General features: G+C 35.3%; 53 protein-coding genes and 2 tRNA genes (1 of these 55 running past the window's edge). 54 read left to right on the top strand and 1 reads right to left on the bottom strand.

Annotated elements, in window-relative coordinates:
- From tig to SBH76_RS11175, 29 genes are all read left to right on the top strand, one after another.
- A protein-coding gene (tig, locus tag SBH76_RS11315) for a trigger factor (protein WP_317977883.1) crosses the window boundary here: on the top strand, nucleotides 1-938 show its 3' portion. Its footprint begins 292 nt before the window's first position; the window shows 938 of its 1,230 coding nt (coding positions 293-1,230); its start codon lies beyond the left edge, outside the window; it ends in the stop codon at nucleotides 936-938.
- Nucleotides 938-1,735, top strand: a complete 798-nt coding sequence (locus SBH76_RS11310) for an HAD-IIB family hydrolase (protein WP_290651710.1) — start codon at nucleotides 938-940, stop codon at nucleotides 1,733-1,735. The genes tig and SBH76_RS11310 overlap by 1 nt, the downstream gene beginning before the upstream one ends.
- A 33-nt stretch (nucleotides 1,736-1,768) precedes the next feature.
- Entirely contained in the window at nucleotides 1,769-2,473 is a 705-nt protein-coding gene (cysE, locus tag SBH76_RS11305; RefSeq protein ID WP_007594101.1) for a serine O-acetyltransferase, read from the top strand.
- Nucleotides 2,473-2,808, top strand: a complete 336-nt coding sequence (locus tag SBH76_RS11300; RefSeq protein ID WP_007594099.1) for a GIY-YIG nuclease family protein — start codon at nucleotides 2,473-2,475, stop codon at nucleotides 2,806-2,808. The genes cysE and SBH76_RS11300 overlap by 1 nt, the downstream gene beginning before the upstream one ends.
- Nucleotides 2,786-3,436, top strand: a complete 651-nt coding sequence (locus tag SBH76_RS11295; RefSeq protein WP_317977882.1) for an RluA family pseudouridine synthase — start codon at nucleotides 2,786-2,788, stop codon at nucleotides 3,434-3,436. Before SBH76_RS11300 ends, SBH76_RS11295 begins: the two co-directional genes overlap by 23 nt.
- Nucleotides 3,437-3,535: 99 nt before the next feature.
- The gene (locus SBH76_RS11290; RefSeq protein WP_007594085.1) at nucleotides 3,536-4,117 is read left to right on the top strand and encodes a DUF3793 family protein; all 582 of its coding nucleotides are present in this window, start codon (nucleotides 3,536-3,538) and stop codon (nucleotides 4,115-4,117) included.
- A gap of 46 nt (nucleotides 4,118-4,163) precedes the next feature.
- Entirely contained in the window at nucleotides 4,164-4,592 is a 429-nt protein-coding gene (locus SBH76_RS11285; RefSeq protein ID WP_034215529.1) for a flavodoxin, read from the top strand.
- Between the two features lie 474 nt (nucleotides 4,593-5,066).
- Entirely contained in the window at nucleotides 5,067-5,549 is a 483-nt protein-coding gene (gene greA / locus SBH76_RS11280; RefSeq protein ID WP_317977881.1) for a transcription elongation factor GreA, read from the top strand.
- A gap of 9 nt (nucleotides 5,550-5,558) precedes the next feature.
- Nucleotides 5,559-7,499 carry a lysine--tRNA ligase gene (lysS, locus tag SBH76_RS11275; protein WP_317977880.1) on the top strand — a complete coding sequence of 647 codons (1,941 nt, stop codon included), beginning with the start codon at nucleotides 5,559-5,561 and terminating at the stop codon, nucleotides 7,497-7,499.
- A gap of 458 nt (nucleotides 7,500-7,957) precedes the next feature.
- Nucleotides 7,958-9,550: a sensor histidine kinase gene (locus SBH76_RS11270; RefSeq protein ID WP_317977879.1), complete on the top strand. Its 1,593-nt coding sequence runs from the start codon at nucleotides 7,958-7,960 to the stop codon at nucleotides 9,548-9,550.
- Entirely contained in the window at nucleotides 9,525-10,271 is a 747-nt protein-coding gene (locus SBH76_RS11265) for a response regulator transcription factor (protein WP_317977878.1), read from the top strand. The genes SBH76_RS11270 and SBH76_RS11265 overlap by 26 nt, the downstream gene beginning before the upstream one ends.
- Complete coding sequence (locus SBH76_RS11260; protein WP_317977877.1) at nucleotides 10,261-11,514, top strand: extracellular solute-binding protein; 1,254 nt, start codon at nucleotides 10,261-10,263, stop codon at nucleotides 11,512-11,514. Before SBH76_RS11265 ends, SBH76_RS11260 begins: the two co-directional genes overlap by 11 nt.
- A gap of 176 nt (nucleotides 11,515-11,690) precedes the next feature.
- On the top strand, nucleotides 11,691-13,001 hold the full coding sequence (locus SBH76_RS11255; RefSeq protein WP_317977876.1) for an ABC transporter substrate-binding protein: 1,311 nt from the start codon (nucleotides 11,691-11,693) through the stop codon (nucleotides 12,999-13,001).
- Between the two features lie 111 nt (nucleotides 13,002-13,112).
- Complete coding sequence (locus tag SBH76_RS11250) at nucleotides 13,113-14,042, top strand: carbohydrate ABC transporter permease (protein WP_315049430.1); 930 nt, start codon at nucleotides 13,113-13,115, stop codon at nucleotides 14,040-14,042.
- A gap of 15 nt (nucleotides 14,043-14,057) precedes the next feature.
- Nucleotides 14,058-14,912: a carbohydrate ABC transporter permease gene (locus SBH76_RS11245; RefSeq protein WP_317977875.1), complete on the top strand. Its 855-nt coding sequence runs from the start codon at nucleotides 14,058-14,060 to the stop codon at nucleotides 14,910-14,912.
- Nucleotides 14,913-14,925: 13 nt separating this feature from the next.
- On the top strand, nucleotides 14,926-16,233 hold the full coding sequence (locus SBH76_RS11240; RefSeq protein WP_317977874.1) for an alpha-L-fucosidase: 1,308 nt from the start codon (nucleotides 14,926-14,928) through the stop codon (nucleotides 16,231-16,233).
- A 94-nt stretch (nucleotides 16,234-16,327) separates the two neighbouring features.
- Nucleotides 16,328-17,590, top strand: a complete 1,263-nt coding sequence (locus SBH76_RS11235; protein WP_317977873.1) for a Gfo/Idh/MocA family protein — start codon at nucleotides 16,328-16,330, stop codon at nucleotides 17,588-17,590.
- A gap of 171 nt (nucleotides 17,591-17,761) precedes the next feature.
- Nucleotides 17,762-18,073, top strand: coding sequence for a type II toxin-antitoxin system RelB/DinJ family antitoxin (locus SBH76_RS11230; protein WP_317977872.1), 312 nt, complete (start codon nucleotides 17,762-17,764; stop codon nucleotides 18,071-18,073).
- A complete protein-coding gene (locus tag SBH76_RS11225; RefSeq protein ID WP_317977871.1) occupies nucleotides 18,070-21,012 on the top strand; it encodes a TOTE conflict system archaeo-eukaryotic primase domain-containing protein in 2,943 nt (980 codons plus the stop codon). Before SBH76_RS11230 ends, SBH76_RS11225 begins: the two co-directional genes overlap by 4 nt.
- 280 nt (nucleotides 21,013-21,292) lie before the next feature.
- Nucleotides 21,293-21,589 (top strand): type II toxin-antitoxin system RelE/ParE family toxin, encoded by a 297-nt coding sequence (locus SBH76_RS11220; protein ID WP_317977870.1) that lies wholly within the window; start codon nucleotides 21,293-21,295, stop codon nucleotides 21,587-21,589.
- A 32-nt stretch (nucleotides 21,590-21,621) separates the two neighbouring features.
- A complete protein-coding gene (locus SBH76_RS11215; RefSeq protein ID WP_317977869.1) occupies nucleotides 21,622-22,674 on the top strand; it encodes a HigA family addiction module antitoxin in 1,053 nt (350 codons plus the stop codon).
- 189 nt (nucleotides 22,675-22,863) lie between these two features.
- On the top strand, nucleotides 22,864-24,207 hold the full coding sequence (locus SBH76_RS11210) for an SWIM zinc finger family protein (protein ID WP_317977868.1): 1,344 nt from the start codon (nucleotides 22,864-22,866) through the stop codon (nucleotides 24,205-24,207).
- Between the two features lies 1 nt (nucleotide 24,208).
- Nucleotides 24,209-27,580, top strand: a complete 3,372-nt coding sequence (locus SBH76_RS11205) for a PRTRC system protein E (RefSeq protein WP_317977867.1) — start codon at nucleotides 24,209-24,211, stop codon at nucleotides 27,578-27,580.
- A 7-nt stretch (nucleotides 27,581-27,587) separates the two neighbouring features.
- A complete protein-coding gene (gene recQ / locus SBH76_RS11200; RefSeq protein WP_317977866.1) occupies nucleotides 27,588-29,438 on the top strand; it encodes a DNA helicase RecQ in 1,851 nt (616 codons plus the stop codon).
- Between the two features lie 195 nt (nucleotides 29,439-29,633).
- Nucleotides 29,634-30,260: an alpha/beta hydrolase gene (locus tag SBH76_RS11195; protein ID WP_317977865.1), complete on the top strand. Its 627-nt coding sequence runs from the start codon at nucleotides 29,634-29,636 to the stop codon at nucleotides 30,258-30,260.
- Nucleotides 30,253-31,521, top strand: coding sequence for an AAA family ATPase (locus SBH76_RS11190; RefSeq protein ID WP_317977864.1), 1,269 nt, complete (start codon nucleotides 30,253-30,255; stop codon nucleotides 31,519-31,521). The genes SBH76_RS11195 and SBH76_RS11190 overlap by 8 nt, the downstream gene beginning before the upstream one ends.
- 78 nt (nucleotides 31,522-31,599) lie before the next feature.
- Entirely contained in the window at nucleotides 31,600-33,480 is a 1,881-nt protein-coding gene (locus SBH76_RS11185; RefSeq protein ID WP_317977863.1) for a GmrSD restriction endonuclease domain-containing protein, read from the top strand.
- Nucleotides 33,464-34,465, top strand: coding sequence for a helix-turn-helix transcriptional regulator (locus tag SBH76_RS11180; protein ID WP_317977862.1), 1,002 nt, complete (start codon nucleotides 33,464-33,466; stop codon nucleotides 34,463-34,465). The genes SBH76_RS11185 and SBH76_RS11180 overlap by 17 nt, the downstream gene beginning before the upstream one ends.
- A 112-nt stretch (nucleotides 34,466-34,577) precedes the next feature.
- Complete coding sequence (locus SBH76_RS11175) at nucleotides 34,578-35,447, top strand: hypothetical protein (protein WP_317977861.1); 870 nt, start codon at nucleotides 34,578-34,580, stop codon at nucleotides 35,445-35,447.
- A gap of 54 nt (nucleotides 35,448-35,501) precedes the next feature.
- Here SBH76_RS11175 and SBH76_RS11170 read toward each other — a convergent pair whose 3' ends face one another.
- Nucleotides 35,502-36,233: an AAA family ATPase gene (locus tag SBH76_RS11170; RefSeq protein ID WP_317977860.1), complete on the bottom strand. Its 732-nt coding sequence runs from the start codon at nucleotides 36,231-36,233 to the stop codon at nucleotides 35,502-35,504.
- A 250-nt stretch (nucleotides 36,234-36,483) separates the two neighbouring features.
- On the opposite strand from SBH76_RS11170, the gene SBH76_RS11165 reads away from it, so the two are divergent.
- The 25 genes from SBH76_RS11165 (at nucleotide 36,484) to SBH76_RS11045 (ending at nucleotide 57,516) form a co-directional block, all read left to right on the top strand.
- Nucleotides 36,484-36,555, top strand: a tRNA-Arg gene (locus tag SBH76_RS11165).
- A 45-nt stretch (nucleotides 36,556-36,600) separates the two neighbouring features.
- Nucleotides 36,601-36,684 (top strand) — tRNA-Tyr (locus SBH76_RS11160).
- Between the two features lie 138 nt (nucleotides 36,685-36,822).
- The gene (locus SBH76_RS11155) at nucleotides 36,823-37,071 is read left to right on the top strand and encodes a pirin family protein (protein WP_317977859.1); all 249 of its coding nucleotides are present in this window, start codon (nucleotides 36,823-36,825) and stop codon (nucleotides 37,069-37,071) included.
- 63 nt (nucleotides 37,072-37,134) lie between these two features.
- On the top strand, nucleotides 37,135-37,680 hold the full coding sequence (locus SBH76_RS11150) for a pirin family protein (protein WP_317977858.1): 546 nt from the start codon (nucleotides 37,135-37,137) through the stop codon (nucleotides 37,678-37,680).
- 152 nt (nucleotides 37,681-37,832) lie between these two features.
- On the top strand, nucleotides 37,833-38,108 hold the full coding sequence (locus SBH76_RS11145; RefSeq protein ID WP_315086515.1) for a metal-sensing transcriptional repressor: 276 nt from the start codon (nucleotides 37,833-37,835) through the stop codon (nucleotides 38,106-38,108).
- Nucleotides 38,109-38,283: 175 nt separating this feature from the next.
- Nucleotides 38,284-40,212 carry a heavy metal translocating P-type ATPase gene (locus tag SBH76_RS11140; RefSeq protein WP_317977857.1) on the top strand — a complete coding sequence of 643 codons (1,929 nt, stop codon included), beginning with the start codon at nucleotides 38,284-38,286 and terminating at the stop codon, nucleotides 40,210-40,212.
- Nucleotides 40,213-40,262: 50 nt separating this feature from the next.
- Nucleotides 40,263-40,877, top strand: a complete 615-nt coding sequence (locus tag SBH76_RS11135; RefSeq protein WP_317977856.1) for a sugar O-acetyltransferase — start codon at nucleotides 40,263-40,265, stop codon at nucleotides 40,875-40,877.
- Between the two features lie 19 nt (nucleotides 40,878-40,896).
- A complete protein-coding gene (locus tag SBH76_RS11130; protein WP_317977855.1) occupies nucleotides 40,897-41,754 on the top strand; it encodes a YitT family protein in 858 nt (285 codons plus the stop codon).
- Nucleotides 41,755-41,763: 9 nt separating this feature from the next.
- The gene (locus SBH76_RS11125) at nucleotides 41,764-42,609 is read left to right on the top strand and encodes a Cof-type HAD-IIB family hydrolase (protein WP_317977854.1); all 846 of its coding nucleotides are present in this window, start codon (nucleotides 41,764-41,766) and stop codon (nucleotides 42,607-42,609) included.
- An 18-nt stretch (nucleotides 42,610-42,627) separates the two neighbouring features.
- Complete coding sequence (locus SBH76_RS11120) at nucleotides 42,628-42,897, top strand: TIGR04076 family protein (protein ID WP_007593869.1); 270 nt, start codon at nucleotides 42,628-42,630, stop codon at nucleotides 42,895-42,897.
- A gap of 11 nt (nucleotides 42,898-42,908) precedes the next feature.
- Complete coding sequence (locus tag SBH76_RS11115) at nucleotides 42,909-43,904, top strand: hypothetical protein (protein ID WP_317977853.1); 996 nt, start codon at nucleotides 42,909-42,911, stop codon at nucleotides 43,902-43,904.
- Between the two features lie 15 nt (nucleotides 43,905-43,919).
- Nucleotides 43,920-44,558, top strand: coding sequence for a metal-dependent hydrolase (locus SBH76_RS11110; RefSeq protein ID WP_317977852.1), 639 nt, complete (start codon nucleotides 43,920-43,922; stop codon nucleotides 44,556-44,558).
- Between the two features lie 114 nt (nucleotides 44,559-44,672).
- The gene (locus SBH76_RS11105) at nucleotides 44,673-45,458 is read left to right on the top strand and encodes an ATP-grasp domain-containing protein (RefSeq protein WP_317977851.1); all 786 of its coding nucleotides are present in this window, start codon (nucleotides 44,673-44,675) and stop codon (nucleotides 45,456-45,458) included.
- A 57-nt stretch (nucleotides 45,459-45,515) separates the two neighbouring features.
- Complete coding sequence (locus SBH76_RS11100) at nucleotides 45,516-46,454, top strand: ADP-ribosylglycohydrolase family protein (RefSeq protein WP_317977850.1); 939 nt, start codon at nucleotides 45,516-45,518, stop codon at nucleotides 46,452-46,454.
- A gap of 109 nt (nucleotides 46,455-46,563) precedes the next feature.
- Nucleotides 46,564-47,466, top strand: coding sequence for an ATP-grasp domain-containing protein (locus SBH76_RS11095; RefSeq protein WP_317977849.1), 903 nt, complete (start codon nucleotides 46,564-46,566; stop codon nucleotides 47,464-47,466).
- Nucleotides 47,467-47,469: 3 nt separating this feature from the next.
- Entirely contained in the window at nucleotides 47,470-48,450 is a 981-nt protein-coding gene (locus tag SBH76_RS11090; RefSeq protein WP_317977848.1) for a membrane receptor RagA, read from the top strand.
- Nucleotides 48,450-49,082: a radical SAM protein gene (locus SBH76_RS11085; protein WP_317977847.1), complete on the top strand. Its 633-nt coding sequence runs from the start codon at nucleotides 48,450-48,452 to the stop codon at nucleotides 49,080-49,082. Before SBH76_RS11090 ends, SBH76_RS11085 begins: the two co-directional genes overlap by 1 nt.
- A gap of 351 nt (nucleotides 49,083-49,433) precedes the next feature.
- A complete protein-coding gene (locus SBH76_RS11080; protein WP_317977846.1) occupies nucleotides 49,434-50,648 on the top strand; it encodes an RtcB family protein in 1,215 nt (404 codons plus the stop codon).
- Nucleotides 50,649-50,690: 42 nt separating this feature from the next.
- On the top strand, nucleotides 50,691-50,939 hold the full coding sequence (locus SBH76_RS11075) for a helix-turn-helix domain-containing protein (RefSeq protein WP_317977845.1): 249 nt from the start codon (nucleotides 50,691-50,693) through the stop codon (nucleotides 50,937-50,939).
- Between the two features lie 73 nt (nucleotides 50,940-51,012).
- Entirely contained in the window at nucleotides 51,013-51,477 is a 465-nt protein-coding gene (locus SBH76_RS11070; protein WP_317977844.1) for an 8-oxo-dGTP diphosphatase, read from the top strand.
- A gap of 157 nt (nucleotides 51,478-51,634) precedes the next feature.
- The gene (locus SBH76_RS11065; RefSeq protein ID WP_317977843.1) at nucleotides 51,635-53,137 is read left to right on the top strand and encodes a hemoblobin-interacting domain-containing protein; all 1,503 of its coding nucleotides are present in this window, start codon (nucleotides 51,635-51,637) and stop codon (nucleotides 53,135-53,137) included.
- Entirely contained in the window at nucleotides 53,137-54,204 is a 1,068-nt protein-coding gene (locus tag SBH76_RS11060) for an FMN-binding protein (RefSeq protein WP_317977842.1), read from the top strand. The genes SBH76_RS11065 and SBH76_RS11060 overlap by 1 nt, the downstream gene beginning before the upstream one ends.
- 227 nt (nucleotides 54,205-54,431) lie before the next feature.
- Nucleotides 54,432-54,758 (top strand): helix-turn-helix domain-containing protein, encoded by a 327-nt coding sequence (locus tag SBH76_RS11055; RefSeq protein WP_290649711.1) that lies wholly within the window; start codon nucleotides 54,432-54,434, stop codon nucleotides 54,756-54,758.
- A 464-nt stretch (nucleotides 54,759-55,222) separates the two neighbouring features.
- The gene (locus SBH76_RS11050) at nucleotides 55,223-56,095 is read left to right on the top strand and encodes an Rpn family recombination-promoting nuclease/putative transposase (protein WP_317977841.1); all 873 of its coding nucleotides are present in this window, start codon (nucleotides 55,223-55,225) and stop codon (nucleotides 56,093-56,095) included.
- 512 nt (nucleotides 56,096-56,607) lie between these two features.
- The gene (locus tag SBH76_RS11045) at nucleotides 56,608-57,516 is read left to right on the top strand and encodes an Rpn family recombination-promoting nuclease/putative transposase (protein WP_317977840.1); all 909 of its coding nucleotides are present in this window, start codon (nucleotides 56,608-56,610) and stop codon (nucleotides 57,514-57,516) included.
- The last annotated feature ends 155 nt before the right edge of the window (nucleotides 57,517-57,671 follow it).

The raw sequence follows: 57,671 nt of genomic DNA, 5'->3' as shown, positions 1-57,671 counted from the left end.
AGGAAGGTGATACGGTAAATATAGACTACACCGGAACAAAGGACGGAGTTGCCTTTGACGGAGGATCTGCAACAGGTTATAATTTGGTAATCGGAAGCAACAGCTTTATCGAAGGATTTGAGGCAGGACTTATAGGTCACAGCATCGGAGAAGATGTAAAACTTGATCTTACATTCCCTAAGGATTATAATAATGCCGATTTAGCCGGAGCCGCAGTGGTATTTGATGTGAAGATAAATTCAATATCAGTGTCATCTCCTGCAACTCTTACAGATGAGTGGGTAAATAAGCATACGAACGGTGAGCAGAAAACAGTAGATGAGTTTAGAGCTGCCGTGAAGGCAAAACTTGAGGAACAAAGAAGCAAGAGCGCAAAGTCACAGGATCAGTACAATGCGATTGCTACCGTAATTGCAGATTCAAAATTTGAAATGAAGGATGAGGCTATTGATTTTGAATATAATAATATCTATAAGCCTATCGATAATATGATCACACAGTACGGTATGGACCTTGATCAGTATGCTTCAGCTTACGGCATGAGTGCGGATGAACTCAAAACACAGATCAGAAATCAGGCTGAAAGCTATGTTAAGCAGGTTATTGTCACAAGAGAAATCTATAAGAAAGAGAAAATGTCTCTTACAGATGAGGATTACCAGGTAGTTGTAGATTTAAACGGCGGTTCTTTGACAAAAGATGAGCTTATACAGCAGTATGGTAAAGATGATGTTGAAGAAACAGCCAAGACATATAAAGTTGTAAACTTTATCCTTGACAATGCCAAGAGAACAGATGTTACAGTAAACATCAACGGTGAGACTATGGGCAGTGAAGAGGGCGCAAGCGCTGAAGGTGCAAATGAAGAGACTACAGCTGAGGGAGAAAGCGAAGCTTCCGAGAGTGCAGCTGCTGAAGGCAGTGAGGCGGCACAGTAATGAAAGCACTGTTCTTTGATATAGATGGTACCTTGATTGACAATGATACCAAACAGGTGCCGAAATCCGCATTAAAAGCCATAGAAGAAGCGAGAGCTGCCGGACATTTGACATTTATAAATACCGGAAGAGTAGAATGTATAATAGGAAATATTAAAAACAGATTTAATATGGACGGTTATATTTGTGGATGTGGAACACAGATAGTTGTCGGAGACAAGACCATCTTTGAGAAGAGGATAGATCATAACAGAGGCATTGAAATAAAAAAGCTGTTAAAGAAATTTAATGTTGAAGGTATGCTTGAGGCGAGGCAGGGAATTTATTTTCCTGCCAAACCTTTTGTATATCCTGAGATTACAGAGAATATATTTGATGCGATATGTTCCACTATAGAACCGTCTGTGGGAGAATTTGAAAAGGATGATTATGACTTTGATAAATTCTGTATTATAGATGATCCGAGATTTTCAAGGAGTGATCTGAAATCATTTTTTGCTGAATGCGATGATTTTGATATAATAGATCGAGGCGCAGGATTTTATGAATGTGTGCCATATCCTTGTTCAAAGGGAAAAGCTGTACTTCAAGTGCTGGATTATTACAATATAGCATTGGAAGATGCTTATGTATTTGGGGATAGTATGAATGATTTGCCGATGTTTACATGCGGAGCCGGGAACAGAATACTTCTTGGGGAGCATGATACCGCATTGGAAGAATATGCTACATACTTTGCAAAAAAAGTATCAGAAGATGGGATATATTTATCAATGAAAGAGCTTGAACTTATATAGTTACTTTCATTGACATTAGTATTTGGAGAGATTATGTTTTTCAAAGATGTTTGGAAAGATGTACAGGCTGTAAAGGATAGGGATCCGGCAGCCAGAAGTGCGTTTGAAGTTTTATTTTTATATCAAGGCGTACATGCATTGATTATGCATAGAATTGCACATTGGTTCTATAAAAAGCATATGTTTTTTATAGCAAGATGGATATCACAGATTTCAAGATTTTTTACAATGATAGAGATACATCCGGGGGCTGAAATAGGCAGCGGAGTACTTATAGATCATGGTGCAGGTATTGTAATCGGAGAAACAGCGGTAGTTGGTGACAACTGTACACTGTATCAAGGAGTGACTCTCGGAGGTGTAGGAACCGCCAAGGGGAAAAGACATCCTACACTTGGAAAGAATGTAATGGTCGGTGCCGGTGCGAAAATACTGGGATCATTTGAGGTTGGAGACAATGCATCAATAGGAGCAAATTCGGTTTTATTAAAACCTCTTGAAAGTGATTCTACAGCTGTGGGTATTCCCGCAAAGCCTGTAAGATTAAACGGTCAGGTTGTTGAAAAGAAGCATAAACTGGCACAGGTAAATGCGGATATTTCAAAGCTTGCCGAGACCATAGATATAATGAATGAGAGAATAAGAAAAATGGAAGAACTGCTGAATCAAAACGGTATTGATACAAGCTGTCTGGAAGACGGTAGAGATACCACAGAGTTTGCCGATTGGGTAATCTAATGAAAGCAGAATTAAATACAGTAAGCAGACGATTGGGAGTCGGTTATTCGACTTTCGATTTGTCTGCTTTTTTAGAAGAAAAAGCATTTGTATATCTTTTGCGCTGCAATGATAACAGTTTATATTGCGGATGGACATCCGATATACCAAAAAGAATCAAGGCTCATAATGCCGGAAAAGGTGCTAAATATACCAGAGCAAAATTGCCCGTGGAATTGGTATATTTTGAGGTATATGCAGATAAAGTTGCGGCAATGCAAAGAGAATATGAAATAAAGCAGTTAACAAAGCTTGAAAAGGAAATGTTGATAGATGAATCTGAAGATATTGTATGAAGATAAAGATGTAATAGTGACAGTAAAGCCAAGGGGAATATCGAGTCAATCCAGTAACAGTTTTGAAGAGGATATGGTCAGTCTGTTAAAAAAGCATATGGGAAAAGACGCCTATGTAGGAGTGATACATAGATTGGATAAGCCGGTATACGGAATAATGGTATACGGTAAGAATAAAAAAGCCACAGAAATCCTTTGCAATGAGCTTAGAAAAAAGAATATAGAAAAGACCTATGAAGCTTTGGTAGACGGACTTCCTGAGAGTGATGAAGGAGAGCTTATAGACTTTATAAAGAAACTTGATAACAATGTAAGTAAAGTTGTTGAAAAGAGTACTGCAGGAGCTAAAGAAGCTGTATTAAAGTATAAAGTACTGGAGTCGTATAAGAAGGACGACAGATATATTACAAGACTTAGAATAAATCTTATAACCGGAAGACATCATCAGATAAGACTTCAATGTGCAAGTCACGGTTTTCCGCTGTATGGGGATCACAAGTATAATAAAAGACTTACAAATGTTAAGGCGGATGAGGATAAAGTACTCTCTTTGGCGGCTGTAAACTTAAGCTTTAAGCACCCTAAAACAGGCATGGAATTAAATTATAAAATTAATGCGGATTTTTGAAAAAAAAGTATTGACAAAGAACATATAAAATGATAAAGTTAGGGAGTACTAACCAAGGTAAATAAATTTTCTTTAAGAATAAAGAAAACGGAGGTAGGTATGCCCGTTGATATAGTAAAAAGGCTTGCATCAAGCAGTGATGACAGTGTGGAGCTGAGACTCATCATTCAAAATGCGGCAGTATTGAAGGGGAAAAGAATTTCCGGGATGCTCTTTTTAAATGACAAAGAGTTAGCCATAATAAGTGAGAAACTAAGGAAAACAAGTATCAGCTTGATGATTCTTTGCACTTGTAAGAAGAGACATTTGGTTTTGATATACAGAGCAAAAGAACTTGAAGAGTATCTTAAAAGATCAGAGGTTAGTGACTATTTAAGAGGGTTTGGATATAGGAGAGATGATTTCATATCAAATCTTATCAGACTGCATCAGAGGATGAACGGTTTTTATAATAAAATTAAAGAGTTTCCTCATGAGGTGGGAGTATTTTTAGGATATCCTATATGTGATATAAAGGGCTTCCTTGAAAACAAAGGAGAGAGGTATCTACATAGCGGGTATTGGAAAATATATGGCAACTTGGAAGAGACCAGGGAAAAGTTTTTAAGCTATGATGAGGCTAGAGAGATTGCTATTGACGAGTTCTTAGCCGGAAACAGGCTTGAGAATATAGCTTGTTGATAATGATTTATATGCCTATAAAAATATTCTTTTAAGGAGTAAAAATATGGAAAAAGCAATTATCGTTTATTGGAGTTCAACAGGAAACACAGAAGCTATGGCAAATGTGATAGCTGAAGGAGTAAAGGCGGCAGGCGGAACACCTGAGCTTGTATTTGTAGACAGTGTTAATGTAGATGAATTACTTGCACAGCCTGCATTTGCTATCGGATGTCCTGCAATGGGAGCTGAGGAGCTTGATGAGTCAGTTGAGAGCTTTGTATCAGAGATAGAAGGTAAGGTGTCAGGTAAAAACATTCTTTTATTCGGTTCATACGACTGGGGCGATGGAGAGTGGATGAGATTATGGGTTGAGCGCATGCAAAATGCCGGAGCAAATATTATCGGTGGAGAAGGCATTATAGCAAACCTTGAGCCTGATGATGATGCAAAAGCTGCATTGGAAGCGGCTGGAAAGCAGTTAGCTGCATTTTAATTTTTTTGGTCTTACATTAGGACAACCTAATTTAAGATATGACAGTGAAAGCTGTCATAATATATAGTGTAGTGGTGAAAGTCATTACACAAACAATATGGTGGTGAGAACTATCATATACTATCAAGTAAGACTTGAGCAACCTTATTTGATAATATACAGTGTTACACATATTGAAATTTCCTCTTACTTAAAAGACAGGCCTTGAGCAAGCCTGTCTTTTTCTTTGGTAAAATATATCATAGTATAAATTTATTGCCTTCAATTAAAGTGTTTTCGCTTGACATAAACGGTATGTCATAGTATAATCTCACGGAACTAGTTAGATTAAGTATTGAATTCGCCACATACGCCGGTATAGTGGTTTTTTTCTAATCTTAAAGTTGGATTGAAGTTGAAGTTTTGACTTCAAAATGAAAAATAAAGGACAGTTTTACTTTGTAAGAGTGAAATAGAAGTCAAAATGGAGGAAATATGGCAGAAAAAAAGCATATATTAACTTATGAGGGACTTAAGAACTTAGAGGAAGAGTTACAGGATTTAAAGGTAAATAAGAGAAAAGAAATTGCTGAAAAGATAAAAGAGGCAAGAGAGCAGGGCGATCTTTCAGAGAATGCAGAATATGATGCCGCTAAGGATGAGCAAAGAGATATAGAAGCAAGAATAGAGCAACTTGAGAATCTTTTAAAGAATGCGGAAGTTGTTGTGGAAGATGAAGTTGATCTGGATACAATAGGTATCGGATGCAAAGTTAAGATTCTTGATAAAGAATTTGACGATGAGCTTGATTTTAAGATTGTAGGTTCTACAGAAGCAGACTCACTTGCAGGTAAGATAAGCAACGAATCACCACTCGGTAAGGCATTGCTTGGTAAAAAAATCGGAGAAACAGCAGTTGTAGAAACACAGGCAGGTGTTTCGGAATATATGGTATTAGGAATACAAAGAGTATCTTAAGGAGGAAATATGGCAAATAGCAATGAACCAATGACAACAGAGGACCTGAATCATATTTTAAAGGCAAGAAGAGACAAACTTGCAGAGTTACAGGCGGCAAACAACGACCCTTTCTTTATCACAAAGTATGATGTAGAAAAGCATAGTGCAGATATAAAGGACAACTTCGAGGAATTAGACGGAAAAAGTGTCAAGATTGCAGGTAGACTTATGTCAAAGCGTGTCATGGGTAAGGCGTCATTTTGTCATGTACAGGATTTAAAGGGAAGAATACAGGCATATGTAGCAAGAGATTCTGTAGGAGAGGACGAATACAAGGCATTCAAGAAGCTTGATATCGGTGATATCGTAGGTGTTACAGGTGAAGTTTTCAAGACACAGACAGGTGAGATAAGCTTGCACGCTACAAAGGTAGAGTTGCTTTCAAAGAGCTTAAAGCCGCTTCCTGAGAAATTCCATGGACTTACAGATACAGATACAAGATATCGTCAAAGATATGTGGATCTTATAATGAATGAGGATGTTAAAGACACATTTATAAAGAGATCAAAAATAATAACAGAGATCAGAAAGTTCCTTGACGGTCAGGGATTCATGGAAGTTGAGACCCCTATGCTTGTAAGCAATGCAGGCGGTGCGGCCGCAAGACCTTTCAATACACATTTCAATGCTTTAAATGAAGATGTAAAACTTCGTATTTCACTTGAGCTTTACCTTAAGAGACTTATTGTAGGTGGACTTGAGAGAGTATATGAAATAGGTAGAGTGTTTAGAAATGAGGGTGTTGATACAAGACATAACCCTGAGTTTACACTTATGGAGCTTTACCAGGCATATACAGATTATCACGGTATGATGGATCTTACTGAAAATATGTTCAGATACTTGGCAGAGAAAGTTTGCGGTACTACTACAATACCTTATGCCGAGGCAATGATAGATCTTGGAAAGCCTTTTGAGAGAATTACAATGGTTGAGGCTATAAAGAAATACTCAGGAATTGACTTTGAACAGATAGAGACAACAGAGGAAGCAAAGGCACTTGCAAAGGAAAAAGGTATTGAGTTTGAAGAGCGTCACTCAAGAGGCGATATCATCAATCTCTTCTTTGAGGAGTTTGTAGAGGAGAAACTTATACAGCCTACATTTGTAATGGATCATCCTATAGAGGTTTCACCACTTACAAAGAAAAAGCCAAGCGATCCAAGATATGTAGAAAGATTTGAGCTCTTTATCTACGGTAGAGAGATGGCAAATGCGTACTCTGAGCTTAACGATCCTATCGACCAAAGAGAGAGATTTCAGGCACAGGAAGAAGCATTTGCAGCAGGAGACGAGGAAGCAAATCATACAGATGAAGACTTCTTAAATGCTCTTGAGATAGGTATGCCACCTACAGGAGGTATAGGATACGGTATCGACAGACTTGTTATGTTGCTTACAAACTCACCGGCAATAAGAGATGTATTGCTCTTCCCCACAATGAAGAGCCTGGATAAGCCGACTAATGCAGGGAATGAAGAGACTTCAGATTCAAATACAGGTTTCTTTACACCAAATGGGAAGATAGATTTCTCAAATGTAAAGATAGAGCCACTCTTTGAAGAGAGTGTAGACTTTGAGACATTCTCAAAATCAGACTTCAGAGCGGTAAAGGTAAAGAACTGTGTTGCAGTTCCAAAGAGTAAGAAACTTTTACAGTTTACTCTTGATGACGGAACAGGAAAGGACAGAACAATTCTTTCAGGCATTCATGAGTTCTATGAGCCTGAGGAGCTTGTCGGAAAGACACTGATAGCTATAACAAACCTTCCTCCAAGAGCAATGATGGGAATTGAATCATGCGGTATGCTCTTGAGCGCTGTAAATGAGCTCAAAGAGGGCGAAGGTGAAGAGCTTCACCTTATAATGGTAGACAATCATATACCGGCAGGAGCTAAGCTGTACTAATTAAAGAAAATATGATTAAATAAAAATGTATAAATGAAGCGGATGGGAGGATACTTCCATCCTTTTTTAGTGTGATTTTATAATTATATCTTTAGTCAAGTCGTATATATTATCGGTAGAAATGGGATATGGTTTCTATCATTCTAAAATTAAGAGATAACGTCATTTGATAAAAAATCTCGACTGAGCAGTATGCGTGTGTTAAACTAAAAATACTAAAAGTAGAAAAAATAACTTTTTGGGATAGTATGGTGAAGTTTATGTGGCGGAAAGTAAAAGTAAAAAAGAAGTATACTCTTAGAAAAGAAATGACAAGTCTCATGTTACGAACATCCGCATGTACTCTGTTATCAGCTGTACTTGCTATTCTTTATGTGTTCTTTTCATTCTTTTTTCAAAAAACGCAAGAAGACATAGAGTACGTTTTAAAAAGTACAACTCAACAGTATCAGTCTCACATGCAGTTTATAGCAGATGGAGCAATATCTATTCGACATAACATATTACTGGATGATTTCTTTGAAAATAATGGATTTGATAGAAAAGTGGTAGAAGAACAACTTTCGTACAGTATGGAGTTATTTGCAGATAGAAATAGAGTAAATCAACAACTTCCTTTTGTTACAAGTTTATATTTGTTTAATAATAATGATCAATGTATTAATGAGCATTATTATGCCACAACACTGGCTTTTGAAATGGAAGAAGAAAACAAATACCGAAGTATGCAAAGATGGTTTAAAGCAGATGGTAATAGATATGCTTCGGTAACAGATAAAGAGAATCTGAATGTACTTTTTAGAATTTATGATGACGAAATGGAAGAAAAAGGAATCGGTATAGCTCAAATTAGTTTGGAAGCAATAGATGCTGTATTTGAAAATGTAAATAATTATAAAGCCGGTTCATGGATGCTTTTATCAGGTAATGATTTTCTGCTTTTTCCGGAGGAAAAAGCAGAAAGAATGTATAAACTAAGTAAAACAGAAGCAGTTTGGTCGGGAAGGCGAAATATTGGGGGAGAGAAAGTTATAGGATATGCAGATGTCTGCGGTTTTGACATTAGATTAATTACAACGGTAGATCAAAGTAATATTTTTTCAATACTTCGTCCCACATTGATTATTTTTTTGATCGGATTGGGAATAGTTCTGGCACTTACATTTATTGTGGCATATGGAGTCAGTTATCGATTTACGAAGCCTGTCACAAAAATGATTTCAAGTATACAGGCATTTGGTAAGCAGGAACTTAATGCAAGAATAGAGGATTCATCCATTCAGGAATTTCATGATATAGGAACTGTGTTTAATGAGATGGCAGACAGGATAGAATATTTGATTACAGAAGTATATGAAAAGCAATTAATAGCAACCCAATCCAAAGTGAAATATCTTCAATCACAGATAAATCCGCATTTTCAATTTAACATATTGGCAATGCTTAGTCTTAAGGCAAAGATGGCTGGAAACGAGGAACTGTATCAAAGCTTGAATGCCTTTTCAAAGCTAATGCAAGGGAAGATCTTTCGTGAAAAAGAAATAAAGATCAAAGTAAAAGAGGAATTAGATATTGTTAAATTTTATCTTCTTTTACAGAAAGAAAGGTATCAGGAAAAGTTGTCTTATGATATTTATGTGGAAGATGACAGAATATATGAAGATATGATTCCAAGATTGTTGATAGAACCACTGGTTGAGAATGCGGTATCTCATGGCTTAGAGCCACAAAAAGAAAAAGGCAGTATTGTTGTTAGACTATATGAAGAATTTACAGAAAAAGAAAATAGAAGTTCAATGCTTCATATTTGTGTAGAAGATAATGGAGTGGGTATGGGAGAAAAGGAAATTGGAGTAAATACTCAGGATGAGCCATATAAAGTGGAGCATACACATACGGGATTTGAGAACGCAAAGAGAATGCTTCAGATATTGTATGGGGATAATTATGAATTCAAAATATGGAGTGAAAAAGGCAAGGGAACTAAGATTGAAATTATAATTCCGGTAGAAAGAGGCATAAATTATGTGGAAAGTAGTAGCGGCAGATGATGAAGCATACATTAGAGAAGCGCTGAAAAAATTAATAAATTGGGAAAAAATGGATTGTGTTCTGATAGATGTTGTTGATGACGGGCAAGAGTTAATAAATAAAATAGAAGAGGAAGAACCGGATATTGTAATTACCGATATTCAAATGCCGGAAGTAAATGGTATGGATGTATGTAAATATTTATATGAAACATATCCGGAAACTCAAGTTATTATACTGACTGCATATTCGGATTTTTCATATGCAAAAACTGCAATTAAATATAGTATATGTGATTATGTTTTAAAGGTTTCCATCATGGATGAACTTCCGGATGCAATTGAAAAGGCTATAGGAAATCTAAATCAGTTGAAAAGAGAGATAGAAAAAAATGAAAAAGACCTATTGGAGCAGCTATCATTAATACAACAGATAGATCATTATATAGAACAGAATTATAAAAAAAAATTATTACTGGATGATATTGCAGAGGACTTACATATTAACAGCAGTTACTTGAGTAGAGTATATAAGTTGAAGAAGGGAAAAAACTTATTTGATACAATTCTTAATCTACGTATAGAAGCGGCAAAAGATTATTTGATAAATACAGATAAGAGAACTTATGAAATCTCAGAATTGGTGGGTGTAGAAGATGCCAGCTATTTTTCAAAGATGTTTAAAAAAATTACAGGTCTGTCACCAAAAGAATACAGAAGGCAGGAAGGAAATGAAGAATAAGGTAAAAAAGCTTCTTTTATTAATGTGGATACTGCTAATCTGTTGCATGTTAAGCAGTTGTGAAAAAGAGAAGAAAAAAGTAACAATCACTGTAATACATTCATGGGGTGGAACAGAAACTGATCATGTTGCAATGAGACAAATATATGGACAGTTTCAAAATGAGAATCCGGATATTAACCTTAGATTGATTTCTATGCCGACAAGAAATGAAACATTACGCAAAGTTGAGGATATGATTATGGTGGGAGATACTCCGGATATAATTGCCTTTAGCGGAATGGGAGAAAACAGCATATATAATTTTATGGTCGAAAATAATATGGCATTGGATATTCAACCATATTTAGAAGAAGATTCGGAATTTGACAGAGATGTTTCTGAAACAAATAAAAAATATTGGACAACGGGAGCAGGTGATCTTTATACGGTAGTTGATGTACTTTCTTTGAGCGGTGGATATTGGTATAATGAAGAAATTCTAGAAAAAGCCGGAATTAAGCAACTACCGGAGACATGGAATGAATTTATTGATATGTGCAATCGAATCAATGAATGGTCGAAAGAAGAGAGTACTGAAGTAAAGCCGTTAAGGCCGTCTGCAGAAGGTTATCTATACTTTATTGATCATATGTTATTTAGTGAGAAAGATTCCGTAAGTGAAATTAGTGATGAGGATTTTGTAGACACCTTAAAAAAGATGGAAAGTATTTATCATTTTTCAAAATTTGAAAATACATCGTATAGCTATAGAGATGAAACAAGACTTTTTAATGAAGGTAGAATTGCTATTTATGTGAATGGTGTATGGGGAGCACCTATGATTTCAGAAAAAATACATGCAAAATATGCATTATTGCCCACTAACGACGGGATATCGATGTCCTGTGAATCGGCAAGTTTGGGGTATGTGCTGGGAAAGAGTGGCAGTAAAGAGCGAGAGGATGCTTCTGTAAGGTTTTTGAAATATATTCTCAGTAAAAAGGTACAGACGCAAATATTGGAACGAACAGAGCAATTTCCGGCGAATCCAAATATTTCTTTGGAAAAGTATAAGAATGAAAAAAAACGAATGTATCAGGCATCAACATTGGTGCTGGATGCAGAAAGAAAAATTGAGATACCTGATAATGTTTGGTCGGCATCACAAAAAGAATACTTTACAGATAATATTTTTAAAGTGTTGACAAATGAGATGGATAAGCAGGAGTTGGTGGATAATATAGATAAAAGAATCAGATGATTAAAAGAACATGTAAAATATTGCTGTCATAGTAAATATTTTACATGTTCTTTTTGTTTATATGTAAAGATAATACACGATTAAGTAAATTTACTTCATTTAAAATATACAAAGAAGATAATAAAATAAAAGCATAAAATACCGAAAAACATTAAATACAAAATAAGGAGGATGGTATGAAAAGAAAATTAGTGAGTGTATTATTGGTTGCCGCAATGGGCGTATCTGTTCTTGCCGGATGTGGAGGCAGTAACTCGGTAAAAACAGATGAAGACAAAAAGGCAGTAGTAAGCGATGAAAATGTACTTGAGTTTTATCACGGATATTATCAGGATAAAAGTGAATGGGCTGCAGCACAGGTAATGCGTGATATTTACGACGAATTTGCAAAGGCACATTCAGATGGAACAGTGACATTTAAACCTATTCCTGTAGAAAACAGAGATGATATTGTTAGCGCAAAGGTTGCAGGTGGATCTTTTCCGGACATGGTTGATGTTGGTGGAGCCGGAGTTCCTCAGTCAGCAATTTCACAGAACCTCGTATATGATTTGAAACCGTATATTGATGAAAATAAACTTCAGGATGCTGTGGGGCTTAATTATACACAGCATGATATGGACGGACATATATATGCAGTACATGATCAGATTGAGAGTCGTGGGCTTTGGTATAATTCCTCAATTTTTGAAAAGGCAGGGGTATCTGTAGATGCATTGAAAGATTGGAATTCTTTTGGAGAAGCAATGACAAAAATATCAGCTTTGGATGATGGAACCTATGGCTATATCGGTGGTCAGGGATCAAGTTATATAGTAAACAGCATAATGGCTTCAACAGAAAATGGAAAGAAGATGTTGGAATCTGAACTTACAGAAGAAATAATTAACTCGGATGAGTTTGCAAATGCATTTAAGACAGCGGCAAAATTGGATCAGGCAAACGGATCCGATCATACAACAGATGATAATGGAAATTTAATGGCTGAATTCAACACAAATGGCAAGGTAGGTGTTTTGTTTAACGGTGTATGGAATGCAAGTGGAATAGACGCATCACTTGTTGATTCTATCGAACCTTCATTGTTCCCGGGTAATATAGCTATTGCATCAGCAGGTGGCGGACTTGCTGTTTCCAATAAGATGAGCGATGAAAAAACAAAATTGGCTCTTGAATTTATCAAGTATATGACAAGCAAAGAGGTACAGGAAAAGATATTTACAGAAGTACAGGCTAATCCTTGTAATACAACTGTAGATCTTAATGCATTAGCCCAGAAGAGTGGTGATGCGGCAACAATTAAACTTGCAAAAGCATGCTCAGAGGTTAATTCAGCAGATACAGTTGTGATTGATATGAATTATACATGGGGACCTGATGTTGATAAGGCAATTATAAATGCTTTAATGGAATGTGCAGTATCAGGAACTGATGTGGATACGAGATTCGAATCTCTTAAGAAAGAATTGCTTGCATTGATAGGTTAAGTTATCTGAAAAAAGACTACATAAAAAGGGAGGGGAGCAGTCCCTTCCCGTTTTTAATTAATGAGAAAACATTATTGTGGGGCTTTTATAATAGGAGGTAGGAAATTGGAGATGGTAAACAGACCTAAAAAGAAAAAAAGTAAATTAGGTATAAGGAGAACAGGGTTTATTATTGCGTTTTTGGCACCAACACTTTTTGTTTTTTGTGTGTTCTATTTATATCCGATTATTACAGTATTTGTAACATCATTTTGTAAGTGGGATTATACCAACATTACAAGTCCTGAATTTTTTGGATGGAATGATTTGTGGAATAATTATGATTATATTTTTAACAAGTACCCATTTTTCTGGGAGGCACTTAAAAACTCAACAAAATGGGCGATAGTAGGTGCAGTTGTACAAATTCCGATTGCGACATTAATTGCTTTAGCCTTATCCAGAAATGTAAAAGGAATAAAATTTGTAAGGATTGTTTATATTATTCCGAATATGATATCAACAGCTGCTATGGGTGTGATTTTTTTACAATTATACAATCCGTCTTATGGAATTATCAATCCTATAATTCGTTTGTTTAATAAAAACTTTTCTGACAGCATACTCTTATTAAAAGGACCTGCATTTGTTGCTATGACATGTGCCTATATATTCTTTACAGGTACTACGACTTTAATGATTCTTGGTAATATTATGGCTGTACCGGAGGAGATAAGAGAAGCTGCCATGCTGGATGGAGCAAGTGGTTTAAAACAGGACCTGCATATTACAATTCCAATGATTAAAGGAACACTAAAAACAGTATCAGTCCTTGCAGCAACATCAGGATTCCTTCTCTATAATGAAGTTTATTTTTTAACGAAGGGAGCGGCAGGAACTTATAGTATAAGCTATGTGATACGTGAACTTGCTATTACGAGTCCGAGAACTCAGTTTGGAAGAGCAAATGCAGTTGCAATGATACAGATACTGGCAGGAATGGTCATCATTCTTGTAGTTAGCTTTGTATACAGTTTGTCACCTAAAAAAGAAAAACATTAGAGAGGAGTAAGGACATTGAAAAAATTTAAACAAGAAAAAACAGTTAAAGATATGCCGATTGGAACAAAGATTTTTACATATTTATGCCTTATATGGGCATTAACAGTATCATTAGTTCCATTGATTTGGCTTGTGCTTTCAAGTTTGAAAAAGGATCCTATGGCAAGACCGGGATTTCAACTTCCGGATTCTATTTGTATAGACGGCTATATTTCTACATTCCGAGACCTTCATGTTTTTAGATATTTTGGTAACAGTTTATTTGTAGCGGGAATTTCTGTATTAATAAGTGTAGTTATGATATCCATGTCTGCATATGTAGTAGCAAGAATGGAATTCAGAGGCAAAGCATTGGTAAATATTTTACTGTACTCAACAATGTTTATTCCCGCAACAGCCTTGACATATCCTGTATACAATTTGATCAATAATCTTCACTTGTATGATACAAGGGCGGCATTGATTCTGATTTATTCATGCAGTGGAATAGCGGTAAGTTTTTTTGTCATTAAAAATTATTACAATAATATTCCGAGAGAGTTGGAAGAAGCAGCCAGAATTGACGGATGCGGGTATTTTAAAACATGGCTGATGGTTATTTTTCCAATTGCAAGACCGGGAATTATGACAGCGGCAGTACTGGCATTTTTGAATAACTGGAACGAATACTATTGGGCGTCACTTGTACTGATTACAAGAGAAAAGTTGACTGTTCCGGCATTACTTTCTACTTTTACGACATCATTTAATACAAACTACAATGGTTTGTTTTCTGCAATGGTAGTAATTATTCTTCCACCGGTGGTATTGTATTGTATTTTCAGTAAGTTCTTTTTGGAAGCACTATCAGGTGGAGCAGTAAAAGGATAGGAGATTAAGATTAATGAATAAAGAGATTAGAGAAAGAACAAAATGGTTTATGGATGCCAGATTCGGAATGTTTATACATTGGGGACTATATTCTATTCCTGCATGTGGAGAGTGGGTAATGTCACAGAAGGAAATGACAGTTGAAGAGTATAGGACATATTTTGAACAGTTCGATCCGGTAGATTATGATCCGAAAAAATGGGTTAAACTTGCAAAAGAAGCCGGAATGAAGTATGCAGTGTTGACAGCCAAGCATCATGACGGTTTTTGTCTGTTTGATTCCAAACTTACAGACTATAAGGCAACAAATACGAAAGCAGGCAGAGATCTTGTAAGAGAGTTTGTAGATGCCTGCAGAGAAGAAGGTTTGAGAGTAGGTTTATATTTTTCAATTATTGATTGGCATCATCCGGACTTCCCAAAATACAGAGATCGTCAGCATCCAATGAGAAACAATAAGGATTATGAAAATGAAGAAATAGATTTTGAACGCTATTTGGAGTACATGCATGGACAGGTGAAAGAACTCGTGACAGGATATGGAAAACTGGATCTTCTTTGGTTTGATTTCTCTTATGATGACATGACAGGAGAAAAATGGAAAGCAACAGAATTAATAAAAATGGTACGTTCATATCAGCCGGATGTAATTATTGATAATCGATTAGAGGGTTCAGGAGAAAGCCATGGAAGTATTGCAACAGAACATCCGCTAATTTACAGTGGTGATTTTGCAAGTCCGGAACAGATTATACCTCCAAACGGAGTATGCGATGAAAAAGGTGAACCTATACCATGGGAACTTTGTGCAACAATGAATAATCATTGGGGGTATTGTAAATTTGATCATCAGTACAAAACTCCACAGATGCTCGTAAGAAAGCTCGTAGAATGCGTAAGCAAAGGTGGAAATATGATTTTGAACGTGGGACCTGATGCGAAGGGAAATATCCCACAGGAAAGTATAAATATTCTAACGGATTTGGGAAAATGGATGAGTAAAAATAAAGAAAGTATATATGGATGCGGTATATCAGAGTTGGAAAAACCGGATTGGGGAAGATATACACAGAAGGGGAATACAGTCTATGCGCATGTGTATGAAACTCCATTGGGAGCATTGCCTTTGTACGGAATTGCACCGGACAAATTGGACAAAATAACTTATTTGGCAGATGGAAGTGAGGTGAGACGTGGAGAAGCGTGGAATACCGCTCTTTATCCTGATATTGCATTTGTTTCATTTGGAGAAGATCCTGTATTTACATATCCGTTACCTGATGACAAAGATACCGTACTTAAAATTGAATTAAAAGAATAATAGGCAGTTATAGTTAGCCAAAATTAAAAATATTTAATGGAGAAAGTATCTTGACTTAAAACAAGATACTTTCACGTAAAAATGGAGGAAAGAGATGAAACAGGTAACATGTATCTTAATAGGAGCAGGATTAAGAGGTGGATATGTGTATTCTCAATATGCATTGGATCATCCAAATGAATTTAAGGTAGTAGCTGTTGCAGAACCGGATCCGGATAGGAGAGAAGCCTTTTCAAAAAAACATAATATTCCACAGGGAATGCAGTTTGAATCATATAAAGAAATATTAAAAAGAGATAAAATAGCAGACTGTGCAATGATATGTACTCAGGACAGGATGCATTATGAACCGGTGGTGATGGCGCTGGAAAAAGGATACCATGTACTATGTGAAAAACCAATGTCACCCGATAAAGAGGAAATAATAAAAATGGGGATGATGGCAAAACAATATGACAGGATTTTATCGGTATGTCATGTTCTACGTTATTCCCCCTTTTTTTCTAAGATAAAATCTTTATTAGATGAAAAAAAGATAGGTCAATTAATGACAATACAGCATATTGAAGAAGTAGGATATTGGCATCATGCTCATAGCTTTGTCAGAGGAAATTGGAGAAACGAAAAAGAGTCAAGTCCAATGATTTTGCAAAAATGTTGTCATGATATGGATATTTTACTATGGCTTGCAGACAGCTCTTGTAATAAGATAAATTCTTTTGGCAGATTAACATATTTTTCAGAGGAAAATGCACCTGAGGGAGCTCCGGAATATTGTATGGATGGATGCAGTCACCGTAATGAATGTCCGTTCTATGCACCAAGATTTTATTTGGAGCATTCAAAAGCGGTAGAGGATGGTCTTGTATATGCTGTTACCGACTATGCAGATTCAGAACATATACTGGATGCATTGAAGACAGGTCCGTATGGAAGATGTGTTTTTCATTCAGACAATACGGTTGTAGATCATCAGACAGTAGAAATCGAATTTGAAAATCAGGTAACAGCATCATTTTTGATGACGGCATTTACAAATCAATGTGCGAGAAGAATTCGCTTGATGGGAACCAAAGGTGAAATAAAAGGAGATATGGAAGCCGGAATAATTGAAGTAACAGAGTTTGTAAGTGGTACAAAAGAAATTATAAAATTGCATACTCCAACAAAGGGACATAGCGGAAGTGATATGAGTATGATGAAGGATTTTGTCAGAATGGTGGGAGAAGGTAAAAAGGGAAAAACAAATGCTGATATTTCTGTGGAAAGTCACTTAATGGCTCTTGCGGCAGAGGAATCAAGAGTAAATGAGGCAGTGATTAATTTCAAACAGTACGCAAGGACAAATGCTGAATGAATATGGTTTATAAATAAGATTCTTCTATGATAATAAAGGGTGGAAATCTCTTTGATGGGATTTTGATCCTTGTGTTATATATCTGGCGGTTATCTTATGAAAATAGCTTGCGATTAGATTGCATTTAGCAATCAAAAGAGATATAATGAAGAAAAATAGGAGGTGATATTTATGGCAAGAACAGCAAATGTATTTGCACGTGTAGAGCCTGAAGTAAAAGAACAGGCGGAGCAGGTGCTTGACAGGCTCGGTATACCGATGTCTAATGCAGTAGGAATGTTTCTGAGACAGATTGTATTACAGAGAGGGATTCCTTTTGAAATAAAACTTCCGGATTATGAAGAGCCGGTTGCATATGGCTCTCTTACAAAAGAACAGTTTAATACAGAAATAGAGAAAGGAATGGAAGATATTAAGGCTGGCAGAGTATATTCTGCAGATGATGTTGAAGCGGAAATCAAACGGGAATTTGGTAATAGATGAGTATTGAAGCGGAAAACCTTGACTCACTTCGTAAATTGGTAAGGGAGTTACAAGCAGAGAATACTTTGCTAAAGAAAAAATTAAAGAAAGCGAATATAGCATATTCGGAAAGTTGTATATTTGAGGAAAAGATAGAAGATACATCTGAGTTTGACACGGATCAAGGCGGAAGAATTATCAGAAAGTATATTACTGAAGAAATGGCAAATAGGTACTTTGCAATGTTCTGGGGAAGAACAGATGTGTATGCCAAGAGAGGGAAAAAGGGTGGATATTTTCCTCAATGTGATAATCGCTGGAATGATAGACTTTGTCCCAAACAGCAAGGGGAGAAAATACATTGTGAAGATTGTAAGAACACAAGCTGGACTAAACTTACTGCTAAAAAAATAGTGGAGCACTTGCTGGGGTATAAAGATGATGGATCGGATGTTATAGGCGTATATCCATTATTACAGGATGGTACATGCAGGTTTATAGTATTTGACTTTGATAATCATGAAAAGGGTGCAGAAGAAACAGATTTTGCAAATGTGACTAAAGACTGGCATAAGGAGGTGGAAGTCCTGCGTTTTATTTGTGAAAAAAATGGAATCACTCCGCTGGTAGAACGCTCAAGGTCCGGGCAAGGAGCACATGTGTGGATATTTTTTAAAAAGCCTATTCCTGCTTTATTAGCACGCAACTTCGGTTACATTTTGTTGGATAGAGGTCAATCTTTAATTAATATGAAGTCATTCCAATATTATGACAGAATGTATCCATGTCAGGATAATGCAAACAGTATAGGAAATCTTATTGCTCTGCCATTGCAGGGACAGGCATTAAAAAATGGAAATAGTGCCTTTATTGATAGTAATTGGAATGCCTATCCTGATCAGTGGGATATTTTATTAAACCATACAATGAAGTTGTCTATGGAAGAGATTGTGACTTTTATGAAAAAATGGAAGGCTGAGATCACTGAAGCAACAGGCGTTGTACCGAATGATATGGAATGTAGACCTAAACCCTGGAACAAGAAACAAGTATTTAATAAATCTGATGTTGTAGGTAAAATGCATATTATTCTTGGCGATGGGGTATATGTAGATGCATTGAATCTTATGCCAAGGATACAGAATCAAATAAGAAGCTTGGCGGCATTTGATAATCCTATCTTTTATAAGAATAGGCGTTTAGGATATTCAAATTATTATAATTTTAGTGCTGTTTATATGGGAAAGGATATTGACGGATATATTCGTATTCCAAGGGGGCTTAGAGAGCAACTTATAAATAAGTGTAAAGAAGTCTGTATTGAGTACGAGATTAGTGATCAAAGAGAAATTGGAAGACCTATAAGAGTATTTTTTAATGGAGATTTGCGTACAGAGCAGGATTTGGCGGCGGATAGAATGTTACAGTATGATCATGGAGTGCTTAGTGCAACTACTGCATTTGGAAAAACAGTGGTCTGTAGTTATTTGATATCGCAAAGAAAAGTAAATACATTGATTCTCCTTCATAGCAAAGATTTGATTGAACAGTGGGTGGAAGAATTAAATAAGTTTTTAATTATAAAAGAGAAACCACCAATTTATAAAACAAAGACAGGTAAAGAAAAACGAAGGGATAGTGTGATTGGAGTATTAACAGGTAATAAGAACACACTTACAGGAATTGTTGATGTTGCTATGATTGGGTCAATGTATAGTAAGGGAAAATTCAATGATTTTATTAATTCTTATGGACTGGTAATTATGGACGAATGTCACCATTGTGGATCTAATACATCGATAGAAGTAATGGAGAGAGTAAATTCAAGATACGTTTATGGAGTTTCAGCAACACCAAAGCGTGGGGATAATCTTGAAAAAATAGTATATATGTTATTAGGTCCGATAAGGCATAGTTATACTGCAAAAGAACGTGCGAAAGAACAGGGGATCGGATATTATGTATATCCAAGATTTACAAGGGTTATTGATACAAATGAAACCGGGAATGATATTAGTGCTGCTTATACTTTAATAAGTAACAATAAAATAAGAAATGAAATGATTGTAAATGATACAAGGCAGGTAATTGCCGATGGAAGAACTCCGCTTATTCTTACAAGATATAAGGAGCATGCAAAGAATTTATTTGATATTCTGTCAGGTGCAGCGGACTATGTGTTTTTGCTCTATGGTGATAATAGTGATAGTGAGAACTCTGAAATTAGGAAAAATTTAAAGAAAATTCTAAATGAAAAATCAATTATTTTGATAGCTACCGGGCAGAAGATTGGTGAAGGATTTGATTTTCCGAGATTAGATACATTGATGTTGGCATCACCGGTTTCATTTGATGGAAGATTAGAGCAGTATGTTGGGAGATTACATAGAAATTATGAAGGTAAGAAGTATGTAGTTGTTTATGATTATATAGATGCTCATTTAAAAGTTTTCGAGAAAATGTATTCAAAACGTCTAAGAACTTATAAGCGTTTAGGATATTCTCTAATTTCGAATAGGACATTAGATAAACAAGTTGCAAATGCAATTTATGATTCAGGGAACTATATTGATATCTTCGAACAGGATATTGTCGAGGCAGAAAAGAGAATAATTATTTCAAGCCCACATATTGTTCAAGAGAGAATTGATAGAATAATTTATATTACAAAACATCAGGTGGAATCAGGATGTAAGATAATCGTGATAACAATTGATCCTGAAAAAATGAGCTTTGGAAGCATTAATGATTATCATGAAATGATTAATCAGATGGAAGCATCAGGAATACAGGTTATTATTAAAGATGATGTAGATGAACATTTTGCAGTCATGGATGAAGAACTGGTATGGCATGGTGGTATGAATCTTTTAGGTAAGGAAGATGTGTGGGATAATTTGATAAGGATAAAATCTGCTGTTGTAGCGGAGGAGCTGTTGGAATTATTCTTTGGAAATTAGCAGTTTCAAACTAACGGTATCAATTCGTTGTTTTCGAATATTTGTAGATAATGCCAATGGTATAAACAAATAAAATTTATTATAAGTCGTATGTTGGAAAGCTAATATTTGCAGTAAAGATAAATTGGTGTAGTTTACATGTATGGAAAGTTGCAAAAAGAAAATTAAAAATAAAGATATATAAAATGAACCTCAGAGGTTAATTTAAAATTTGACAAAAATTTATATTCATGCTAATATAAATTTACCTCAAAGGTAAATATATAAGAGAGGCAATGCTTTGGATATTACTTACAAGAATAAGAAAATTGAAAGGATTTGTACGGATGCCAAAACAGCGGAGAGAACCTATGGTCGAGAAATGGCAGATAAAATACATCAGCGTATAGATGAAATTTGTGCTGTAGACACGGTTGAGATAATGATACAGTTTCATATCGGGCGATGTCATGCACTTAAGCAGAATAGGAAAGGACAATATGCAGTGGACTTGGTTCATCCATACAGATTGGTATTTGAGAAAATTGGTAATGAAATTCAAATAGCAAATATTTTGGAAATTGTTGACTATCATTGATGGTTAATATTTCAAGTCGGGGAGGTAGCACAATGGTTAGAAGTCGCAGTTATATTGCAACGCCACCCGGAGCGACAATTAAAGAGCAGTTAAACGACAGGGGAATGAGCCAGAAGGAGTTTGCTGCCAGAATGGATATGTCTGAAAAACATATCAGTAAGCTCATTAATGGCGATGTACAGCTTACACCTGAAACAGCAGTCAGATTAGAGATGGTTTTAGGTGTTCCTGCTAAGTTTTGGAATAATTTGGAGTCAATCTATAGAGAGAAGATTATTAAGGCAGAAGCAGAAAATGCAATGGAAGCCGATAAAGAGATGGTAAAAAAAATTCCTTATAGGGAGATGGTAAAATTCGGTTGGATTCCGGATGCCGTAGAATCTAATGAAAAGGTTGTTAATCTTAGGAAATTTTTTGAGGTTGTTGAACTTTCTCTTATCGGAAAGGAGCAGATTACAAGAATTGCATGTAGACGTTTGGCAATTACGGAAAAAAGTGATTTGGCTTTAATGGCGTGGGCTCAAGAAGCAAGGATTAAGGCGCGTAATATTCAAACAGCTTCCATAAATATCAAAGGGTTAACTTCAGTTTTGAATGATATAAGAAACATGACGGTTCTTAGCCCAAAAGAGTTCTGTCCTAAGATAAAAAAATATCTTGCAGACTGTGGTATTGCTTTAGTATTTTTGCCACATCTTGAGGGATCTTTTCTACAGGGAGCTTCTTTTATAGATGGGAATAAGATTGTTCTTGGACTTACTGCAAGAGGAAAGGATGCAGACAAGTTTTGGTTCAGCTTATTCCACGAACTTGCACACATTGTTCTTGGCCATGTGGGGCAGACAAACGGTACATCTGAAGATGATGAGAAAGAGGCTGACAGATGGTCAGGTGATACACTGATTGACTCTAAAGACTTTGAAGATTTTAGAAGAAATGGAGATTATTCAGAAAGCCAAGTACTTCAATTTGCAAAGGCACAGGGAATCGCTCCGGGGATAATAGTCGGAAGAATGCAGTTGGAAGGGATGATTAAGTATAGTATGTTAAATAAGTTGAAAGAGAAATATGAAATAGTTATTTAAATCTGTTATCAAAAAAAATATAAAGTGTCGGAAAATTCAGAGATTTGATTTAATTATAGGTGGGAGAATTAATATTACTATATGATTATGGAGTCACTAAATGAAGTAAAAAACTAAATTTTATGCTAAAATAAAAGGGTAATCCTACATAGGACTGCCCTTTTAGTATACAAATTTCAGGGGGATATAATGAGAGAATTTAAAACGGCATCAACCCTTTTTGACGGAAACTTGAGCTTATCTATAGCACCTGCACTTACCCCAAACGGTATAGAGAACGATCCTTTATTTTTCAATGGAGAAATAATCAATCCTACAATTATTTCAGGAGGATTGCTGGTGCTGGCAGATATTGTGAGTACAAGATACTTTAAATACGTACCGGTGGACCAAAGAGACCCTATCCTTTCTGCACAGGGTGACAGACTGAGGGCAGAATGCTTCTCAGCTTGCAACGGTGTTTATGCAAGAATGGATGTATTCCAAAGTGCTTTGGATGGTGACATACTTTATGGTACTACAAATGTGGATATAGGCAACAATTTACGAAAGTCTCTTCTTAATATAAGACAGGGAGACAGATTGAAGTTTAGAATAGGAGATGAAGGACTTAAGACCTTGCACAGTAAAAATCTTGATAACGGAAGTCTGCTTACAGATATGGTTACTCAAAGGCCTGTAAAGATGCCTGACAGATGGATAAGAGCACTTGGAAATTGTGCTATGCTGCATCAAAATATGAAATACAAGTTCCATGTAGAGGGAATGCAGGCGAAGTCATTTATTGCAATGTTACCTCCTGTTACAGGAAAGGAAAAATCCGGATGGCTTACACCCACAAAGACAGGTGTAATGTTAAAATCAAGAGAAGAAAAAAACAGTGTATATATCAGTGGCATTCACAGACTTAGTGCACTTAAAAAAATAATGAGCAATGTAAACTCAATCTTTTTTTACGCACCTGAGAATGGTGAGCCGGGGCAGATGATGATTGAAGTATGTATGACAGGCGCAAATATTACTCTTAGTTTGACGGCAAAGAGTTATGAAGGCTATTCTGGAGAGGGAGCATTACTTGATTCACTCTCAACACCTAAAATACTTGAATGTGCGGACAAAATTGATAATATATTAAACTTTGAATCAAGACTTGATATTGATAAAATATCAAAATCAATAGGAATAGTAAAAAATGATATGAATGATGCAATGGAGTTGCTTGCCGTTTCAGGGAAGCTCGGGTTTGATGTCAGAGATAGAGCATTTTTCCATAGGGAATTGCCTGATGATCCTGATAGAGTTTTAAAGGACAATCCCAGGCTTGTAGGTGCAAAAAAACTGCTGGAAGATACCGAGTATATTGAAGATAATATATGGCATGTAAGATCGGGAGAAACTAAGTATAGAGTTATTTATCCTACAGATGAAAATTTGGAAAATGCAAAATGCACCTGTACATGGTATCTGAAACATCAAAACAGTAGAGGACCATGCAAGCATATTTTGGCGGTAAAACTTAAAAAAGGAGTATAGTATGGCAAGTAAATTAGAAAAAGCTGCAGAAATATATCGTTCTCTCGGCTATGAAGAGACAGATTTTGACGATATTTTAAATCTCGGAATAGGAAGCAAAGAAGAACAAAAAGAGGCAAGAGAAGGATTAAAATCCGGAGACTGGACAGAGATAAAACAATTATCAGATAATACATATGGATTTGTTTCTGTGGTGGATGTAAATCTTGAAAAGCTTGCAATCTTTGCTATAAGAGTGGGAGTGGATGCCAAGCGAGCTGCAAATATTCTTAGGAGAAGCAGTGAAGTTGCCCTAAAGGCTATAAAGGAGAGAGGCGAGACTTTCGCAATGAACTTTATACAAGCCGCCTGCGCTTCAAACAGGAGGATATGGGAGCATTCACTGTCAGTGCTTGGTATGTTGGCACTAAAACTTGTTCATGAAATGAATCTTGAAATTCCCGAGTCTGTGGAGTATATGAAGGACTGGGCAGCTGTAGCGGCAATTCTTTTGACATCAAAAAGAAAAGACTACAATTTTGATGAGAAGTTTGTAATTGAAAAGAGTGAAATTTTAAGAAGATTTAATGAGCATATAGAAGTAGGCGTTGCCTTGAATGTGCCTGCAACCGGACCTTTTTCAAAGATACTTATATGGGGTGTACAAAATAATCTCATTACAAAAGATACTGCTATGGAGCAGGTGTTTTACGGACTTAGCATTGCACAAAGGCCGGGAGACAGAAAAGAATATGTAAATGTATTGGAACAAATCGGAATTACAGATGAAGAGATAAAAGCAAGAGTAGAAACAATTATTCCACTGCTTGGACTCGGAGAAACGGCTTTGATGGAGAGATTTGCTCCTGTACTTATAGAGAGTGCTACAGACGACTGGCTATATCCTATACTGATTTCCTGCAGTTCTGCAAAGGTGAAAAAAATAAAGAAACTGATTTTAAAGTCTGCTTTAAAAAGGGAAAAGCCTAAGTCGGTAAAAGAGTATGAAGAATGGCTTCTATTTTATAAGCAGGATGAGGATAAAAGTATAGCAAAGCTTGCGGGAAGTATTGAAAAGGCTTGGGGACTTGAGATAGAAGATGAAGATGTAAAAGAAGAATTGCAAGGGCTTTGGAGAGAAACACCTAAACTTTGGGAGGTGCCAAGGTTTGAACTTGGGGAGATATCATCTGAAAGATTAACAGATTTGGTCTCAGATATTTCTAAAAGAAAGGACTATATTGCAGATATTTTTTTTGAGAGATTTATTGCAATGGCAAATTATATTGCTTATACAAATTCGGATGAAGCTAAAATGAGCCTTGCAGGTATTCCAAACGGTGATGCCGGAGGTTTAAGAACACTTGGAAGATGGGCTAAGAACCTTGAAATGAATATGATAAAGGATACAAAAGAAAATGTGTGGAATGGTGAACAAGAAGTCTTAAAGATCAGATACCATGATCTTATGTACATGCGAAGAGAGCTATTGTTTAATTCTATGGGCAAATGGCCTTGTTTACTGAGTACACCAAGTTACGTCGATCTAAGTATCAGTTTAAATGATTTAGTGGAACGCTTATCAATATATGAAGATAAGAATTTAGCATGTGTTTCAGAGCCGGATCTACAGCTTGCAATTACAAGATTGGAGATAGAACATCCGGCAGATATAGATATAAAAAAATACGTAGAAAAATTAAAGAAGATAGACCTGAAAATAGAACTTCCTTCAGGAGAAGTGTTAAAGGATGAATCAGGTGAGGAGATTTCAGTCGGTAATCTGATTGCAGGGTATTTAAAAGATTCATATATCGAACCGGAATTGAAAACGGGAGAAATTGCATATTGGAATATTAAGGTTAATATACCTGAAAGTCTTAGAGTATTACCGAATAGACTTTCACATAATTATATAAATATGTTTTCTGTTTTTCCAAACTGGGGTGATTATTCTCTCACAGCTATACATAGAGATCTTGAAGTTTACCATGGCCAGGGAATTGTTTTAAGGCAGATAGCAAGAAGAAGAAAGCCGGTTACAAAAGGTGCAATGATGAATTGGATCGCCATACAAGGTAATTTAAACGTCGAAAATGCAGAGGATATTATAGAGGCCAGTCAAAAAGCATGGGATAGAGGACTTTTGACACCCGGAATAGCTGATATCTCAGAGATTGATTGGAGCGGCGGTACACCGTCAAACTTGGCAAGTCTGGCTTTTGCAATGGACAATATGGCTAAAGACGGTATGCTGAGTTTGGTATGGATGGCTGCCTGTGATGTGGTGGATGTATCACTTAAAGCACCTAGAATGCTCTCAGGAACAGCTGAGATTGTAAAATTTCTAAGAGATTATCTTGATGAAGTTATTTTTGCGGTAGAAAATAAGCTTGCCCCACAAAGTGCATTGGAAATGAATGCTGTAAAAAGTCTCGCCAAAAAATCCGGATCTTCAAAGGCGGTAGAATATGCCAAGGAAATAGTGAATAAGCTAAATTCTCTTGGTATGGATATAAAAGAAGAAAAGTATGAAGAAGTACAGAATCAAAATATACCAAATGATTTTGATGAAGTATGGGTAGCATTGCCGGAGGAAAAAAAGCTAATCAATGATAATGTGAAATTTGATATAAATGTATTTGAAGTAAGAAAAGGTGATAAAGCTTTTAGCTTTAATTTACAATTACCGGATATCTCAGGCAGGCTGTTTCAAGTATATATTTACGGATGGTTTTACGGAATTCAAAAAGAGGCTCAAATGTCGGGAGCTGTGGCCGACAACAACGGAAAAATCATAGATGAGAAAGAAAAGAGTGTATGGCTTCATTACGACTCTGAAAAGAAAAAGGTTGTAGTAAGCAAATATAGAAACTGGAGAGGTGAAAAAGAAGGTCCTCTTGAGGGCAGTTCAACACCTTATTCAAAGATATTTTTGACTATTGCAGTGAGTACTTTGGCACAGGACGGAGAGAGTATTTATGGAGCAAAAAGTCTTTTCAGACAACTGGTGGACTCGGGAGATTTATCTGTAGAGAATTTAAGAGAAGTCATGAGAGAACTTTTATTACATGAGGAGATAAGCCCGGCAAAGCTTGTAAGAATAGTTGAAAAAGAAAATAAGCTTTTAAGTATATGCTATGTAATGCTTGTTGAGTGTATCAAATACGCAGGAGAGGTTGTTGTAAAAAATAATAAGCCGCCTGTATGGATAAACAGAGTTTTGGATATCTGCACTTATTATGCCGATTATTTAAGGGAAGCAATGAAGAGAGGATTTATTTCAAAAGAAGATGCCAAATGGTCCGGACTTTTAGAGATTGAAAACTGTACTGCCAAGTCCACTGCAGTGAAGAAGGCTAAGAGTTTGGCAAAAATACTGGGGATAGGATGATTAAGGAATGAGAATAGCGGATAGTGGAATATATAAAACTCCAAAGGAAGCATTGAAGGCTGTATTTGGTTACGACTCATTTAGGCAGGGGCAGGAATCGGTTATAAATGCTGTTTTGGATGGAAGAGATATTCTTGCCGTGATGCCTACAGGAGCGGGAAAGTCACTGTGCTACCAGGTTCCGGCTATGCTGCTTTCAGGAATCACATTGGTCATTTCTCCACTTATCTCCCTTATGCAAGATCAGGTAAAGGCATTGAATGAAGCCGGTGTGGATGCTGCATTTATAAACAGCTCTTTATCTGAAAAGGAGATGCATGATACTTTCAAAAATGCATCGAAAGGTCAATATAAGATTATATACGTGGCACCGGAGAGACTGATGAGTGAAGATTTTGTTAGGCTTGCAAAAGGTGTTGAGATTTCAATGATAACTGTTGATGAGGCACATTGTATCTCACAGTGGGGACAGGATTTCAGACCAAGTTATATGGATATAGCGGAGTTTGTAAATGTTTTGGATAAACGTCCGATTATAAGTGCATTTACAGCAACTGCCACTCAGAATGTTAGAGAAGATATTATTTGCTCTTTGGGGCTTACCAATCCATATTTTCTTGTAACGGGATTTGACAGGGAGAATTTATTCTTTCAGGTAGATAAACCACAAAGTAAAGACCGCTTTATACTTGATTATTTAGACAGACATAAGGGTGAAAGTGGAATTATATACTGTGCAACCAGAAAAAATGTGGACAGTTTATATACACTATTAAAAAAGCGGAACATATCTGTTGCAAAGTATCATGCAGGAATGAGTATTGAAGAGAGAAAGCAAATGCAGGATGATTTTGTATTTGACTATACAAGTATCGTAATAGCAACAAATGCTTTCGGAATGGGAATTGATAAATCAAATGTCAGATTTGTCATTCACTACAATATGCCATCAAGTATGGAAAACTATTATCAGGAAGCGGGAAGAGCCGGTAGAGACGGACTTAACTCCGAATGTATTTTACTGTTTTCACCTCAGGATATTATAATTAACAGATTTTTATTGGAACATAAAGATTTTAGTGAAATTGATCCGACAGATGCAATGACAATCAGGGAGAGGGATATTAAAAGACTTCAGATAATGGAGGGATATTGCTATACGACTGAATGTCTGCGCAACTATATTTTAAAATATTTCGGAGAAGATCCCAAAAAGCCATGTGATGATTGCGGTAATTGTCTGCGTCAATTTGAAACTCTTGATATGACGGATGAGGCTAAAAAGATAATAAATTGTATATATGAATCTCGTGGAAGATATGGCAAGAATATAATAATGGATACAGTACTTGGAGCAAAGACTGCAAGGCTGGAAGAAATAGGAGCAAGTAAATATAAATCATATGGGGTTTTGGAATCATCAAATAAAACTCTTTTACGGCGACTTATTGAAGAGCTTTTACTTGAGGGCTATATTCAAACAGGAGAATATCAGGTTTTAAAACTCGGAGACATAAGCAAATTAAAGTTAAAAGATACCAAGGTCTTAGTAAAGATAACCGATGAAGACAAGGTTACAAATAGGAAGTTAAAGCCTAAGAAGAATATAAAGGGCATGGATTCACTTACTTCTTCAGGATTCAAACTCTTTGATAAATTAAAAGAGCTGAGACTTGAAATTGCCAGAGAAGAGAAGATGCCTCCATATATTGTTTTTAATGATAAGACCTTAATTGATATGTGCGCAAAGATGCCTACCACAAAATCCGATATGTTAAATGTCTCAGGTGTCGGAGAAAATAAATACGGTAAATACGGTGAAAGATTTATTGCTGTAATAAAGGAATATGTGAAGTAAATAATAAATAAAAGGATAAAGGTTCCTTCCGATTGATCGGAGGGAGCCTTTTTTGTGTGTAGGTATTAACAAAGAATATCGCGTTGCAACATAATTTCAATGTGCAAAATATTGTACATTATTTATGCTATTTTAAATATGTAAAATAAATTGGATGAAGGGATTTCAGTCATGAATAAAGAGGGAGGATAATTGGTGAAGAAATATGACATAGTAATCGGAAAACAGTTTGGAATTATAAATGGTGAAAAAAATATTGTTTTTATTAAAACCGGTAGAGGAGGAACTATAGAAGGTTTTAAAAATAAATATTTGAGCATATGCAGTATTTTATTTAAAAAATATGGTTATACATTTGTGGTTTCCGCCAATCCTAAAGATTCGGTATGTGATTTGGAGGAAGAAATAAAAAGTGTAGATAAGTGTGTAGGAGATTATAAAGAAATATATTTCGTGGGAATTTCAAACGGAGCTTCGATAGGTGCAGCTCAGTGCAGTAAAATTGAAAAAATAAAGAATGCTGTTTTAATAAATGCTCCATTGATGATCAATTTTCATAAAATAAAAGAAGGTGCTAAAAAGTTTAGAGGAAATAATATGTATTTTTTGTATGGTGAAGACGATCCGTCATGTCGCTATATTGAAATCTTAGACAGCATAAAAAATACTGCCTGTAAATATAAAATAATTAAAGGTGAAGGACATGATTTTTCAACAGAATCTTTGATATCCGAATTAAATTATTTTTTTGACGGGTTGAAGGCGGAAAATAAAGGTAATAGAAAAAATCAGGTTATATTAGAGGGAGAAGAAAATGAGTGAATTTGATAAAATTATAGGATATGCCGATATTAAGGCGGAACTGATACGTTTTTGTGATGTACTAAAAAACTTTAAAGATTATAAGAGGCTTGGTGTAGAAATACCGAGGGGAATGCTTTTGCATGGTGAGCCGGGTATAGGAAAGACTATGTTAGCTAAGAGCTTTATAAAAGAAAGCAAAATAAAATCATTTACAATAAGGAAGGATAAACACAGTAGAGAGTTTATTAATAATATCAGAGATATATTTGATAAAGCAAAAGAAGAAGAATTTGCCATAGTATTTCTTGATGATATTGATAAGTTTGCAAATGAGGATGAGTATCACAAAGATGCTGAGGAATATGTAGTTGTACAGTCCTGTATAGATGATTGCAAGGATTCAAATGTCTTTGTTTTGGCTACAGCAAACAATATATATTGCTTACCGAATTCACTTATGAGAGCAGGACGTTTTGATAAGGTTATTCAGATGACATGCCCCGTTGGAGATGATGCCAAGAAGATAATAAAGCATTTTTTAAGTAAAAAACAAGTGCTTGGAGATATAGATATAGATGATATATCAAGCTTTATGGAAGGACACTCATGTGCAGAATTGGAAATGGTAATAAATGAAGCCGGAATTTATGCGGTATTTGACAAAAGAACAAAGATTGAGCAAAGAGATATTATAAAAGCGTGTATGCGTTTGATATTTGATGCACCTGAGTCGGTAGAATATATTGACAGTAATATTTTAAAAAAGGTTGCCATACATGAGTCAGGACATGCCGTTATTTCTGAAATATTGGAGCCGGGATCTGTAAATCTTATTTCGATCTGCGGTTACTCAAATAATTCAGGTGGGATAACATCTGTAAGAAAACCTGAGGATTATAATTTTAATGTAGTTGCACAAGAGAATGAAGTCATCAGAAGCCTAGGAGGTAAGGCTGCGACTGAAATAATTTATGGAACATTTGATCTTGGCTGTGAGGAAGATTTGCATAAAGCATTTGGCTTGGCTACAACATTTGTTGACAATTACTGTGCATATGGATTTGATGCTTTTGAAAGAGGTAAGTCATCCCAATATTTATTGGAAAGTAAGGACAGAAAAGTTGACAAAGAGATGGATAGATATTATAGAAAGTCAAAGCAGATTATTGCTGAAAACAGAGGATTTTTTGATGCCATGGTTCAAGAACTTTTGAAAGAGAAAACACTTACTAAAAAGCAAATTAAGAGTATAAGAGACAGTGTAGTGATTAGAGATTGAAAAAAGGTTGTAATGATGTAGAATAAAAATGAGTTATGTTTGTAATCTTAATAGAATAAGTTATTATAGGGAGGATTTATGGGATTTCCGATTGATTCTAAAGTGCTTGGACTTAGAGAGGTAATAAAGGTAAATGAAGGAGAAAGATATAGCATACCTATTTACCAGCGTCCATATTCATGGGAAGAAAAAAACATAAAAGATTTTTTGGAATCTATATTTGATGCATTTAAAGAGGTCAATGAAGAAAAGTGCAAAGCAAATGTAAAACCTGTGTTTTTCGGTACAATACAGCTTGATTGTAATAAAGAAAATAAAAATATGCTTGATATTGTTGACGGTCAACAAAGACTTACAACATTTCTGCTGTTTTTGGACTTGCTTCAAAGAAATGAAATACATCCTAAAGAGTATATAGATTGCAGCATGGTTATAGACTCGGAGAAGCTTAAAGAAGTATTAAATGATGATAATATTGAAAATGAGTCTTCCAAATATTATAAAAACAGGAAACTGTTAAAGAAAGAAGTTGAGCATTTTGAAAAGGAGTTTAAAGAAAAAAATGAATTCTACACGGAATTGAAAAACTTTGTTTTGGATAATGTATACTTTGTACAACTGATTACTGAAGAAATGGATTTATCCGAAGTGGTTTCGGTTTTTAATACTATAAATACTACCGGACTGGATTTGAATGCAACAGATATTTTTAAAGTAAGATATTATAATTATCTTAGAGGAATCGATAATACAAAAGACTGGTTAAAAGAAATAAATTCCTGTTATCAATCGATAGATGACAGCAATGAGAAACTTGGAAAAGACGGAAGAACAGATCAGACAAAATTTGATATGGGCTGGGTTTTAGATATCTATAAACATATAATTTGTGCTGAATTTGGATGGGGATTTTCTGAAGTGTCCAAAAGCAATCAAAAGTTCTTTGATGAACTTTTTAAAGGGACAAGACTTACAGAACAAAGTGACCTAAGCGTGTTGGAGTTTGACACATTCAAGCATATAGTAGATGGATTTATAGATTATTGGCGCTGGATTGAAAATGTAAGGTACAATGGCGAACATCCTAAAATAGCAAAAGAAATCTTTTCAATTTATTTGGTAGAAAAAACCAGATATAAAAGGTATTGGACCATACCTTTTGTGGTTGCCTATTTTAGGGCTAAAGCTGATGGAAAAGGCTGGAGTGATTACTATATAGATTCACTGAGAGTAAATATGTATATGTTTAGATTCTTTTTGATCTATACTGTAGTTAATGACAGAGTAATAAATTATGTTCAAAATAATGTTTGTGATGAATGCTTTAAGTGGTTTAAGGAATGCAACACTGATAAGATTATAAAAAATATTGTGGAAAATTTATTGCCACCGTTACCAATTAGTGAACAGTTATTGCCACCGGTACCAAATAAAGAACACAATAAAGAACACAAAACTTGGATAAAATTTTATGGAATTATAGAATCCGGCTTATTTGATAATGGTAGCAGGGTTCACCTCGTTTGTACACTGACTGCACTTATTGATGAGGTGGCTAAAGGGGTAAAAGAACGTGATATTTATGAGAAGTTTTTTAACTATGAAATGATCAAGGATCCATATGATATTGAACATATTGAAGCAAGAAACAATTTTAAAGATGATAAGGACAATGTGGATAAGTTTAACGGAATAGGTAACTTAACTGTACTTGAGCGTAGCATTAATAGAAGCATCAAAGATAAGCCTTTAAAAGGTAAGACCGAAAAGTACGAGGAATCAAAATATGAAGCAGTCCAAGCAGTCAGACAGGAAATTTTGGACAAGCACAAAGATAAATGGGATATAAAATGTGTTAGTGGGAGAGCAAAAGAAGAAATTAAAAAGATAAAGAGGTTTATGAAAGGAAAAAAGGTTTTTTGTATCCGAGGGGGAAGCTTAGTTGTACGGTATAGGTAATAAAAAGATGTTGAATATGTTTATACTTGAGATACTTCGCAATTATACCGATGAAGATCATTCTTTGACACAACAAGAGATTATAAAGCTTTTGGAAAAAGATTACGGAACGGTATGTGACAGACGCTCTGTAAAGAATAATGTTTTGTTATTGAAAGAATTCGGTGAGAGCCATGGATTTGAAATATCAATGGAAGACGGATACAGAATGGTTTTTAGAGAATTTGATGACGCGGAACTTAGGATACTTATTGACAGCATTTTATTTTCAAAAGAATTTTCTTCAAATCAGGTTAAGGAACTTATTAAAAAGATACGAGGGCTTTCAAGTAAATATTTCAATGCAAAAGTGTCAAATATATGTAATATACCTGAGCTTAACAAGAACATAAACAGACAAAACATCTACTCTATAGATAAGATAAATGATGCAATCTCAGAGGGACATAAGATCAGTTTTATATATAATGATATCGGAACCGATTTTAAGCTTCATCCAAGGAGAGAAGAGCGTTATATTGTAAATCCGTACAGGATAGTTGCAAATAACGGAAAATTTTATCTGATAGGAAATTATGACAAGTATGATAATGTAGTACATTTTCGTATAGACAAAATGACTGAGGTATGTGAACTTGAAGATAGAGTTAAGCCGATGAAAGATGTGCCTGAGCTTAAGGCCGGGATAAATCTTCCAAAGCATATGGCTGAACATATTTATATGTTTAGCGGAACAAGCACTGCTGTTAAGCTCCTGACAACCAAAGATATGATGTCTGAGTTGGTGGATTGGTTTGGGACAGACTTTAGTATTATTAAAAAAGATGAAGACCGGATTACAGTAAGAGTCAACTGTAATGAAAAGGCAATGAAATTCTGGGCATTGCAATATGGACCTTATGTAGAGGTTTTGGAACCTGAAAGTCTTAGAAATCAAATTAAAGAAAGTATTGCCGGCATGTCAAAGAAATACTCAGATAGATAAGGGGAGTTTAAGTAAGGCATAAGAAGGTTTATTAGATGTCATTTTTAACGGACAGATACTCTGATAAACTCCAATCATAACAAAGAAGTACTTTGTGGATTGGAGGAAGAAGATGATAGCACAGATGAGTAGTAAATCAAGGATTTATCACAGACCGGGATGCAGATTTATAAATCGAATCGAAGAAAAGTCATTGATAAGCTTTGATTTGGATGACGGAAGGATTAAATATTTAAAGCCATGTAAGTGCTGTTGCAATATCAAGTTTTTATATAATGAGTATAGAGAAAATTTAAAGGATGTATTTAGAGATTTACCTATATGGACAGAGCTTAAGGATGATTATATAGAAGTACATACTGATTGGTACAATTGGAGAATAGGTCTAAGTGAATCGAGTCAGGAAATAAGACTTTATCTTGAAGAGTGGAATGAAGAATTTCAAAAATATTTATTAATCAGAGTGGACCAAGTTGGAAAAAGTAAGAACCTGAAAACAGCTATGAGATATATTGCAAAGGAAGAAAGGGTAGCCTTTTATCCTTGTAAGTATAGAAAGTATGCACTTGGAATAGAGTACTTAGCTAAGAAAAGGGGAGTGCAAATAGAGTTTGACGATACCGATCTTTATATTCTTACCGATATGGCGGCTTGGAAAATATCGTATGTACAATACTTTGACAGGTATAAGTTATTGCATTGTCCGTTTGACGGAAAGCCTCTCACTATGGAAGAAGCAAAGACTGCACATTACCATGTACAAAGGGATGTGGTAAAGAATCAATCACCATACAATCATCTCGAGTATATTGTAAGACATGATGAAGCAAAAAAGTTAATGCAGATCAGTTATAAGAAATTACCGAAAGTAACAAAGCAACAAAAAAAGTATTATCGTCAAGCTGAAAACAGGGAAAAAAGAAACAGCATAAAAAGAGTTTGGAACTTATTTGCAAAACTTGAAGAGGGGAAGGTGAAATAAATTCCGTAAAAACACCTTTAAAAAGAGAAAAGAGCGTGAAATACCGCTCTCTTTCTATTTTTCAAATAACAAGTTTATCATTTGTTCGGGATTATCTAAAAAAGATTTTGTCACCAAGTAGGATTCCGTTTCCTTATACCCTTTTTTTTCAATTCCCTCTTCACCAAATTCGTATATATCCGAATTTGGATATGCCAAAAGAATTGGGGAATGTGTAACAATAATAAATTGAGAATCTAATTTTTCTAATTCTTTTAAAATACACAACATCGACATCTGTGTTGTGGGAGATAATGCAGCTTCCGGTTCATCTAACAAATATATACCGTTTCCTCTGAAACGATTCATCATTAAAGAACGAAAACTTTCTCCATGTGATTGGGAATGCATAGACTTTCCACCATAACCATCATAGAAACTATAATCCCCATCTGCAAGATTCTCGATTTCTGTTGCTACATTATAAAATGATTCTGCACGAAGAAAAAAACCGTCTTTTGCTTTTTTTACCCCTCTTGAAACTCGCATTACATCACTAAGTTCAGAGTGAGTTTCTCTTGTAGAAAAACAAAAGTTTTCGGAACCTCCTTCAGGATTAAAGCCTAATGTCACAGCTATTGCTTCTAATAAAGTTGATTTTCCCGTTCCATTATCACCCACAAAGAAAGTGACAGCTTTTCCAAAATCTATTCTTTGAAAATTTTTCACCCAGGGAATTTTTCTAAGATAACTTTCTTTCGGCAATTTATCACATTCTATATCAATTATAGATTTTATATATATCATAAAATAATTCCTCTTACTGTCTACCATAAACTACAGCATAATCTACGTTCATCTTAAGAATCAACTTCAAAATAGCCTGCAAAACTCAAAAATGGCTCCTTAGTGCTATTTCTTTGAGTTTTGCCACCTTAATTTTACCACAAATTGACGCTCTTTTTTATTAAAATAAATTTAACCGTACTTGTATACCACAGGTTTAATGACAGGTTGGTTACTATATAATATACTTAGCTCATCAAAGCAAAGTATGTCTCCTATAGTTCAATGGACAGAATGATCGGCTACGAACCGGTTGATTCCGGTTCGAATCCGGATAGGAGAATGGATATGTTACAGCAATTTAGTTGTTAGATATCAACTTATATTTGGGCAGGTGTCCCGAGTGGCGAAGGGGGCGGACTGTAAATCCGTTACAAAAGAAACACCGCAGGTTCAAATCCTGCTCTGCCCATTTTATTATAGAAATGTGTAAATCTTCATAATTGACTCCAAATATAAAAATATAATCTTTAAACCTGATTTGACATAATACTATATAATATATTAATCATGGAATTCATGAGACATTAGGATATAAGGAGAATAGATTTTGAATAGAGAAGTTATATTTGAGACAAAGGGAGAAAAGGCGATAGACGGTGCAGGCGTACATTTGGTGCGTGTGCTGGGAAACGCTACAAGGGATATATACGATCCGTTTTTGATGTTGGATGCCTTTGACAGTAAAGATAAGAGAGATTATAGCGCAGGATTTCCGATGCATCCTCATAGAGGTATAGAGACTGTGAGATTTTTATGCAAAGGAGAAATGACTCATAGGGATCATCTTGGTACTTAGGCCACAATATATGATGGAGAGGCACAATGGCTGACAGCAGGTTCAGGTGCGGAACATGAAGAAATGCCCGGAGGAGAACGTATTCTCGGTACGCAATTATGGTTAAATTTGCCTGCAAAATATAAGATGAGTGCACAGCCGGCATATCACAGTATTTCAAACAATGAAATTAAAGAGTTTGAATTTAAAGGAGGTAGACTTCGACTGATTACAGGAAAGTATGAAGATGAAGAGGGATGGCAGGGAAAGTATCTACCTTTAGATTTTTATGACATACATCTTGAAGATAATGTCAGTGTTGAAATACCTGTAAGAGAGGGCCTGTCAGCTTTTGCATTTACACTGCGTGGTGAAGTGATAATTTCAGGTAAAAATGTAGAGGAGAAAACTGCGGCAAAACTTGGAGATGGAGACAGAGTTTTACTTGAAACCAAAAATAATAAAGCGGAAATATTGATATATGCATCAAAGAGGTTGGATGAGACTGTAGCTTGGTTTGGACCTATTGTTATGAATACAGAGGCGGAAATAAGACAGGCCTTTGAAGAATTAAATAACGGGACATTTATAAAAGAAAATGCAGACTATGGCAATGAAGTTTTAGAATAGCATGAAACACAGAGCTCGCATAACTAAGGCCTGCATTGACATAAATTTTTGTCTGAATTATAATATTTTACAGACTTGAATTATAAAATTATTAGAGATAATAACGTTGATATATTAAAATAAATTACTTTTAACAGAAAAATGGAGGCATTATGAAACAGTGTATGGATTTAACTAATTTACATCGCAGATTAAAAAAGATAATAGGCCAGGTGCAGGCAATAGATAAAATGTTAGAGGAAGACGTGCCATGTGAGGATGTGCTTTCGCAGATAAATGCCGCAAAATCAGCATTACACGGTTGTGGAAAGGTGATACTTGAAGGACATATACAACACTGTGTGAGAGACGGTATTGACCATGGTGATGTAGATAAGACAATAGAGAATTTTACAAAAGCGGTAGAGCGATTTGCAAATATGGGCTAATATATTCAATATAAGACTTAAATAAAGCCGATACATTATTCAAAGCGAAATGATTAATGTATCGGTTTTTTTAATATGAGCTTGACAACATATACCCCTATGGGTATAATACGAACATAAACATATACCCCTATTGGTATAAACTATAACTTATGTATTTTGAAAGAAGGCTTATATGAAAGATTTTATGAGAAAAATCGAAGGTTTAATGGAAATTGGAGGAGTAAAAAAAGATATAGTATTTTTGGTTATATCGGGATTATCTCTTTTCTTAAGCTTAACCGGATTGATAAAGCTTCCGGTTAATCTTGCATGGGTTGCAATCATACTTTGCGGATTACCTATAATAATGGAAGCTATAATAGGTCTGACTACAGAATTTGATATAAAAGCGGATGTGTTGGTATCACTTGCACTTATTGCAGCTATATGTATCGGTGAAGTTTTTGCAGCCGGAGAAATAGCTTTTATCATGCAGTTTGGAGCATTGCTTGAGGATTTAACTGTGGAAAAGGCAAGAGCGGGAATTGAAAAGCTTGTAAAACTGACACCAAAAACTGCAAGGATTATTGAAAACGGTGTTGAAAGAATTATAGAATCGGATAATGTAAAGACAGGAGATATTATAAGGGTACTACCCGGTGAAAGTATACCTGTTGACGGAATTATTATTTCAGGTCAGACGTCTATAGATCAGGCTATAATGACGGGAGAGTCTTTACCGGTAGATAAAACTGTAGGAGATGAGGTTGCAAGCGGAACAATAAATCAGTTCGGAGTATTTGAAATGAAGGCTACTAAAGTCGGTGAGGACAGTTCTATTCAAAGGATGATTAGACTTATGCAATCCGCATATGCAGGGAATTCAAAGATAGTAGGCATTGCTGACAGATGGGCCACATGGATTGTAATTATAGCACTCAGTGCGGCAGTACTTACATGGATATTTACCGGAGAGATAATCAGAGCGGTTACTATTCTTGTTGTTTTTTGTCCTTGTGCATTGGTACTTGCAACACCTACAGCTATAATGGCGGCAATAGGAAATGCAACGAAACACGGATTTCTTGTAAGAGAGGGCGATGCCTTAGAGAGACTTTCAAAAGTAGATACTATTGCTTTTGATAAAACCGGTACACTGACAACAGGTAAGCTTACAGTTAAGGAATACAAGAGTATATCAAATGATTTTATCGATGAAGATATTTTTTCATTTGCGGCAGCTTGTGAGGCACTTTCTGAACATCCGATAGGAAAGGCAATTGTAAATTCATATAAAGAAATAACCGGAAAAGATGTTTTAAAATGTAAAAATTTCCTGATGACAGTCGGTAGGGGAGTTTCATCTACAATAGACAATAAATCTGTTCTTGCGGGGAATATAAGACTTTTAAACGATAACAATATTACTGTTGAAAATGAGGAGGAGTTTAATAGGCACATAAATAAGGGAAGTACAGTTATTTATATAGGAATAGATTCAAAGTTTGCAGGATATATAGTACTTTCAGATACATTAAGAGAAGAGAGCTCTCAAATGATTTCAAAGCTGTCGGGACTTGGTGTGGCTCCGGTTTTACTTACAGGTGATAATGCAAATGCTGCAGGTAATATAGCAAGTGTATTAAATATATCAGAGCATATTTCAGAATGTATGCCCGAGGATAAGCTCAAGTTTATTGACAGTAGGGAGAAAGAAGAAAAACTTGTATGTATGATTGGAGACGGTGTAAATGACGCACCCGCACTTAAAAGAGCAACCGTTGGTATTGCTATGGGCGGTGTGGGAAGTGATATTGCCATAGAAGCGGCGGATATTGCACTTGTAGATGATGATGTTAAGGAGCTTCCACATTTATTGTCACTATCTAAAAAGATGATGAATACTATCAAGTTAAATATGTCATTTTCTATGGGGCTGAATTTCATTGCGATTTTCTTGGCAATAACAGGTGTATTAAATCCTATTGTAGGAGCATTGGTACATAATGCAGGCTCTATACTTGTAATAATTAATTCATCGCTTTTGCTTAAGTGGAAGGGATATATATATAAGATTTATGAAGGCAATCCTTTTTGGGACTGCCTTTTTTTATTAATATAGTATATAATATAAATTCGGCATTAAAAATAATTAATTATATAGGAGACAAGATGAGCGAAAAAGAAAAGATGCTCGCAGGAAAGATATATGACCCCACTGATGAAGAGCTTGTCAGATTGAGAACGAAAGCTCACAGACTTTCTCAACAGTACAATACTTTATTTGAGGATGATTGTCTGAGAGATACTATTATTGACGAGCTCATACCAAATAAAGGTAGGGGAGTCTATTTACAGGGGCCGATTTATTTTGACTATGGAGCCTTCACAACATTTGGAGAAAACTGCTATGCCAATTTTAATTTTACTGTATTGGATGTATGTCCTGTAAATATCGGTGACAATGTAATGTTTGGACCGAACTGCAGTCTTATGACACCTGTTCATCCGCTTAGATGGCAGGAGAGAAATGTAAAATACAAAGAAGACGGAAGCGCATATGATGATGAGTATGCAAAGCCTATTAATATCGGGTCAAACTGCTGGATTGCGGCTAATGTGGTAATAACAGGAGGGGTAACTATAGGAGAGGGCAGTGTAATAGCTGCCGGAAGTGTGGTTACAAAGGATATACCGGCAAACTCACTCGCTGCCGGAAATCCCTGTAGAGTGCTTAGAGAGATAACTGAAGAAGACTCTGTAAAATATAAGAGTGAATTATTTTAGAATAAAGGTTTATAAAAGGATGAATAAGGAATTTATAAAAGAATTAACAATTGATATTATCGTGGATATCATAGCAGGTACTTTTATGGGAATAGGTACATACTGCTTTGCAGCGGCATTCAAATTTCCAATGGTAGGATTTACAGGTTTGGCACTAATTATTTACCAAATGGTAGGTCTTCCTGTCGGAATAGGAACAATAATATTAAATATACCTTTTGCAATACTCTCATACAGAGAAATAGGAAGAAAATTTTTATTGAAGTCTGTTAAATCAATTATAATAACTTCAATAATGATTGATATAGTTGCAAAAGCTATGCCTGTTTATCAAGGGGATTATATGTTGGCTGCTATATGTACCGGAATAATATCGGCAACAGGATATGCGCTTATATTTATGAGAGATTCTTCCACAGGCGGTGCGGATTTTATAATGGTTTTGATACATCATTTTTTCCCGCATATTTCACTGGGAAAGATAGCATTGGTTATAGACTCTTTGATTATTGTGCTGGGTGTTGCATTGGTTTCAAGAAATGTAAACAGTTTGATTTACGGACTTATTATAGCTTATCTGGTTTCTGTAGTGCTTGATAAGGCGATGGACGGACTTACAGCCGGTAAGCTTATTATGATTATTTGTGATAAGCCGAAGGAAATGGCAAAAGAAATATCAGATCTTATTGACAGAGGTTCGACTTATCTTAAGGCAGTGGGAAGTTATACAGATGAAGAAAGAAATGTGGTAATGTGTGCATGCAGAACAAAGGAAGTGCATGCAGTAAGACAGGCTGCAAAAAAGCTGGATCCTAATTCATTTGTTATTATTTTGGATTCAAATGAAGTGGCAGGAGAAGGATTCAGACATTTATAAGGATGGAAAATGAATATATTTGAAGAAAAGAAAATAAGGATAAGCGAAGCGGTTCTTGCATTGGATTTGGACGGTACATTGACAAATTCAAAAAAGGAGATTACCGAGAATACTAAAGCCGCTATAGACAAATTTATAAAGGCCGGAGGAACGGTTGTACTTGCCTCGGGCAGACCCACATTTGGAGTAAGTCCGATAGCAAATATACTTGAACTTGAAAAGAAAGGCGGCTATATACTTGCCTATAATGGTGGTTATTTTTATGATTGTAAAAATGATAAAGAGTTGTTTATGAAGGAGCTTACACATGAGTATCTGCCTATTTTGGAAGAACAGGCAAAACATTTTGGAGTAAATCTTATGACTTACAATCATGATAAGGCATATGCTCTTGATATAGATGAGCAATATTATATGTTGGAGGTCACAATAAATCACTTTATAAGAGTGAAAGTTGACCCTCTTGCACCACAGATTACATTTCCGGTTATTAAATGTTTGATGACCGCACCGGGTGAGCATCTTGCCAAGGTGGAAAAGGAAATGAAAAAGCTTTGGGAAGGAAAGTTAAATATTGTTCGTTCCGAGCCGTATTTTTTAGAGGTTACAGAGGTAGGCATAGATAAAGCAAATACCCTTTTAAATATGACAAAGAAGATAGGCAAGGATACAAAGAACCTTGTTTGCTGTGGAGACGGATTCAATGATTTATCAATGATACAGGCTGCAAGTATAGGCGTAGCAATGGCGAATGCTCAGGAGAAAGTAAGACAGGCTGCAGACTATATTACAAAGTCCAATGATGAGGACGGTATAGTAGATGTGATTGATAATCTTTTCTATTGGGACAGGTAGATTTCGTGGAGGATTTGAATGAATAGAGGAAAACGTCCAAAAATAAAAATAACTATTACAGATCGTAGGGGAAAGATGGGGTGTCACAGAGGACATCATGTCGGAGAAGTATTTGATTATGATGAGGATAGGGGAAAGATTTGCCCTATGGCAATGCACTGTGCCTTTCCATATATAGATATTCTAAGATATGGAGGCAGCTTACCGGGACAGCCTGAGGGATGTGCTGAGTTTTGTTGTTCAGATGCGGATGTTATTTTGGTTTTTAAGGCTGAAATGGAAAAATAGAAGGAGAGAGTATGAATAAAAAGCCTATATTTGAAATTATAGCAGATCGCCTGAGGCAAACTGAATTTAAAGACGATGATATAATAACTCTGGGAAAAGATTTTTCGTTACCAAATGATGAAGAAGGTCTTAAGTATATAGACGGTGCGAAGGACGGAATATGTGTCTATCATATGGGGGCGGCAGATATTACACAAAAAGACATAGAAGAGATAAATACAGTTATTACGCTTGCTAATACAGGTGATTATGATCAGGCGGATTCTGTGTTTGAAAAGCTTTGTGAACGTATAAGAGTAGTGAATTTTATAGATGAACTTCAAGATTGTATACTTGCCCGCAAGGATGAAATAGAGGATAAATTTTATATATACTCCCTACATTTGATGACTCAGTCTGCAAATATTGAATGTGTTAAAGCCGGAATGATGATTCAGGAATTGTTTGGGCAAAGCGAAGAAGTAAAGGGTATGGTAAGGACTCTTGGTCTGTCGGATGAGTTTACATTATATTCGGTTTTTATAATGAGAAACTGGGAAAATGGCAATACTGAAATAATGAATATTGCGAAGTCTGTAAACGGATGGGGTAAAGTGCATGCAGTTCACTATATTGAACCGGATACGGAAGAGATAAAGTATTGGCTTTTGACAGGTGCTGTATCAAATGATGTTATGCCGGCTTACTCGGGATGGGATTGCTATAAAAAGGCAGATGTGGAAGCAATACTTAAAAAAGATAGACTTACTTATGAGGAGCTTGAAGGCGTTTTATCGATTGTGGATGCAATGCTTGATGAGGGACCTGTACTTGGTATTTCCAATATAGAAAACCCTAAAGAAATTTTGTTAGCAGTTTTAAATCATTCGATAAAGCATTTACCGCTAAGTTCAGAGAATTGTAATGTTATAAGTAATATTTCGGATTGGCAAAAAGAAAATATTGCAGAAGAAAACTGTGAGATAGATTTACTTGTAAAACAAATACTTGAAGCGGGTAGGAGATAGTAAGAAAGGTAAAGGATGCTGGGGAAGACACATTTTTCTGTAGGTATGGTGGCAGGGCTTGCACTCTGCAGGCCACAGAGTATAACAATGCTCGTGGCAGGAACAGCTGTAGCAGGATTTGGAGGTATTATCAGTGATATAGATGTAGGAACATCAGGTGCCTACAATAAGGTGGATCGCATTATAGGGTTGGCTGTTGGAACTGTTGCCGGAATAGTAATTGCAGATGTCATTTTCCACGTTGGTATATATGACAGACTGATGGCGGACAGCAATATTGCAAGAATTATTACCGGAATATTAGCGTTTTTGTGTATATGTATTTTTGGAATGAAACAGCCACATAGATCATTTATGCATTCAATATCGGCATTACTTGGGCTTGGATTTTTTGTATACATGATTTTTCCTGATGTGGCTCCATATTTTAGTATAGGTTTTATTTCACATATGGTTATCGACGCACTCAATGGAAAGCGTGAGAAGCTTTTTTGGCCTATCGGCAAGGGATTTGCCTTACGAATGTGCTCATCAAACGGATTAGTAAATAAATTACTTTTTCACATATCTAATTTACTTGTATTGATATTAATACTGACTTCAAGGCCTGTACTTTTTATTCTAATTAATATAAGCGGTTTATTACAAAGATAAAATATATGTATCTAATGTCCTGTTTTAGAATTCAGGACATTTTTTATATTGCAAGTATATTGAAGGTTATCTTGTGTGTTTATATAATATAAAATAGTATAAAAAGGTGGGATTATGGGAAAAGTTTATTTAAAGACAAAATTTGACAATGAAATGAAAATAGAAATTCCTCACAGTGTAAATATTGCAAATGCCATGTATGGTTTTAGAGAGCTGGGAGCGGAGATAATTCCCTATCATAAAATTACTGAAATTTATGACAGAGTAAATAGAGAAGATATTGTTCTGGATTATATAGATCAATGCAACAGTATATTCTCAAAATTCGGTATTGAACCAAGTATACCTGATTATCCAAAAGTAATGTATAAATTTCTTGGAAGAAAAGTCTGGAAGGACACAATAAACAGTATTTCAAGAAGTGAAGAAAAATGGTCAGCCGGTTATTTTGTTAAGCCTGTAAGAAGCAAAGCATTTACAGGAAAAATAATAAGCAGTATATCTGACCTTGTCGGCTGCGGGAACTATTCTGAAGATTATGATGTACTTGTAAGTGAGCCTTTGGACATATGTGCGGAATGGAGATGTTTTATAATCTATGATGAGATAGTTGACGTCAGACCATATGGTTTATTATTGGACAGAAGCAGAAAAAGTTATAGATACCATTATGATTTTAAAGCTTTGGATTCTATGATGGAGGCATTTATCAGCTGGAAGGAAAGACCGATGGCCTGTAGTTTGGACATATGTGTTACAAAAGACGGTCAAACATTGTTGGTAGAGATAAATGATGCTTATTCACTTGGATGCTACGGGCTTGCAAGTGTTTTCTATGCTAAGCTTATTTCTGCAAGATGGAGTCAGATATTAGGCGTAAAGGATGAGTATCACTTTTAATTTAATATAAGAAATACAAGAAATTGAATAAGTTTTACCGGGAGTATAGGAGAATTAATGGATAATATTTGGAAATCAGGGATGTATGGTTTGATAGTTGCAGATGCAATGGGAGTACCTGTGGAGTTTAGTTCAAGAGAAGATAGAAAACTTGATCCTGTAATAGATATGAGAGGATATGGCACATACAATCAGCCTGAGGGTACATGGTCGGATGACAGCAGCATGGCGATTGCAACCCTTGCAAGTATCAGGGATAAGGGTAAAATTGATTATAAGGATATAATGGATAGATTCCAAGATTGGTGTATGAATGGGGAGTATACACCTTTTGATAATGTGTTTGATATCGGTATTGCAACTTCAAGAGCTATTATGAAATACAGTACCGGAGCCGATCCTCTGCAATCCGGAGGTGAAACGGAGTGGGATAACGGTAACGGTTCACTTATGAGAATTCTACCTGTATGTCTTTACATATTTGAACAGCAAAAAAATTTGAAGTTGCCTGATAATGAAGCGATAGATATTATACATAATTGTTCAGCTCTGACACATGCACATCTAAGAAGTAAAATAGCCTGTGGGATATATTATTTTTTAGTAAAAGCTATTTTAGATAAAGACGGAGAATTAACAGAAAGGCTACAGCAAGGAGTAGACAATGCATTTAAGTATTATAGTGAAAGTACTAAGAGTGAGCTTGACAATTATGACAGACTCATTTCACTTTCAGAATTTAAAGATGTGTCTGAAGACCGGATAAAAAGTACAGGTTATGTAGTGTATACACTGGAGGCTGCGATATGGTGTTTGATAAATACATCATCTTATGAGGAAGTTATTTTAAAAGCTGTAAATCTGGGTGATGATACTGATACTGTAGCAGCCATAACAGGTGGACTTGCAGGGCTTTATTACGGCTATGGTAATATACCTGAGAAATGGAAATCTAAACTACAAAAAAGAGACCTGATTGACAGTTTGTTAAATTGATAAGTAGATATTGGAATTTAATGTCGGCATGGTAATGCCGGCATTTTTAATGTACAGCTTTTTGTTTATACTAAAGATAATAAAAACAGGAGTTGTTTAGGGAGTATATATGAGGAAAGAAAATTTAGAGACAGCTAAAAATTTAAACTTTATTTTTTGCAGTTACCCGTTGAATAAAAAGAGCGTGGATGAGGATTATATGGAAGAATATCAAGCGGCAGGCTTGAATCATTCCTGTGCATTATTTAGTTATGAAGACTTGGAAGTTGGGAAACTGTCGCTTTATGGTGAAGATATTAAAGGTTTGACAATATATAGGGGATGGATGATGTCACCAAATATGTATGAAAACTTTTATAATCTGCTGCTTGAAAGAGGAATACAGCTTATAAATACTCCAAAAGAGTATGCAAAATATCATCTTTTACCCGGATGGTACAAAGACTTTGAAAGTTCTACTCCCTTTAGTATTTGGAGTGAGTCAAAGAATATAGAAGATGCATTAAGACTTACAGACGGATTAGAGGGGGCATTCATTATCAAAGACTATGTAAAAAGTAGAAAACATGAGTGGTATGATGCCTGTTTTATAAAAGATATACGTGACAAGGAAAATATGGAGAGAGTAATCAATAATTTTATTAACCGACAAGGCAGTAATCTTGAAGGTGGGGTTGTACTTCGAAAGTTTGAAAGTCTGAAATCTATAGGAAATCATAAAGAGAGCGGTATGCCTATTTCAGAAGAATACAGAATATTTGTTTTCAAGGGTGAAATATTGATTGCCGATAATTATTGGGATGACAGTGGAGAATTAAATATAACCGAAGATGAATATACTCTGATTGAATCTATAATAAGTAAGATAGAAAGCAGCTTTATAACCATTGACTTTGCAAGAAAAACTGACGGCAATCTTATAGTAATGGAAATGGGAGACGGTCAGGTATCAGGGTTACAGCAAATGGATGAATATGAATTTTATGGTGCTTTTCAAAATCAGGGGAAATAAGAAATGAAAATAGTAATAACAGATAGCGGTATATTATGGCATTATGGAAATCCTATATTAAAAAATTATAAGGACTTAGTGTTAGTGGTCTGTCTTCACGGGAGTAAGGTTACAGATGAATATGAGTGCTTTATCTGTCCGAGAAAATCAGTTGGCCTTGGTATGAGTATGGGGGTTGGCAGTAGAGTTTATAATGATTTAGAAGATGTGGCAGATGAACTTTATAACATGTTACAATCTGAAGATGATATATTATTTTTAACAGATGGCGATCCGGACAGTTTATATCCATACCATATTATAAAAAACAGAAGGCATCATATGAATATTCACCTTTGGGCAAGTCCACCCTGGAGTATTGAAGGAAAGGCAAGGATGAAAACCCATAAGGAAATGCTTTCAGATTTATCAGGTGTAAAATCAATTTGCTATATAGACACTCAGGAATACTTGAAGAATGACTATAAGAATTTTGGTAATCTTTTAGAAGATGTCCAAAATTACTTTGAGGAGATTTTTCCGATTGTAATAGATGGTATAAGTAAATTGGAAAATGAATCCTACTTTGATTTGGCATCAAAAACGTATATTCCACTTGGTAAAATATCGGTTGATGAGTCTATATTAAAAAGTACTGAATACCTGTCAGATAAAAATAGGTATACAGATAATATGTATTTAATTGAGGGTATGGTAGATATTCCTGAGTGCCAAAGGAGTGACAAATATAAAAGGGATATAATACACAGACAGGTAGCCAGAATAGACGGGAAGAAAATTTGCAATTTACTTCGTGAATACAGATATAAATTAGCTCAGATGAATAGTATAGAATTTTATTCTGAGGAGTGCAGATATGTGGGTGCATGTGCAGGAACCTGCGAAAAATGTGAGGAAGAAGCTGAGTATTTAAGTAAGAAGCTTTCAGAGATTCCAAAAGAGAAGCAAAGAATTCCTATTCTTAATCCGGAGGAGGTAGAGTGATGGTCGGAGATATTTTATCTGTTTCAAGGCTCAGAATGGGCACAGATGGAAGAGGTATATCTACTTTGGTTGTATTTTTTGATTGTCCTCTCTACTGTAAATATTGTATAAATGATTTTTGTCATAAAAGTAAAACAGTTTTTGGAACAGTTCCTAATGCAGCCTTCAGCGTGCAGGAGCTGATAGATGTTTTAAAGAAGGATGATATTTATTATTTAATGAGTGGAGGAGGTGTTGTTTTTGGTGGTGGGGAGCCTCTACTGCAATCAAAGTATATTCATAAGGTTTGTACTATGGCAGACCAAAGATGGGCAAAAAGAATAGAAACCTCATTAAATGTTCCTTGGGATTACTTAAAGCCGGTATTGTATGATATGGATGAATGGATTATTGATATAAAGGATATAAATAATGATATTTATAAGAGCTATACAAAAACAGACAATAAAAATATGATTGAAAATTTGTTGAAGCTTAGAAATAAAGTGTCAAAGGATAAGATTCATATAAGGATTCCCAAGATACCTGATTATAATACCTCAAATGATATTGAATATTCCGTACAGTGGATTAGAGATAATATCGGAGTGGAACCTGAAGTGTTTTCGTATAGAAAGACTACAAGCCGGTAATTAAATTGTAAGATTTAGAGCACTTTTTATACTTATAGTATAATGACAAAAGCACTTTACTGTGTTATTCTATCGATAAAGAAATTGGGCGGATTGTGCCCGGAAAGGAAAAGACATGAGAACAATGAATCGTTTTGACTATTTAAATATTGAACGCTTTGATAACGCACTCCTTAGTATGGCGTCTAGGAAGGGCTTTGTTTTAATGCACTCATTGGAGATAGGTCAAGTACGAGAAAATTGTTTGTATAATTATAGGCATAGGTAGATACTATGCTGATATTAGATAAATGTTTTTGAGGCCGCTTACTCTAAATGGGTAGGCGGTTTTTTTGATGTAAAGGAGAAGATATGGATAGAATTGAAATAAAAGGTAGAGTAAATACAGCAGTATGTTATGCAAAGGTTGTAGAGGATGAGGCAATAGAGCAGATAAGAAGAATGTGCGATTATGTGATAACGGAAGGATCAAAAATTCGTATAATGCCTGATGTTCATGCCGGAAAAGGATGTACTATAGGTACTACAATGACTATAAAGGATAAGGCGGTTCCAAATATAGTCGGAGTGGATATCGGATGCGGAATGTACACGGTAAAACTTGGAAAAGTGGAAATAGATTTTGAAAAAGTAGATGAGGCTACTCATTATATTCCATCAGGAATGAATGTATGGGAGGGCAGACAGGAGCACTTTGATTTAACAAAGTTAAACTGCTTCAGATATTTGAGAGATTCAGGAAGGCTTGAGCGTTCACTTGGTACATTGGGAGGTGGAAATCACTTTATTGAGATTGATGAGGCAAGTGACGGATGCAAATACTTGATAGTACATTCAGGATCAAGAAATCTTGGAAAGCAGGTTGCACAGTATTACCAGAGATTGGCGGCAAACTTAGATAGAGGGTATGATACTTATTTTGAAAAAAGGGATGAGATCATAAGAACTTATAAGGAGCAGGGTAGAAAAAATGAGATTCAGGCCGCACTAAAAGCACTTCATTGGAATGTGTATGAGTCGGAAACAAGCATGCCTGATGATTTATGCTATGTTTCAGGAAAATATTTGGAGGAGTATTTAAATGATGTTGAGATTTGTCAAAACTTTGCGAAAAGAAATTGCGAGTTGATGGCAGAAATTATCCTTGAGAGGACAGGGATGAAAAATCTTGAGTCATTCCATACTATACACAACTATATTGATGTGAGTGAGATGATTTTACGAAAAGGTGCTATAGCGGCACATAGCGGTGAGAAGGTTTTGATCCCTATAAATATGAGGGATGGAAGTGTTTTGGCGGTTGGAAAGGGCAATCCTGACTGGAATTATTCAGCACCTCATGGAGCCGGAAGACTTATGTCAAGAACTGCCGCAAAGAATAACTTAAGTTTAGATGAGTACAAAGAGACAATGAAGGGAATCTATTCCACTTCTATAAATGAAAACACATTGGACGAGGCTCCAATGGCATATAAAAGACTTGAGGATATTATAGATGTGATAAAAGACTCTGTAGATATCATCGAGGTAATGAAACCAATTTATAATTTTAAGGCTTCTGAATAGAAAGAGTAACTCTTTACTATCCGGAAGCGGAAAGGAAGAGTTATGTTTATTTTTCCTACCATTGATTTGGTAGCAACAGGAAAAAATATTTTGAGACTTAGAGAAGAGTCAGGACTTAGTGTGAGAGAATTGCAGGACATATTCGGTTTTGCCACTCCACAGGCTATTTACAAATGGCAACATGGCAGTGCAATGCCGACTATAGATAATTTGATAGTACTGTCAGCAGTATTTCAGGTTTCTATGGATGAGATCATCATAGTAGAAAATAATACACAAATAAGTGCATAAACCCTAAATATATACCGATTTTAATTGACTGTGTATATGCGAGATATTAGAATAGCTTAAAAGAGAGGTATATATGGGAATTGAAAAATTGAGTAGAAAAACAGAAATAGAGTTAACAAATATGTGCTTAATCTGTGACGGAAGCAAGGTTTTGGTTCAGGAGAAAACAGGAACTGATGGTTTGGTATTCCCGGGAGGTCATGTTGAAGAAGATGAGTCACTGCTTGAGTCTGTTATCAGGGAGATGAAAGAGGAGACAGGACTTACTATTGAAAATCCTATAGCCTGCGGTTTTAAAGATTGGATACAGGAAGACGGAACAAGATATCTGGTACTCTTATATAAGACTGATAAATTTAGCGGTGAATTAAAGCCATCGGAGGAAGGAAGAGTATTTTGGGTTGACCGGTCAGACTTAGACAGTGTAAACCTTATCTGGAATATGAAGGAGTTATTGGAGATATTTGATTCTGACAGATACAGTGAGTTCTTCTTTAAAATTAAGAACGGAAAATATAAAGGGGAACTGCTTGGATAGTATACATTAAAAATTGATTCGGATATTTATCCGGATCGATTTTTATAAAAAACAATTGACAGATATATTTTTTTATGTAATACTGTGTAATTGAGTTAGGCAGCACTAACGAGAAGTGTTATAAACAATTATTTTATTTTATATTCATGGAGGACATATGAAAAAAAGATATCTATCTATATTGGCACCGGCAGCATTTGCATTGATGGTAACAGGTTGTGGAAAAGCAGCTGATACAGCTACTACAGCTGAGAGCAGCTCGGTACAAAGCGAAAGTCAGTCAGAGGTAAGCAAGGAGAGTAAGACTGATATCGGTAATGAAAATTACGTTTATGCAAAGATAAGCATTCCGTATGCTGACTACTACTATGGAGAGATTAATAATGTAGAGCCTGAGGCTAATCCTGAGAAGCTTACAGCAAAGCTTGATGCTCCGGATGCGGCAGCAGATATCAGAAGTGACGGAAATTATGATGCTGTAAGCTCTGTAACCAATAAAAAGGTTGAAAAGTTTACAACAGTAGTATCGGAAGTTGTTGGTGACGGATCAACAATTTCAGGAGTGAAAGATGTAAATATCGCTATTTCCAAGTCACTTTATGAGGATGCTAAGAAGGCAATAGAGGAGAAAAAAGAGTCAACTAACCCTCTTCTTACATTTGTAGCTGAAATTAAAGAGACTACAGATCAAACACCTGCAGAGTATAAGGTGTTAAACTCAGACGGTACATTCTCAAAGACAGTTGGAAATACTGTTAAAAATGATTTGGAGTCAACAATTACAACTACTTCAAACTATGGAAATTATCAAATTGACATAAAGGACTTAGAAGTTGAAGTTGACAATGTTCAAGGTGTTGTTATAGAAACAAAAGAAGGTAAGAAGTACGGTATGGAACATTTGGCGAATATCTGGCTTTCACCTGAAGAACTTGCATTTGCAGCAGCACCGTTTACAGAGAATCATGGAAATGCACAGGCATATATACGTTATCAGGATTTACCGGGACAGACAATTTCAAAGATTACATATTTACTTAAGGATGCCGATGATATAGAGATAGATACAGATTTGTTCTGCAAGCTTTTGGCACCTGAGAACTACAGCATTAAGGGTGATGAGAGCGCTAATTATACTAAGGACGGCTCACAGATTAAGTTTGAAATAACCTCAGATGATACTAAGTACAGTATCGGAAGAATGGTTTCTAAGAAGAAAGATGTTGATATAGCAAACGTAAAGGAAGATAACGGTACTTTGAATCTTCCAAAGGACATTGTACCCGGCAAGTATCAGTTTATATTTACAAATGATAAATATGCTGATTTGAGTTTCACAGCTGTTATAAATTCAAATTTGAATGCGGAACAGTTCCACTTTGAGAACAATGCTCTTAAACTTGATGAAAATGAGGCAGGACTTACTCTAAAGGATTATATAAGTGCTATTACTTATGCAAAGGTAAATGATACAGAGTATAAGGGCGGCAAGGGTAGAAAGTTTGGAAAAGTTGCATTTAATGAAGATGGAAGTATAAATTTGGATGCAAAATACAGTTCGGACGGTAAGGATGAGCCTGTATTTGCAGAAGCAGGAACATATACAGTTGTTCTTAAGGCTGACGGATATCCTGATTTAACAATTGAGGTAACAAAATAATGAGATTGGTCGCATGTCTTATTGTAGCATTGGCTTTTTTTGCAATTTTAGAAAAGCCTATAAAAAAACATGCAACATATTTTTATATTGCAACGATTTTAATAAGTATATTAACTATAATTGCACCTGAAAAAGGCTTGCCGTTTGTAGTTGATTATATTGCAAATGATATATTGGCGAGAGGCACCTTAGCAGGTGCTCTCTTTATACTTGTTATGGTAGCATCTGTATGTCCGGCTGCAAAAATGAGAGGATTACTGCTACGTACAAGAGGTGAAATGGCAATTATTGCGGCTTTATTTACCTTGATTCACAATATATCACATGGGCAGTATTATTTTGTAAATCTCTTTACAAATATATCTGAATTGGATACACAGAGAATATTTGCGGCAGTATTTTCACTTATAATGATTATTCTTTTGATACCTTTGACAATAACTTCATTTATGGTTATCAGAAAAAGGATGAATCCTAAAAAGTGGAAATCATTACAAAAACTGTCCTATATATTCTATGGATTACTGTTTGTGCATATAGCGATGATATTCAGTATATCAATATTGAACGGATATTTGGAGACACTATTTGATTTAACAGTTTATGCTGTTATATATGTAGTTTACCTTGTTTTGAGAGCTATAAAGTATAAGAAACAAAGAGTGTTATGCGTATTCTTCATTGCAATTATTTGTATTATTTACACAGTCCTTGCCGTATTAGGATTTAGGGCGGCAGGAAAGCATGAAGAAGAAGCACTGGAAGAGCAAAACGCTCAAACCACGGTTTCATCAGATGCCTCATATAAAGACGGAACTTATGAAGGAAGTGCTAAAGGTTACAGTGGAAAGATGACGGTTTCTGTTACTATTGTCAATGGAGAAATCACTGAAATAAATATAGTTGATACAGGGGATGATGAGGAGTATTTAATAGATGCAAGGGATGTAATTCCTGAAATAATAGAAAAACAATCATTGGATGTAGATACTGTAAGTGGTGCTACACACAGTTCTAAAGGAATAATCAAAGCAGTAGGAAAAGCACTTGAAAGTGCAATGGAGTAATCTATTTATAAAAGACCCAAGTGAGAACTTGGGTCTTTTTATGTAATAAAATATTTAGAAATATTACAGTAAAATATATATATCTTACAAAAACATTAAAATGTTAATATAAACTTTATTATTAATTTCTGCTATAATATTGTGATAATTTATACATTATAGTATACTTTATATAAGTTATTCAACGAAATACCGAAGAGACGTACATGAAGACAGGAGGAGTGACTATGAACAGTATACGTAAATTGAGGCTACACAGGGGAATGACACAAAAGGAATTTGGCGATATTATCGGAGTCAAGCAGCAAACGGTATGTAAGTATGAAGGTAAAAATTCAAATGTAAGTTTAAGTGTGCTACAAAAGATAAGCGATAAATTTGATATACCGGTAGAAGAACTGCTTGAAGATAAGATAGACCATTATATAAGTACCGGTAGTAGAAAAAATGCAAGTAATGAAATAAAAGCAAACATAATAGCCAGAGTTAAAAGGTTAAACAGTTACAAATTAAAGAAATTATTGGAATTTCTATCAATTCTGGATGAGGATTGAAAAGATAATTACTTGGAAAAATATTAAATTTGAATGAGGAGGTGTAAAAAATCAAAGCTGTTTTTATAGCAATATCACCATATGATATTTGGCGTGATGCATAGTTTAATATGCAAGACATTGTTTAATATGCTGAAATTAATCAAAATACAACGGAACGTGGTATCAGGTATTGCCAATATGGTGATAGTTAGTATAATGGAACCATCAAACCTTTTACATGATGTTTGGTTTGATATCTTTTTTCTTATAGAAAGCTAGCTTTCTAATCTGCGTATTCTAAAAATTCTACAAAGTTATAAACATCATGACATGTCGGTGCACCGACTATTTTCCACACATAGCCGGGTATTTGATAGTAGGGGCATTTACCCGGCTATATTTAATACTTCTGAAATCAATTCTGAAAACTTCTAAAGACAATGGAATCAAAAATAATTCTCTGATATAATAAAGGAGCAGATATGCAAGAAAAAGATATAACCCAAAAGATGCTTGAAAGACACAATGATGTTTTTTCTGATATAGTAAATGTATTGTTGTTTAGTGGTAAGAAAGTGGTAGAGGAAGAAACACTTTTTGATGCCGTTACGGACAGTGCATTAAAAATAGACGGAAGAGTCAGGTTTCAAGACAGAGATGTTGCGAAATATTGGAAAGACAGTCAGATAAATATAGCACTTTTAGGAATAGAAAATCAGACAACACCCAATAAATTAATGCCGTTTAGAGTTATAAGCTATGACGGTACGGAATATGGTAAACAGTCAAGAACTGAAAATATTGATAAGAAAAAATATCCTGTAATCTCTTTAGTATTATATCTGGGGTTTGAACAGAAATGGTTGTACCCCAAAAATCTGCTTGGAATAATAGATGTTGATGAGAAATTAAGGCCATATGTAAATGACTATAAGATTAATTTGTTTGAGATAGCATATTTGGACAGAGAAACAATAGATTCTTTTAAAAGTGACTTTTGGATACTTGCAGATTATTTGTATCAAATGCGGGTAAATAAGAATTATGTTGCAGATAAGAGGTCAATAGGCCATATAGAGGAATTACTAATGCTTATGTCTGCAATGACAGGCGATAAAAGGTTTGAAGATATTATTGATGAAGCAAATAAGAAGGAGGTTGTGAATATGTGCGAAGTATTGGATATAGTTGAGGCAAGAGGGATAGAAAAAGGAATAGAAAAAGGTGCCGATTTAATAAGCAGATTAAATACAATATTGGCTAAGGAAGGTGATCTGGACAAGATAATAAAAGCCAATACTGATAAGAGATATCGCAATGAGCTTTTAAAAAAGTACAATCTTTTAAGGGATTAATTAAAGTAAATATATTGATCAAAAAATCGCGATACCGACTCGGTACGCGATTTTTATAATGTGTATTTAAATATTAAATTTGTATGATGAACTATAAAAATTCAATGTGTTTTTTATGGCAATGTGACCATAAGAAAATTGTCCATATGCACAGTTTTATGAGATAAATTTATTTAATACGCCCAAATTAATCGGAATACAACGGAACGTGGTATCAGGTATTGCTAAAATAGTGTTAGTTAGTATAATGGAACCATCAAACCTTTTACATGATGTTTGGTTTGATATCTTTTTTCTATAGAAAGCCAGCTTTCTAATCTGTATTTTCTAAAATTCTACAAAGTTCTAAACATCATGACATGTCGGTGCACCGACTATTTTCCATACATAGCCGGGTATTTGATGGTAGGGGCATTATACCCGGCTATATTTAATACTTCTGAAATCAATTCTGAAAACTTCTAAAGACAATGGAATCAAAAATAATTCTCTGATATAATAAAGGAGCAGATATGCAAGAAAAAGATATAACTCAAAAGATGCTTGAAAGACACAATGATGTTTTTTCGGATATAGTAAATGTATTGTTGTTTGGCGGAAAGAAAGTGGTAGAGGAAGAAACACTTTTTGATGCCGTTACAGACAGTGCATTAAAAATAGACGGAAGAGTCAGGTTTCAAGACAGAGATGTTGCAAAATATTGGAAAGACAGTCAGATAAATATAGCACTTTTAGGAATAGAAAATCAGACAAATTCGGATAAATTTATGCCGCTAAGAGTAATGGGATATGACGGATTGGAGTATACAAGACAGGTCAGAAAAGAATGTAATGGTGAAAGCAAATACCCTGTAATTACCTTGGTATTATATCTTGGTTATGATAAAAAATGGACATACCCGAAGAATCTATTCGGGGTTTTAGATATAGATGAAGAGCTTAAGCCATATGTAAATGATTATAAAATCAATTTATTTGAGATAGCATATCTGGACAGAGAAACAATAGATTCTTTTAAAAGTGACTTTTGGATACTTGCAGATTATTTGTATCAAATGCGGGTAAATAAGAATTATGTTGCAGATAAGAGGTCAATAGGCCATATAGAGGAATTACTGATGCTTATGTCTGCAATGACAGGAGATAAAAGGTTTGAGGAGATCATAGACGAAGCAAATGCGAAGGAGGTTGTGAATATGTGCGAAGTATTGGATATAGTTGAGGCAAGAGGGATAGAAAAAGGAATAGAAAGAGGCAGAGAAGAAGGAATAGAAAAAGGTAGGGAAGAAGGTGCCGATTTAATAAGCAGGTTAAATACAATATTGGCTAAGGAAGGTGATCTGGACAAGATAATAAAAGCCAATACTGATAAGAGATATCGCAATGAGCTTTTAAAAAAGTACAATCTTTTAAGGGATTAATTAAAGTAAATATATTGATCAAAAAAGGGGCTGTCGGGAAATGGCAGCTATAAAAGAGGGAGGAGTAACTCAAAACGAGTCACTCCTCCCTAAGTTTTTGCATAAAAAAAGATGGCTAACGACAACCATCTTTCTCCGTTACATGTTATAATGTA

The organism is Lachnoanaerobaculum sanguinis (assembly GCF_033242365.1).
Taxonomy (GTDB): Bacteria; Bacillota; Clostridia; order Lachnospirales; family Lachnospiraceae; genus Lachnoanaerobaculum; species Lachnoanaerobaculum sanguinis.
The sequence above is the reverse complement of the archived record's forward strand: the minus strand, read 5'-3'. Positions and strand labels throughout refer to the sequence as shown.

Bases quoted from the DNA above. Each gene is read 5' to 3' on its own strand.
- SBH76_RS11095 (WP_317977849.1), top strand. From the start codon at position 46,564: ATGAGGAAAGAAAATTTAGAGACAGCTAAAAATTTAAACTTTATTTTT.
- SBH76_RS11270 (WP_317977879.1), top strand. From the start codon at position 7,958: ATGCAGTTTATAGCAGATGGAGCAATATCTATTCGACATAACATATTA.
- SBH76_RS11250 (WP_315049430.1), top strand. From the start codon at position 13,113: ATGGTAAACAGACCTAAAAAGAAAAAAAGTAAATTAGGTATAAGGAGA.
- SBH76_RS11235 (WP_317977873.1), top strand. From the start codon at position 16,328: ATGAAACAGGTAACATGTATCTTAATAGGAGCAGGATTAAGAGGTGGA.
- SBH76_RS11105 (WP_317977851.1), top strand. From the start codon at position 44,673: ATGGGAAAAGTTTATTTAAAGACAAAATTTGACAATGAAATGAAAATA.
- SBH76_RS11215 (WP_317977869.1), top strand. From the start codon at position 21,622: ATGGTTAGAAGTCGCAGTTATATTGCAACGCCACCCGGAGCGACAATT.
- SBH76_RS11185 (WP_317977863.1), top strand. From the start codon at position 31,600: ATGGGATTTCCGATTGATTCTAAAGTGCTTGGACTTAGAGAGGTAATA.
- SBH76_RS11240 (WP_317977874.1), top strand. From the start codon at position 14,926: ATGAATAAAGAGATTAGAGAAAGAACAAAATGGTTTATGGATGCCAGA.
- SBH76_RS11205 (WP_317977867.1), top strand. From the start codon at position 24,209: ATGGCAAGTAAATTAGAAAAAGCTGCAGAAATATATCGTTCTCTCGGC.
- recQ (WP_317977866.1), top strand. From the start codon at position 27,588: ATGAGAATAGCGGATAGTGGAATATATAAAACTCCAAAGGAAGCATTG.
- SBH76_RS11230 (WP_317977872.1), top strand. From the start codon at position 17,762: ATGGCAAGAACAGCAAATGTATTTGCACGTGTAGAGCCTGAAGTAAAA.
- SBH76_RS11265 (WP_317977878.1), top strand. From the start codon at position 9,525: ATGTGGAAAGTAGTAGCGGCAGATGATGAAGCATACATTAGAGAAGCG.
- SBH76_RS11260 (WP_317977877.1), top strand. From the start codon at position 10,261: ATGAAGAATAAGGTAAAAAAGCTTCTTTTATTAATGTGGATACTGCTA.
- lysS (WP_317977880.1), top strand. From the start codon at position 5,559: ATGGCAAATAGCAATGAACCAATGACAACAGAGGACCTGAATCATATT.
- SBH76_RS11100 (WP_317977850.1), top strand. From the start codon at position 45,516: ATGGATAATATTTGGAAATCAGGGATGTATGGTTTGATAGTTGCAGAT.
- SBH76_RS11060 (WP_317977842.1), top strand. From the start codon at position 53,137: ATGAGATTGGTCGCATGTCTTATTGTAGCATTGGCTTTTTTTGCAATT.
- cysE (WP_007594101.1), top strand. From the start codon at position 1,769: ATGTTTTTCAAAGATGTTTGGAAAGATGTACAGGCTGTAAAGGATAGG.
- SBH76_RS11125 (WP_317977854.1), top strand. From the start codon at position 41,764: ATGAATATATTTGAAGAAAAGAAAATAAGGATAAGCGAAGCGGTTCTT.
- SBH76_RS11145 (WP_315086515.1), top strand. From the start codon at position 37,833: ATGAAACAGTGTATGGATTTAACTAATTTACATCGCAGATTAAAAAAG.
- SBH76_RS11115 (WP_317977853.1), top strand. From the start codon at position 42,909: ATGAATAAAAAGCCTATATTTGAAATTATAGCAGATCGCCTGAGGCAA.
- SBH76_RS11225 (WP_317977871.1), top strand. From the start codon at position 18,070: ATGAGTATTGAAGCGGAAAACCTTGACTCACTTCGTAAATTGGTAAGG.
- SBH76_RS11045 (WP_317977840.1), top strand. From the start codon at position 56,608: ATGCAAGAAAAAGATATAACTCAAAAGATGCTTGAAAGACACAATGAT.
- SBH76_RS11175 (WP_317977861.1), top strand. From the start codon at position 34,578: ATGATAGCACAGATGAGTAGTAAATCAAGGATTTATCACAGACCGGGA.
- SBH76_RS11285 (WP_034215529.1), top strand. From the start codon at position 4,164: ATGGAAAAAGCAATTATCGTTTATTGGAGTTCAACAGGAAACACAGAA.
- SBH76_RS11190 (WP_317977864.1), top strand. From the start codon at position 30,253: ATGAGTGAATTTGATAAAATTATAGGATATGCCGATATTAAGGCGGAA.
- SBH76_RS11295 (WP_317977882.1), top strand. From the start codon at position 2,786: ATGAATCTGAAGATATTGTATGAAGATAAAGATGTAATAGTGACAGTA.
- SBH76_RS11170 (WP_317977860.1), bottom strand. From the start codon at position 36,233: ATGATATATATAAAATCTATAATTGATATAGAATGTGATAAATTGCCG.
- SBH76_RS11150 (WP_317977858.1), top strand. From the start codon at position 37,135: ATGCCCGGAGGAGAACGTATTCTCGGTACGCAATTATGGTTAAATTTG.
- SBH76_RS11120 (WP_007593869.1), top strand. From the start codon at position 42,628: ATGAATAGAGGAAAACGTCCAAAAATAAAAATAACTATTACAGATCGT.
- SBH76_RS11090 (WP_317977848.1), top strand. From the start codon at position 47,470: ATGAAAATAGTAATAACAGATAGCGGTATATTATGGCATTATGGAAAT.
- SBH76_RS11080 (WP_317977846.1), top strand. From the start codon at position 49,434: ATGGATAGAATTGAAATAAAAGGTAGAGTAAATACAGCAGTATGTTAT.
- SBH76_RS11290 (WP_007594085.1), top strand. From the start codon at position 3,536: ATGCCCGTTGATATAGTAAAAAGGCTTGCATCAAGCAGTGATGACAGT.
- SBH76_RS11210 (WP_317977868.1), top strand. From the start codon at position 22,864: ATGAGAGAATTTAAAACGGCATCAACCCTTTTTGACGGAAACTTGAGC.
- SBH76_RS11055 (WP_290649711.1), top strand. From the start codon at position 54,432: ATGAACAGTATACGTAAATTGAGGCTACACAGGGGAATGACACAAAAG.
- SBH76_RS11310 (WP_290651710.1), top strand. From the start codon at position 938: ATGAAAGCACTGTTCTTTGATATAGATGGTACCTTGATTGACAATGAT.
- SBH76_RS11130 (WP_317977855.1), top strand. From the start codon at position 40,897: ATGAATAAGGAATTTATAAAAGAATTAACAATTGATATTATCGTGGAT.
- SBH76_RS11110 (WP_317977852.1), top strand. From the start codon at position 43,920: ATGCTGGGGAAGACACATTTTTCTGTAGGTATGGTGGCAGGGCTTGCA.
- SBH76_RS11050 (WP_317977841.1), top strand. From the start codon at position 55,223: ATGCAAGAAAAAGATATAACCCAAAAGATGCTTGAAAGACACAATGAT.
- SBH76_RS11070 (WP_317977844.1), top strand. From the start codon at position 51,013: ATGGGAATTGAAAAATTGAGTAGAAAAACAGAAATAGAGTTAACAAAT.
- SBH76_RS11140 (WP_317977857.1), top strand. From the start codon at position 38,284: ATGAAAGATTTTATGAGAAAAATCGAAGGTTTAATGGAAATTGGAGGA.
- SBH76_RS11075 (WP_317977845.1), top strand. From the start codon at position 50,691: ATGTTTATTTTTCCTACCATTGATTTGGTAGCAACAGGAAAAAATATT.
- greA (WP_317977881.1), top strand. From the start codon at position 5,067: ATGGCAGAAAAAAAGCATATATTAACTTATGAGGGACTTAAGAACTTA.
- SBH76_RS11300 (WP_007594099.1), top strand. From the start codon at position 2,473: ATGAAAGCAGAATTAAATACAGTAAGCAGACGATTGGGAGTCGGTTAT.
- SBH76_RS11065 (WP_317977843.1), top strand. From the start codon at position 51,635: ATGAAAAAAAGATATCTATCTATATTGGCACCGGCAGCATTTGCATTG.
- SBH76_RS11135 (WP_317977856.1), top strand. From the start codon at position 40,263: ATGAGCGAAAAAGAAAAGATGCTCGCAGGAAAGATATATGACCCCACT.
- SBH76_RS11255 (WP_317977876.1), top strand. From the start codon at position 11,691: ATGAAAAGAAAATTAGTGAGTGTATTATTGGTTGCCGCAATGGGCGTA.
- SBH76_RS11085 (WP_317977847.1), top strand. From the start codon at position 48,450: ATGGTCGGAGATATTTTATCTGTTTCAAGGCTCAGAATGGGCACAGAT.